Source organism: Rhodococcus sp. KRD197 (genome assembly GCF_017168235.1).
In the GTDB taxonomy this organism is placed as follows: domain Bacteria; phylum Actinomycetota; class Actinomycetes; order Mycobacteriales; family Mycobacteriaceae; genus Rhodococcoides.
The window spans coordinates 1-57,671 of record NZ_JABFAO010000010.1 but is presented as its reverse complement, the minus strand read 5'-3'; the positions used below and the strand labels follow the sequence as shown (position 1 = coordinate 57,671).

Here is a 57,671-nt window from a genome sequence, read left to right as displayed (position 1 = left end):
CGTCGGTTCCGTCCGCGCGGGAAGATCGAACTTCTCCACGCCACGGTCGAGGGCCATCAGGTCACGGTCGCACGCGGCGAGGACAGCGGCGCGCTGCTCAGCGGCGGCCCGGAGTTCGGCTTCGACTCGTTCCAGCTCCGACTCTGCGGCGGCTGCGCTCGCCCGAGCGGATTGGTGCGAGGCCGCGAAAAACACCGACTCGGCCGCGAGGATGCGACCGAGCGCGCTCTGTTCGACCGCCGACTTGGTCGACACCGCAGCCTCGGCCACCCAGGCTCGCAGATGCGCTCGATCGGCCACCAATCTTCGCGATCTCACCAACCACCACGCACACAGTGCGCCGAGCACGAGTGAGACAGGTACGACCGCGATATCGAGGGCCGGCACCATCTCGATCGGCGACATCGCGATCCGCCCCAGGCCAACACCGGCCGAGGCGCCGAGAAGAATCATCATCTTGTCTTCGACGCCTCGTCGCCGAGGACTGGGACCGGGTGGTTCGCTGGCTGCTTCCGGCGGGGCCGGTAACTCGGCGGCCAGCTCGAGGTCGGCGTCGATGGCACGAAGCCGGTCGCCGAGACGGTCCTCGACCTGGGACGCGGCTTGGTGCAGTTGTTCGCCCAGGTGTTGCTGCAGATGCGTCAGCTCCGCCCTGTTCGCCGCATCGATCGACTCCCGCGCTGCGGTGGAGAACTGCCGAATGGACTGCCCCAGGTCGTGCACCAACTCCGACCGAGTCAGCTGCAGCCTGCTGCGCAGTGCCGTTGCCCTATCCGTCCGAGCGCGATCGCGCATATCCGTCAGCCGCGCGCGTTCACTGCGCAGTGCCACCGTCGTCGCCCCGCTCGTCACGGCACGCGCCTTGTCGACGATCTCGTGGCGCGCTCCCGCGGCAGCGGCATGAACGGCGGCGTTGTACTTGCGGTCGCGAAGCAACGATTGCGACAGCGACAGCGCCCGGACGAGGTGCGCGAGAACATCCTCGAACCCGGACTCCTCGAGCAGCGCCGAACGCATCCTCGGGTCGATCGCGATGCGCGCTCTCTCCGCAAGCTTGGCCGAGATGGGCCAGAACGTCACGTCGACAGCCCTGGGGACGTGTTCGGCGACAGACTGCGCAATCACCTCATGCACTGCACGCCAGTCCCGGTGGACGTCCGTCTTGTTGACGGCAATCGCGACCGTGGTGGAGTGCAGTGCCGGAGCGAGATCGGTGAGCGCGCGGCGACCGAGCGGCGCCGACGCGTCGACCACGAAGAGTACGGCGGCGGCCGAGTCCACCTCGCGTGCGCGTTCGAGGGGCGCCCCGAGGTTCGCCTCGGCCATTGCATCGAGCTCGGTCGCCACGGTGGTGACACCGGAACCGGGCATTCCCGTGACGAAGACCCCTGCGGGTTCGGCTCGTCTTGCGGCGGCCACCAGATCGACACCTGCCGGGTACCACCGCTTTACGACGCTGTCCATATCGGAGGGGATCTCGATCATCGCGTTGCCAACCGCATGTAGCCGCGCGCAACGGCGAGGGCGGCCCGTGCCTGCGCGGGCGAGCCCGCGGACCGGAAGCGTTCATGCCACAGCTGCACCGTCTCGTACGTGGGCAGATCCGTTTCCGGCTCGCCCAGCGCGTGCAGGCCGGCTCGCATAACTGCAACAACCGCTTCGTCCGAGGCCAGGTACTGCTCGATCTCGGGGCAGCTCGCGGGGTTCTGCACGGCCAGTTCGGTCAGCCGGTGCAGCATCCGGCCGTCGCGCTGCACCCGGACGCCGTCGACGGCTTCCTTCACGGCCTTGGTCACATCGTCGATACCGCTCGTCCGTGCGAGCAACACGCGCAGAATCGCGTCCTCGGTGGCCGAGTTCTCCAGCAGGGCCGCAGTCACGACCCCGATACCGAATGTCTCGAGGTGCCCCAGAAGTTCGAGTCTTTCGTGCCGCGACACCGGAAGGTCGGCCGCGACGAAGCGGTCCGGCGTCAGCAACATCTCTGCAGTCACGGCCCGGGCGACGGCACGAAGCGCGTCGAAGCTCTCCGGTTTACCTTGCGCGAGGCTGACGGCGATGGTGCTCATCAGCGGAAACACCGTCACGCCCATCGCCGCAGACATCTGCTCGACGAGAAGTTCGGGATCGTCGACGGTGTCCGCCTTGGCGAGCACCACCACCAACCCTGCCGCCGCACGTTCGATCGCCGGGGCCACTGCGTCGATATCGGCTCGGTGTACGCCGCCGGCAAGTACATGGACGATGACATCCCCGTCGAGTTCGGGGTCGGGCGCGCGGGGAACGTCGATCGACGCTGCCTCCACCACCTCCACCTCGCCGAACCCGACATCGTGACGGGTGTGGAGCGCGGCACGCACCGATGATTTCCCCACTCCGGTTCGCCCGGATACCAGTACTCGTATCGGCGCGAAACACGTGTCGGCAGCGATCCGGATTTCCTGTTGGATCCGTGGATCACCCACCACCTGCGCGAGTGCTCGAACACGATCCGATGACACGCCGTTCACGTTTCCCCCCGGTTCAGCTCACAGTGAACGACCGGTCCCCACCCGTCGCGGTCGCCAATTCTGGCACAGGACACCGACACGCCGCTGCCAATGCAAGGCTCTGGCCTGCATCGACACCATAAGTCTCAACCACAACTCGAGACCCACCTGTCACACGCGCGCTCGATGCGCGACAATGGACGCGTGAACGACGCACGGAGTACCGCCCACGACCTCGGATCAGGGTCCGACAACACGTCAAGCGTGCGGTCTTCCGACGCCGAGCCAGCCGCGCAGCCTGCGGAGACGCAGAGTCTCGACCGCGGCAATCGCCTGTACCCGCGCGTGACCAGCTTCCGTTCGCGGCGAGGCGCGCTGACCGACGCGCAACAGCAGACGTGGGATGCCTTGTGGCCGCGAATCGGACGTGATGTCGCGACCGAGCACATAGACGTCGACGCCTGGTTCGGACGTCATGCTCCGACGATCCTCGAGATCGGCTCGGGCACCGGAACCGCGACGACGGCCATGGCCACCGCCGAACCACACATCAATCTCATGGCGGTCGAGGTCTACCGCCCCGGCTTGGCACAGACCCTGCAGCAGATCGAACGGGACGGTATCGGCAACGTTCGCCTGCTGCGCGGTGATGCCATGGATGTCCTCGAGAACATGCTGACGTCGGAGTCGCTCACCGGTGTGCGCGTCTTCTTTCCCGACCCGTGGCCGAAAGTGCGCCACCACAAACGCAGACTGCTGCAGGGGCCGACGTTCGCGATGATCGCGGACCGCCTCGAACCCGGTGGCGTTCTGCACGTAGCCACCGACCATGCCGAGTATGCAGAATGGATTGCCGAGGCGGGGAACGCTGAGCCCGGCTTGACCGTTCTCGACTGGGAGTCTCCGATGACACACGAACGGCCGATCACCAAGTTCGAGGGCAAAGCCCAACTTGTAGGCAGCTCGGTGACGGAGTTGATATGGGGGAAGAGCCCACGATGAGCTACAACGGTGATGTTCCGGACCTCACACCTCCCCTCGCGCCCGCGCTCGACACGGGTGATTCTCGCCACACCAAGCGGGTTCTGTTGGTGTGGGACGCACCGAACCTCGACATGGGTCTCGGCGCCATCCTCGGTGGCCGCCCGACGGCCGCCTACCGCCCACGATTCGATGCGCTGGGCCGATGGCTCCTTCAGCGCACCGCAGAACTGTCCGTGGACGGGCAGTCCACACTCGAACCCGAAGCCACTGTGTTCACGAACATCGCTCCGGGCAGTGCCGATGTAGTTCGCCCATGGGTCGAGGCGTTGCGTAACGTGGGCTTCGCGGTGTTCGCCAAGCCGAAGATCGACGAGGACAGCGACGTCGACGCCGACATGCTCGACCACATCGATCTGCGTAATCGTGACGGTGGGCTTGCCGGAGTCATGGTCGCGTCCGCGGACGGTCAGGCCTTTCGTGAGCCGTTGGAGAGCATCGCTGCAACGGGTGTGCCCGTCCATGTGCTCGGCTTCCGTGAGCACGCAAGCTGGGCGGTCACGTCCGAGACCCTGGAGTTTCTCGACCTCGAGGACATTCCTGGCGTCTTCCGGGAGCCATTGCCACGGGTGAGCCTGGACTCGCTGCCGGACGAGGGTGCCTGGTTGCAGCCGTTCCGCCCACTGTCCGCCCTGCTCGTCGGGCGCCAAGGAGTTTCTTAAGTGTTCGCCAGATGGGGAGACCTCGTCCACCGCTTGCGGTTCACGGTCATCGGAGTCATGGTGGCCGCGTTGCTGGGCTTCGCAGCCTACGGTCTCGATCTCAACGACCATCTGAGCCAGAGCGGCTGGGACGATCCGGGCTCGGAGTCGGTCCAGGCAGCTCGACTGGCCGATGAGACCTTCGGGCGCGACAAGCAGGCCGACGTCATCGTTCTCTACACCGCTCCAGAGGGTTCGACCGTCGACGATCCGGAGTTCAACGCCAAGGTCACCGACAGTCTCAACTCCCTCGTCGCGGACAATCCCGAGCAGATCGACCGCATCAACGGCACCTACTTCCGGGTCGACGGGGTGGCCAGTGCGCCTGCTTTGGCGACGGCCGACCGAACACACGCCATCGCCAGCATCGCGATAGTCGGCGACAACGACACCGAACTGACCAACAATTTCCAGGCTGTCAAGGATGTCTTCTACATCGACGGCGTCGACGTGCAGGTCACCGGTCTGCAGGCTGTTGCCGGCGCACTTCAGTCGACCATGGCGAACGACATCAAGCGGATGGAGCTGCTGGCCATCCCGGCCGTCGCGATACTGCTGTTCTTCATCTTCGGCGGCGTCGTCGCCGCTGCGCTTCCCCTGATCGTCGGCGGCCTGACGGTCGTCAGCGCCAACGGCATCGTCAAGCTCTTCACCAACTTCACCGAAGTCAACAGTTTCGTGGCCCCTGTTGTCTCACTGGTGGGGCTCGGTCTCGCAATCGACTACGGGCTCTTCATCGTGTCGAGATTCCGCGAGGAACTCGGCGACGGCCGCACCACGCAGCAGGCTGTTCGACGATCGGTCATGACAGCGGGCCGCACCGTCGTGTTCTCGGCGACCATGATCGTCGCCAGTCTCGGTGGTCTCCTGCTTTTCCCCCAGGGCTTCCTCAAATCGGTCGCGTACGGATCCATCGCGACCGTTGCGCTCGCCGCCCTCACCGCGATCACGATTCTTCCCGCCATGCTGGCCGTATTGGGGCCCCGGGTCGACGCCCTCGGCTTCAAGTTCATGCGCAAGACCAAGTCGTCCGAGGAAATCGAGAACGGCATGTGGGGCACGCTGACCCGCTGGGTCATGCGCAACCCGGTCAAGGTCACCGTCCCCATCGTTCTCGGCCTCGTCCTGCTCACCTTGCCCGTCGGCAACATCAAGTTCGGTGGTATCAACGAGACCTACCTCCCACCGAACAACGTCACCCGGGAAGCGCAGGCCGAGTTCGACGAGCTGTTCCCCGGCCAGCGAACCGAGCCGATCAAGCTCGTCATCGAAGATGCGCAGGGCCCGAATCTCGCGGCAATCACCGGGCAGGCCAACCAGGCACCTGGGCTGGTCGAGAAGTTCTCTCCCACCGGCGCCAGCAAGGACGGCATCATCGTCTTCAAGGCTGGGCTCGTCGACCGCAACGACGCCACGGCCACGATCGATTACCTCCGAAGTATCGACGTGCCCGAGGGCGCGACGGTGATGGTGACCGGCACGCCCGCCATCGAGCAGGACTCGATCACGGCCCTCATCGACAATCTTCCGCTGATGGCGATCCTCGTCGTTCTCGTCGTCACCCTGCTCATGTTCTTGACGTTCGGATCGTTGGTGTTGCCGATCAAGGCCGTCCTCATGACCACGCTCGGACTTGGCGCGACGATGGGAATCTTGACCTGGATCTTCGTCGAAGGCAACGGTGCGGGTTTGATGAACTTCACGCCCGGTCCGATCATGGCACCAGTTCTGGTGCTGATCATTGCCATCGTGTTCGGGCTTTCGACCGACTACGAAGTGTTCCTTGTTTCACGCATGGTCGAAGCGCGCGACAAGGGCGCGAGCACCAGCGAGGCCATCCGCATCGGAACCTCGCACACCGGCCGCATCATCACTGCCGCCGCGCTCATTCTCATCGTGGTGACCGGCGCGTTCGCGTTCTCCGAGCTGGTCATGATGAAGTACATCGCCTACGGCATGATCGCCGCGCTCATCATCGACGCCACCGTCATTCGTATGTTCCTCGTGCCTGGAACGATGAAGCTGCTCGGCGACGATTGCTGGTGGGCACCGCAGTGGATGAAGCGCATTCAGCAGAAGCTGGGACTGGGCGAAACGGTCCTCGACGACGAAGTCGTGTCCGGTGATATCCCCGAACTCGTGATGGCAGGGACAGTGCCGGCGGCTGCATCGACAGGCGATTCGGCCGCGCCTCGCAACGAGCCGTTGACCGAGCCGATCCCCGTCGTCTCCCCGACCGGGTCCGGTCCGATCAGAGCGACTCATGCCGCCCGCGAGGACGAGCGACGATCGGTCACCGGTAGGCCCGCGCACGCCCCGGCGGTCCCACCCGCCGACAGCCCTGCACCCCACAGCCCTGCCCCGGCGCCCGTCAGCAGCGCCGAATCGGCTACCCCGCCGCCAAACCAGGACACCTCGCCTCGCCAGCCGCAGGTACCGCGCGAGCCGGCGCGTCAGGCCAGGCCGATCGTCAACGCCGACTCGACGCCGGATCCTCGGTCCATCGAAAGCTGGCTGGCGGATCTGAGGGCGCCGTCCAACGCCCCGCGCACCGAGCAGCAACCCCTCGACGAAGGCGACCGTGCCGGTACCGGTGAACAGAAGGATGCCAGCGAGCCGAAGCGAGGGCGGCGGCGGGCGGACTCGAGCAACGGCACCGCATGGCCATCCACCCGGTCGTCGTCGGCGAGTGAGCCGGGATCCTCGCCGGTACCCGATCGAAACGGCCACCGCGGCGAGACCAACGGCACCGACCGCAACGGCACCGAGCGAAACGGCACCGTCACGGTCGAGCCGAACGCGCTCGGTAGTGAGACCGCAGCGCCCCGTGAAGTTCGAGGTGAGCAACCCACCGGAGGGGTTCGCGGCTACTCGCAGTCCCAGGGAACGCCCAACGGATCGGCACGTTCGCCGCGTGCGGCGACCGCCCCTCGCGCCCGGTACGACATCTCCACCCGCAACGCACCTCGCCCGGAGCCGGACGATGTCGAGAACCCCGCCGGCTCTTCGGATTCGGAAAACTCCACCCGACGCGCCTCGAGGCGGGCGCCCGAGGACTCGTCGACCCGGAACTCCGACGCCGACAGCGGCCGGCACCGTGGTGGAAGTCAGGCTCTGAGCGTCAGTGAACTGCTCGCGCGCGAGCGCCGGAGGTAGCTCCGGCGCTCGCGAACCTGGGGTGCGGACCGCTACACGGGGCTGGAGGCCTCGGTCACGTGCGCGAACCGGCGCGCATACCGGGTGCCCGCAAGAAGTAGGAGCAACCCGACGACGATGAAGGCTCCCACTCGGAACATTCCGTCGAGTGCACCGAGGTCGAACAGAAACAGTTTCGCCACCGATGCCGCTGTCAATGACAGACCCGCCATGAGCGCGATATGCGCGTACTTTTCGCTGCGCAGACCGAGCGCCAGCAACGCCATCGCCGCCGCCATCCATGCGATTGTCGCCGCGCAATGGCCGGCGACGAACCCGGTCTCGCCGCCGAGGGCTGCGATACCGAGCGCAACGGTTGCCGCGGTGCTCGCGTAGATCGCGACGAGTCCCGCGATGATCCAGCAGGCCCCGAGATTGGCGTCGGCGATCTCCAATTCCGCTGCCACTCGAACCATTCCGACCGCGAGCGCAACCAGCAGGAATCCCGCAAGCACCACCCCGTATCCACCTGCAGCATGGGCGGAGTCCACCACCGAGGCAGGTGGACTGACCAGCAGAAATCCTACCGTCCCGAGTGCCGCGAAGGCAGCTGAAGTGAAATAGGCCAACCGTGACCGCGACCGCTGCGCGGCGACGACCAGCACTGCAGCGACGACCAACAGTGCAAGGGGCCGATAGTCGACCGCCGTCGGCAGGAGGACCGCTTGTAGCAGCGCCAGGGATCCGATGGTCGTGAGCACCACTCTGGCGTTCCGCGGCAGCCACCGCAGCGCGACGAGCGTGATGACGGCAACGAGTGCCACGGCCGACTCGATGATGGACGCCGTCCACGTTCCGAACATGGTGCCAGCAGCCAGAATCGGTAGAGCCGCAAAGCCTATCGTGGCAGTCGCCATGGTGTCGGCGTTGTTGCGACGGAGCAGAGCGGCGGAGCTGCCGAGCCCGAATGCCGCTACCACGGCGGAGACGACGAGAAGGATCAGCGCATCGATGTCGGAGATATCGCCCAACCCGGCCTGTGCGATGGCGATCAGCGAGACCACCACGATCGGCACCGTACGAACGGCGCCCAGAATGGGCCAGTCTCGTCCCAGTTGGGCGGCAAAACTTGCCACGAACGTCGCGGCGAAGAAGCAGACCAGCGCCGGGGTGATTCCTCCGGTCAACACCGGCGCGCAGAGTGCTACCCCGGTCAGAATGAGTACCGCCATGGCCTGCGATCGCCACGAGACCGCCAGCGCGACACCGGCGGCGGCGATGCCGAACGCGGCAACGAGACCGATCGATGTTTCCAGCCACTCGTAGATCACCGTCATCGCAACCACGTCGAGGTAGAGACCGGCAATGCCCGTGGCTGCGACCGCGATCCCGCCGACACGACCACCGGGTTCACCGAAGACGCGAGATCCGATGTAGACGAGGGCGATCGAGAACACTGCGCCGACGCCGACGCGCAGTTCCGGACCGAACCAGCCGGCCTGCGCCGCCAGAATCAGCAGCATCACGACACCGACGAGAGTCACACCCGCACCGGCGACGGCCAGGACGCGGCTGATCACGCCGTCACGTTGCCACCACGGTGTCTTTTCTACTCGTGGCGCGCGCATCTCAACGCGGCGCGCTGGAGGGGTAACCACCGGTTCAGCCCGGGGGCGGGAGTGTGGCGGCATCGGTTGGGGGCCGGTGTCCCACCGCGGGCGTCCCTGCTGAGGCAGAGGCTGCCGGGGTACCGGGACCGGCGGGGGTGCTTGGACCGGCGGGGGTGCTTGGACCGGCTGGGCCACCAGTTGCGCGTGCAGGGCGCCGAGGTCGCCGGAGAGTCGCCGCAGCTGATCACCGAGGGAGGCGAATTGACCGGACAATCCGGCCACCAGGTGCGGGTCGAGTTGGGTACCGCGGTAAGTGGACATGCCGAGAATCATTCGCTGAACCACACCGATGCGCCTGAGTAGTTCTACTCATTCGAGGTAGGGGTTCTCCGCAGAGTGTCACTCACCGAGGAGTGTCACTCACCGAGGAGTGTCACTGACCGAGCATTTTGCGAAACGAGGTTCCGAACGGGTGTTTGGCGGTGATCGATCCGAATCTCACTTTGCCGCGAACGACGATGTGCAGCGGGCCGATCGGAGGTCCCGTGCGCACCTTGTTGTTTGCACTGCCGCCGACCGTTTCGACGGCGTTGAGGTCGACCGTCGCCTCCGAGGGCACGACGAGCGTGACGGTGCTGCAGTAATCGTCGATACTGACCTCGACGACCTGCGAGGACATGACGGCCTGGGTGAAATCGAGGGTCACCGTCGACAGCTTGCTTTCGATCGACAGGGCGCGTGGGACGTTCCACGGTCCTTTGCGGGTGACGGTCGACATGGTTCCCCGGATCGCCTCGGCGCGACTGTCGTGCCACCCACCGACGTGGTTCGGTGCGTAGGTGCGAGCCTGATGCGGCGGGTACTGGGGCTGCGGCGGGTACTGGGGCTGAGCCGGGTGCGGGGTCTGCGCCGGGTACTTCGCCTGCGCAGGGTGTCGGTTCGGGCTCACCGGGCTCTGCTCTTCGGCGACTTGCATACCCGGAAGGTCGATCAGCACCGAGTTCAGCTCTCCACGAGTTTTGGCCGCGAGCGCGGTGTCCATCCGCTCGGTGAACTCGCCGAGCGAGAGCATCCCTTGCCCGACAGCGCGTTGCAGCAGCTGACCGACATGTTCCTTCTCCGCGTCGGACACCCGCAAATTCCTCGCCTCCATGAAGCCCACAATAGGCGAAAAGCCCACGACGGGGGTCAATCGGCGACGCGGCCACATCCGAGAACCGCGAGCATGCCGTCGACCGAGGCGGGCCAACCGAACTGCTCGGCACGGCTTCGCGCCGCGCGCCGTCGGGACGCGGTCGGTATGTCGAGGACTCGCGACAGCTCGCATGCGAATCCGTCTGCGGTGTCGTCGAAGTGGCCACCGCACGCCGGGGTGACGATGTCTGCCAGCGCCGAGGATCGCGACACCACTACAGGTGTTCCGGTGGCCAGCGATTCGAGCGCCGCGAGCCCGAACGTTTCATGCGGGCCGGGTGCCAATGCGACATCGGCCGAGGCCAGTAGCGAGGCGAGCTCTTCTCTGCCGTCGACGAAGCCCACGAACTCGACTGGGAGGCCGCGTGCGCGACGCTCCAGACCGGGTCGGCGGGGTCCGTCGCCGGCCACGACGAGCCGGACATTTGCGCCCGAATGGTGCAGCGCAGCAATGGAATCGATACTCCTCTCGACATGCTTCTCCACCGAGAGTCGACCGCAGTGAACGAGGAGAGAATCGGCGTCGCCGCGCCAGGCGGAGGCGATCAGTGGATCTCGGCGGGATGGATTGAACAAATCGAGGTCGACCCCGAGCGGTACCTCGCTGACGTTGGCGGCGCCGATTCGCTCGAACTCGCGGCGCGCGAAACGAGTCGTGCACACCACCTCGTCGTAGGACCGGGCCGTGCGAGCATTCGCGACATCAGCCATGGCACGCGCGGCCGGTTCAGGGAGTATCTGGCCCAGCAACCTGTCCAACCGCTCGTGCGAGATCATGACGCTGCCGACTCCGCGTCGCGACGCCCACGCACCCATCCCACGAAGTGTCAGACGGTCGGAGACCTCGAGCACGTCCGGCGAGAGCCCGGCCGTCACGTCCGCGACCCGGCGGGGGTCCGCGGCTCGATATCCGCCGGTGAACGGGATACCTACCGCGGGCACGGTGATCCGCAGGACGCCCGTCGGGAGGAGTTCTTCCGACGCCTCGGCCCCCGGGACCACCAGGATCACCTCGTGCCCACGCGCTGTGTAGCCCGCGCCCAGCTGATCGACCGCTGTCCGAAGGCCACCTGATCGAGGACCGTAGAAGTTCGCCAGCTGCACGATGCGCATTGGCGCGAGTATGACGGCTCGGCATGACCGCGCAGCCACGAGCAGACAAATTCTCCCTGCTCCGGTGGTGACGATCCGGGGCCGGTTCACGCGGGCGTGTACGGGGTATCGGCTATCGATGCAGACCACCATCGACGCCACCGGATCGGCGTCAGCCACCCTCGCATGGGAGCGATACATGAATCCGGACCGCTGGCCGGAGTGGGCGCCCCAAATCATGGGTGTCGACTACGAGCACGACCGCCTCACCGCCGACACCACCGGCCGAGTGCACGGTCCGCTGTGCGTGCGCATCGACTTCGAGATTCTCGACGTCGACGAGACCGAGTGGACCTGGACATGGCGTGCATGGTGGCAGCAGCGTGCGCTTGGACTGACACTCACCCATGCGGTCACGGCACGGCCGGGCGGTTCGCGGACCTGGTTGACGGCCGAGGGCTCGCCGCTGCTGGTGCTGCCCTACGCGCCGGTGGCGAAGATCGCCCTGATGCAGCTGGTCAAAGCCTGATCTACTCGCTGCGCTGCGTCGCCTTCGGGTCGGTCTTGTCGGCCGTCACATCCTCGGCGTCCGGTGTGGGCAGCTTCTGCTCGTCGCCGGCACTGTCCATGTGATCGTCGAACTGGCGGATCGCTTCACCACGCTCGTCGGCGTTCTGCTCGGTGTCCGCGTCCATGCCACGTGTCTTCTGCGTGGGGTCGACCGTGGTGTCGACTGGTTCTGAATCAGCGGATTGGGAAGCGGCGGGCTTGTCGGTGTCGGTCATGGCGTCAGGGTTGCCTGAAGAGGGAAGTCACAAACCCTTCTCGATCGCGTAGCGCGTCAACTCGACCCTGTTGGCCAAGTGCAGCTTGCGCAGTGTGGCCTGCACATGGTTCTCCACGGTGCGGTGACTGAGCGACAACCGGGTGGCAATCTGCTTGGCGCTCAGCCCCTTTGCCACCAGCCTCAACACCTCGGTTTCGCGGTCGGACAGCGTGGGGCGGGTGTCGACATGGTCGCTCTGGTCGGGCGCCGTCGAGATCCGTCGATACTCACCCAGCACCAGGCCCGCAAGGCCGGGAGTGAACACGGCTTGGCCAGCAGCCGTGGCGCGTACCGCCTCGTACAGATCCTGCGCGGACGCACTTTTGACCAGGTAACCGGTGGCGCCGGCCTTGATGGCGTCGAGCACGTCCTCGCGCTCCGCCGAAGCCGACAACACCAGAATTCGACTGTTCGCGGAGACCGCGAGCACCGCGGCGGTCGCGTCGGCCCCGTTGCCGTCGGGCAGATGCATGTCCATGAGCACGACGTCGGGGGTGGTGGCGCCGGCACGCCTTCGCGCGGCATCGACGCCGTCAGCGGTGGCCACGACCTCGAACCCCGCCGCCTCGAGATCTCGGGCGACGCCATCGCGCCACATCGGGTGATCATCGACGACCATGACCGAAATGTGCTCGCCGCTCACGTCGGCTCCTTCGGTACTCGAATTTCCCATTCCGTTCCCGATTCGTCCGTATCCAGCGCGGCCACCCCGCCGAGCATCTCCACCCGACCGAGCAGTGATTTCGATACTCCCATGCGACCTTCGGCCACCGCTTCGGCCAGTCTCCCCGGGGCGATACCGGGGCCGTCGTCGCGAATGCTGACGATGATCTCCTCGCCCATGTCCTCGAGCAGAACGTAAGCGCGCGCACCGGGTCCGGCATGCAGCGCGACGTTGGACAGGGCTGTGGAGACCACCGCGGACACCTCGTCGGCGATACGGCCGTCGACGAGCACGGGATCGGGCGGTGTGGACACGGACACCGTGGTGCTGGCCTGCGGCCGCAGCAGGCCGGAAAGGTCGACCTCGGTTCTGGTGGCATCGAATCGCGACGGCTCCCCCTGCTCCGAGATGAGCATCCGGAGCGCGACTTCCTGCTCGCCGGCGAGTTGAGCGAGTTCTTCTGCCGCTCCGCCGATTTCGAAACCGCGGCGACGTACGAGTGCGAGTACCTGCAGAACCCCGTCGTGTACCTGGCGGGCGAGCCGTTCTCGTTCCTCGGTGATGGCGGCCAATCTGCTCGCGCGTTCGAGCTCCGCATGGGCCCGCCGAGCAGTGTTGCTCGCCAAGCCGAGCGCAAGCCCCACCGAGATCAGCACCGGAGCCGTGGCGTCGGTCCACAGGTCGACGTCGACCTGATCCCGCACGATCGCACTGACCAGCGACAGCATCACACCGGAGGCGATGCCGCCCTTGGGACCGAAGAGGAGCGCCGCGGAGATCACCGCGTTGGTGGCCCACAGCGTGGTAGGCAACGTCTGATGCGAGCTGTACCAGTCGTGCTCGGCCACCAACCGGGTCGACGCCATCAACGCGATCACCACGACCTGATCGCCGAGCACCACCTTCCACCGCGCTACCGTCGCCTGCGACAACAGCGCAGCCGACACACCGGTCCATACCGCCATGGTGGCGACGAGGACCCAGCTGAGCCGCGCATCGGTGTAGTTGCCGACAGATGCGATCTGGAAGCTGACGGCGTAGGCCAGGGTGATCAGCCGAAAAGCCTGCGAGGCCCGCCACAGCGGGGTGACGGGGTCAATCATTTTCGGGTTCGGGCCCGTCCGGCACCTCGAGCTCGTCTGGGAGTATCTCGAGCTCGTCTGGGTCCTCGGCGAGCAGAGAACGGATCGCAGTGTTGAGGAGGGCGACGATCGGTACCGCCAACAGGCCCCCGACGATTCCGGCCGAGACGATACCGACCGTGATCGCCAGCACCACCGCGAGCGGATGGATACGCACCGCTCGACCCAACAGCAGCGGTTGCAGCACGTGAGCTTCGAGCTGCATCACCGCCACGACGATTACCAGCGTCAGCAGTGCGGTCAGAAAACCCTTGGTCACCAGGGCGACGAACACGGCAAGGAACCCGGCGAGGAGCGCCCCGACAATCGGAACGAATGCACCGATGAACACCAGAGATGCCAGCGGCAGCGCCAACGGCACACCGAGTATCGCCAGGCCGACCCCGATGCCGACGGCGTCGGCGGCAGCAACCGCCACCGTCGCACGCACGTATCCGACGAGCGACCTGAAGCCTTGACTACCCGCAATCCGGACCCGGCGTCTCGCTGACCTCGGGGCGAGGCGGGTGACGAACTCCCAGATCTTGCTGCCGTCGTACAGGAAGAAGATGAGGATGAACAGCGTCAGCAGTGTCCCGGTCAGGATTTCGCCGACGACCGTTGCGGTGGACAACGCCCCGCTGGTAACTGCGGCCTGGTTGTCCTGGATGGCTTTGACGACGTTGTCGCTCGCCTGCCGAATCTGGTCCTCGCTGATGTGCAGCGGGCCTTGGGCAAGCCACCCCTCGAGATCGGTGACCGAGGCGGTGATCTGATCTCCGAGTTGGGGCAGGCCCTCGATGAACTGTTCGACGACGAACGTCATGATGCCCGCGACGACACCGATGCTCGCGATGATCGCGATGACGACGGCGGCGGCGCGGGGAACGCGACGGCGGTGCATCCAGTCGACGAGAGGCAGCAGCATCGCCGACGCCAACAGGGCGATGGCGAGCGGCACGAACACGATGTCGAGTTGGACGACGACGTAGCAGAACGTGAGGAATCCGGCGAACAGGACAAGCAGGCGCCACGTCCACTCGGCGGCGACTCGAACGTACGGATGTACCGCCTCAGCAGGCGAAGGACGTATTCCGGGGGAGCCCGAAAGTACCTTCGACGCTTCTGCCTGCGGCTCGCGTTCGGTCACCCGGTAAATTTAACCTGTGCTGGCATCCTACCGAGCGGTCTCGCTCACTCTGAGGAGTCGCTGGCCGCTCTATATGCTCTCGATGCTGCTGTCGAATCTCTTCGGCGCGGTGCTGGTGTTCGCGTTCGTTCGCTACGGATTGCCGCTCGAGGAGTCGCAGCCCATCGTCGCCGACCGGGTGCGCAACGTCTATATTTTCGGCGCCTATCTCGTGCTCGCAGGGGCGATCAGTCTCTACTACGCGGCAGTGATGCTGCGGACGGTGGTCCGCTGGCAGCTGCGCGGCGGCCCGCCGACGCGCCGAGAGCAGATGACGACACTGCACGCACCACTGAGGCAGGCCATCGTCCACTCCATCCTGTGGGTGATCGGCGGCTTCATCTTCGTGGTCCTCACCGTGAGCGAGATGCCATCCCTGGCCGTCGCGGTCATCGTCACCGTCGTGATGGCTGCGACCGTGACTTTCGGTTTCACCTACATGCTCGGCGAACGTATCCTGCGACCTGTCGCCGCAATGGCGCTGAGCGAGGGGCGTTTCGATCGCACCTTGACCCCCGGCGTCGGCACCCGAATGGCGATGACCTGGGGCCTCGGGACGTTGATGCCCGTCATCGGCATCATTTTGCTGTGCGTGACGCAGTTGACCACCGACCTCGTGTTCTCCACCAACGCGTTGGCGATCGCCATCATTCTGCTGAGCGTGCTGGCCATCGGTCAGGCGTTCATCCTGTCGATGCTCACCGCGAGTCAGATTTCCGATCCCATCCGCCAGTTGCGTCGCGCCATAGAACGCGTTCAACGAGGTGACAACGACGTCGAGGTCGAGGTGTTCGACGGCAGCGAGATCGGCCGGTTGCAGGTCGGCTTCAACCGCATGATGGAGGAGTCCGCCGAAAGACGCGTTCTCCGCGAGCTCTTCGGCCAGCACGTCGGCGAGGACGTAGCGCGACGCGCATTGCAATTCGGTACCGAACTGGGCGGCGAGACGCGCTTCGTCGCGGTCCTGTTCGTCGACATGGTCGGCTCGACGGCGACGGCGTCGGAACGTCCGCCGGGCGATGTCGTGGTGTTGCTCAACGAGTTCTTTCGTGTCGTCGTCGATGTGATCGACAAGCACCACGGATTCGTCAACAAATTCATGGGTGACGCCGCGCTCGCGATCTTCGGTGCGCCGCTGGATCGCCCCGATGCTCCGACGGCGGCGCTCGCAGCAGCCCGTGACCTGCGATTCGCACTCAACGACATCACCGGTCTCGACATCGGCATCGGCGTTTCTGCGGGGCTCGCCGTCGCCGGGAACATCGGCGCCAAGGAACGCTTCGAATACACCGTCATCGGCGATCCGGTCAACGAGGCGTCCCGTTTGACCGAATTGGCGAAACTACGCCCGGGCCGAGTGCTCGCGTCGACCTCGGCGGTCTACTTCGCCAGCGACGAGGAGCAGGAACACTGGGAGCTCGGCGATCAGGTTCAATTGCGAGGCCGGCGTCGGCTCACCCACCTGGCTTGGCCGGTGGAGCGTCCTTGAGCCGGGCCCGGTAGTGGTTACCCTGTGAAGGTGGCCGAACCCAGACCCGAGCGTGTGGCCGATGCACCCCGCAAACGCAAACACAATCGTCTTCGCTGGCTCAAGTGGGCCGCTGGGATCGCATTGCTCGCCCTGCTCGTTGCTGAAGGAATCTACCTGTGGCCGCGGCTGCACGAATCCTGGCAGGCGTTGACCGAAATCCACTGGGGGTGGGTCGCCGGCTGCATCGTCACGCAGGCGCTGTCACTGAGCGCTTTCGGCCGAGTCCAGAAGCAGCTGATGTCCGCAGCCGGGGTACGCGTGCGGCAGGCGAAATCGGTGGCCGTCATCTACGGAAGCACAGCGATGTCGCTGACGCTCCCCGCCGGCCAGGTGTTCTCCACCGCCTTCACCTACCGGCAGACCCGTCGATGGGGAGCAAGCCCCGTCGTCGCGTCCTGGCAGCTCGCGATCTCCGGGGTCATCGCCGCGTCGGGACTCGCTCTGCTCGGTGTCGCCGGCGCATTGCTCGTCGGCGGATCGGTCAACACCTTCACCCTCGTCGTACCGATCGCGGGCGTGCTCGCGATCGTGTTCGCCGTGCGGTACGTCTCCGCGCATCCATCGTCGATCCGTAGCGCAGCCGGGTGGGTGCTCGGCAAGATCAACAACTTCCGAAACCAAGCACCCGACATCGGCCGCGAACGCGTCGACGCAATCATCGAGCAGGTTCGATTCGTCCGGCTCGGCCCGCGCGATGCGGGCCTGACCTTGACGTGGTCGGTGGTCCACCGTCTCGCGGATGTGGCCTGCCTGGGCTTCGCCTGCTACGCCGTCGGCGCCGATCCCAGATTGTCCGGGCTACTGTTCGCGTTCGCGGCGGCCAAGGCAGTCGGATCGGTCCCGCTCGCACCCGGTGGACTCGTCGTCGTCGACGCCACCCTCATCGCACTGCTCACCAGCGCTGCCTCGATCAGCGCGTCCCAGGCTGTGGCAGCCGCCTTCGTTTACCGCGCTATCAGTTTCATCCTCGTCGCCATCGTCGGGTGGATCGTGTTTCTGGTGCTCTTCCGCAAGCACCAGCACGAGGATCTGGACTACGACTTCGAACTCCAACGGCGCGAAACCAGCGAACTGCACGCCTCCCGCAGCGACGCCGAGCAGCGCGCAGACAGGGCCGACCCCGAAACTGCTTGAAGGTTGTAGTTTCGGTTGCCCGGCTTTTTCGGAGCGAATGTCACAGTCGGTCACTCTGAGTGTGCGAGGGGGCCATTCGCTCACTCGTGGGTGAGCCAATGTGACATTCGGTCACCAAATGCATGTGTTCTCCGTCACATTTTACGCCCGCGGAATACATCCGGACCCCGGTCCGTTTAGTATTCATATACCGCTTGAACCTTCAACCCAAGGAGCTCCCATGACCACCGCCATCGCTTTGCCCGAACTCTCGGCCGGCACCTGGAACATCGACGCCACGCACTCGACGGTCGGATTCTCGGTTCGCCACCTCATGGTCAGCAAGGTCCGGGGACGCTTCCAGAAATTCAGCGGCACGATCACCGTCGCCGCCGACGGAACACCGTCCGTCAACGCCGAGATCGACGTCGCATCCATCACCACCGACAACGAGCAGCGCGACGGCCACCTCAAGACCGCCGACTTCTTCGAGGTCGAGAAGTTCCCGACCGCGACGTTCACCTCCACCTCGGTCAAGCCCAGTGGCGAGAACTTCGTCCTGACGGGTGATTTCACGTTGCACGGCGTCACCAAGTCCATCGAGATGAAGCTCGAGTTCAACGGGGTCAACCCGGGCATGGGCGCGGGACCGGTCGCCGGGTTCGAGGCAACCACCACCATCAACCGTCGTGACTTCGGCATCAGCATCGACATGCCCCTCGAGGGCGGCGGCGCTGTCGTCGGCGACAAGATCACCCTCACCCTGGAGATCGAAGCCGGCCAGGCCTCCTAGTCACCACTCTTGGCACGGCCGAACGGGCCCGCGGAACGATACGTCCGCGGGCCCGTTCTCTATTGTGGGACCGGTGAGCAAGCGAAGCCCCATCATCGCCGCCGTCGTCGATCTCGTCCTCGTCGTCGTCTTCTGCGCCATCGGACGAAGAAGTCACGACGAAGCGAATGCCGTGGCGGGCCTCGCCACCACCGCATGGCCTTTCGTCACCGGAGCCGTCGTCGGTTGGGTTGCCACCTGGGCGCTCTACCGCGACAAATTCGACGCTTACCTGATCGTCCCGACGGGCATCGTCGTCTGGGTTTCGACGGTCGCCGTCGGCATGATCCTGCGTGTGGTCAGCGGGCAGGGAACTGCGTTCAGCTTCGTCCTCGTGGCGTCGACGGTCCTCGCGATCTTCCTGTTCGGATGGCGCGCGCTCGCCAGACTGTTACTTGTAACGAAAAAGTAGCCCCATCGGCCTGCCGGAACACCCATCGGCATGGAACAGTTCACAGATGGCCGACGTGCACAACAAGCAGGACACCGCGTTCTTCGGGCAGCCGTTCGCTCTGGCGAATCTCTTCGGTGTCGAGATGTGGGAGCGCTTCTCGTTCTACGGGATGCAAGGCATCCTCATCTACTACCTGTACTACTCGGTGTCCGATGGTGGCCTCGGACTCGCGGAGAGTTCTGCGACGTCCATCGTCGGCGCCTACGGCGGCACCGTCTATCTGTCGACGATTCTGGGCGGATGGGTAGCCGACCGGTTGCTGGGGTCCGAGCGCACACTGTTCTACAGCGCCGTGATGATCATGTTCGGTCACATCGCTTTGGCCGTCTTGCCCGGATTGCTGGGTGTGGGTGTGGGTTTGGTCCTCGTCGCGTTCGGTAGCGGCGGACTCAAAGCCAACGCGACATCGCTCGTCGGCGATCTGTACGGCGAGCACGACAATCGTCGCGACGCCGGGTTCTCACTGTTCTACATGGGCATCAACATCGGCGCGTTCGTCGGACCCCTGCTCACCGGACTCGCTTGGGATACGTTCGGATTCCATGCGGGTTTCGGTCTCGCAGCAATCGGTATGGCGGCCGGTTTGATCCAGTACACACTCGGGCGCAAGCACCTGCACGGTATCGGCGCGTCCCCCTCGAATCCGCTGCCCGCAGATCAGCGCATCAAGTGGGGAGCCATCGGCGTCGCCGCCATCGTGGTCGTCGCGCTGCTGTCGGTGTTCGGCGCGATCACGGCGTCCAATATGTCCGATATCGTTGTCGGAGTAACGGTGATCGCCGCCATCGGGTATTTCGCCGTCATTCTCTCGAGCAAGCACATCACCACTATCGAGCGTCGCCGCGTCGTGTCGTTCATCCCGATGTTCATCGCCAGCGCCGCGTTCTGGTCGCTGTTTCAGCAGCAGTTCACGACGGTCCCGCTCATTGCCGCTTCGAAGCTCGATCGCAACCTGTTCGGGTGGGAGTTTCCCCCGAACTGGGTGCAGTCCATCAATCCGATCTTCATCATCATCTTCGCGGGTGTGTTCGCGGCCGTCTGGACGAAACTGGGTGATCGCCAACCGTCTACACCGCTGAAGTTCGCGGCGGGCGTCGGGATCATGGGCCTGGCTTTCCTCGCATTCGTACCCTCGCTGGCCGGCAACAGCATGCCGTTGCTCGCCCTCGTCGGCATCCTGCTGATGTTCACCTTCGCCGAGCTGTTCTTGTCCCCCGTGGGACTGTCGCTCTCGACCAAGCTCGCCCCGAAGAACTTCCACACCCAAATGGTCGCGCTGTTCTTCCTCTCCGTCGCATTGGGTTCGGCGATGGCCGGCACACTGGCCGGCTACTACGACCAGGACAACCCGAATCCGTTCTTCTACAGCGTCGGTGGCGCGTCTCTCGCCGTTGCCGTTGTCCTCGTTGCGCTCACGCCGTGGATCAAGAAGATGATGAGCGGCGTGCGCTAGTTCACGCGAACTGCAGCCAGGCAGCGAGTCCGAGACCGAGAAATGCGACGGCAAGGCGCAGAAAATTCGGCGGAATGACCTTCACCACCGGGGGTCCGGAGTACCCGCCGACGAATGCGCCAATCGCCAGAGCAAGGGCCGCCAACCAGTTCACGTCACCGGAGAAGGCAAAGAAGATCGCCGCGACGAGATTGGCGATCCCCAACAGGAAGCTCTTGAGGATGCTTGCACGCCAAATGGAGTCGGACGTGCAGATCAACGCCAGCGCCAGGAAGATCACTCCTGCCCCGGCGCCGAAGTAGCCGCCGTACACCGCCACGAAGAACAGGGCGACAGGATAGAGCGTCGGAAACTTCTTGGTCCCGGCCAAGTTTCGCAATCTGGGCTGCAGCAGTAGCGCGATGGCAGCGAATGCCACAAGGAAAGGGACCACCGCTTCGAACGACCCGGCAGGCGCGGTGAGCAGCACGATCGCGCCGACCAGACCACCGACCGCCGATACGATCCCCACGCGAATCAGCTGCCTGCCGTCCTTGGCGATCTCGCTCGACGCATTGGTCGTCGCCCCGACACCCGCCGCGACCAGAGCGACCGTATTGGTGACGTTCGCGGCGACGGGACTCAGACCCGCAGCGAGCAGCGCGGGATAGGACACCAGTGAGGCCAAACCCGTCACGAATCCGACGAGGCCGGCGAAGAATCCGGCGACGACGAGGAGTCCGAATGCGAGCAGGGTCACGAGGGCTAAAGCTACCCCGCTTGCGTTGGCGGTCGCCTACTCGGTACTGCCCGAGGCGATCTCGTCGAGCAGCTTGGTGCTCATCCGCACCGCCTGGTCGTCGTCACCCGCGTCCTCGATGTACACGGCGAACGCGAGGTCGTCACGGCTGCCGATGAACCACCTGTCGTCGACGCTGGCGCCGGCGAACCCAGCGAGACCGGCGTAACCGCCCAGTCCACGATCGTGCGACGAGTTCTGCAGCAGTGTCCGCAGATTCGCCAGCGCAGCCGGGGCCACAGTGCCGGGATCGGTGTCCGGCGCGGCCGGCTGGCCGACGACGATGGACGGAACCGGCGCGGCTCCCCGGGCGATCGTGGCGCCCAACTGGGCGAGTCCGAATGGTGTTACCGACAATTCGAGCGTTTCATTGCCGACGGTTCGGATCCGCTCGACGGCACTGTTGCCCGACGGGACCGATCCGGTGTACGCGTCGAGGCCCGGCATCGCATAGTTCACACCCAATCCGACGCCGGACGCGTCGACGCCGCCGGCCGCCAGCAGATCCGACAGCGAACCCGCCGGGTACATCGCCGAGAACGCGATCTGTCCCTGCTCGTTTGCGTAACTGTTCTGCGCGACGGCGACGATGGCGCCGGTGGACGGGGCGATGGCGACGATCGACGCGGCCGTCCCGACGCTCACCACGGCTTCCTCCGCCGCGAGTTGGATACGTGGATCGAGGGTGGCGTGCAGGTCCGGCCCTCCCGGGCCCTGGAAGCCCGCCTGACGCGTCAGCGACCCGTCGCCGTTCACCACATCGACGGCCCAACCTGCGGTGGCGTCGCGGTTCTGCTGCCACGCCGAGCGGAGGGAGTCGAGCAGAGGTGAGGTGATCCGGCGATCGCCCGCGATCAGCTTCGGTGTCTGTGTGACGACGACACCGGGAATCGCCCGCAGATCGTCCTCGAGCACTGCGAAATCGTCGTCTCGGAGATTGACGGCGAGGATCGAGTTCCCGGCGGATGCGGCCAGCTCGGACAGCATCGAGTCGGCGGTGATCAGTGGGGCGACGACGTCGATCACGTCCGCGAGCTGCGCTGCCGAGGCAGCTGGATCCGGCGTTTGGGCGGGGTCGAGCAGAATGGCGTTGATGGTGCGTTCGTTCATGAGAACGTTCTGCGCGGCGTCGAACACGAGCGGCGGCGCGGCGTCGGTGCGGACGTATCTCACCGAATTGTCGGGGAGCAGATCGGGAGCGAGAACATCGGGTTCCCACGAGATTCGCCACCCCACGCTGAGCTTCTTCGCGCTGCCCCGGGTCGAGTACTGCCAGTCCTTGCCCTCGCCGAAATTCCAGTCCGAGTCCAACGTGAAGAATCCGGACTCGTCGCTGAGGTCGACGAACTGCCCGAGCTCGAATTCACTCGTCGACGCCCCATCGGCGGCCAAGCCGTCGAACATCTGCGTCAGGCTCGCGGCCGCGGCATTGGGATACGTCGTCATCGCGGCAGCAGCTGCGATGTCGCGCTTGTTGAGAGCATCGACGAAGGCGGCGGCCATGTTCTCGGCCTCGCTCTGCGGTTCCTCCATCGTCCACAGCGCCATGGTGCTGGTCAGGGCCAAACTGGCGCCCACTGCAACCACGTATCGACCGCGAATTCGACCGCCGACCGAATGCCTCACACGACTCATGATCACAATGTTCACTGTTGTCACACCAGTAACAAGCACGGGAGCCCTACGCTACGGTCACGATTGCGCTACGCCGGGCCCGGCCGATTAGCGCAGGAAGCGTCCGGCGGCTTCGAGGGCGGGGGCCGAGCTCTGTCCGCCCGCGACGAACACTGCGAACGCGAGATCGCCTTGAATCCCGATGAACCAGCCGTGGGCTCCCTCGTTGTTCAGGCCGAACTCCGCGGTGCCTGTCTTGCCGAGCAGATCGGGGATGTCCTGCAGTTGGGTCGCAGTTCCGGAGGTGACGGTTTCACGCATCATCATGCGGATCTGCTCGGCCACCTGAGGGTCGACGGGTTCCGGGGTGGTGTCACCGGTGCCGGGTTGGCCGTCGATGAGCGTCGGCGCGTTGAGGGCGCCTGCGGCGATGGACGACGCGACGAGGGCCATTCCGAACGGGGATGCCGTCACCTGCCCCTGACCTATTGCCCATTCGACGCGCTGCGCCGGGGTCTCGGCGGATGGGACGTTGCCGGTGACGGTGGTGAGGCCGGGCGTCACGTAGTCGACGCCGAGTCCGTACCGCAGTGCGGACTGGGCGAGGGCGTCGGCGGGGAGTCCTGCGCCGAGCCGTCCCATCGTCGTGTTGCACGATGCCGCGAAGGCTGTTCGGAGCGGGACTTCGCCGAGGTCGAAGTTGTCGTCGTTGGGAATCTGTCGGCCTTCGATGTTCTCGGTGCTCGGGCACGGTAGAACAGTGTCCGGGGTGGCGATGCCCGCTTCGAGCGCGGCCGATGTCGTCACGGTCTTGAAGGTCGAGCCCGGCGGGTAGAGGCCGGTCAGGGCGATGTCGCCCTGCGCGTCGGCTGCGTTGTTCTGGGCAACGGCCAGCACCTCACCGGTCGACGGCTGCAGCGCCACGATCGCGGCCTGCTGCCCCAGTGGCGCCAACGCCTCGTCGGCCTTGCGTTGGAGTTCGGCGTCGAGCGTGGTGGCGATGTCGGGCGCTGGGCTCGCGTCGACTCCGGCCAGTCGATCGGCGCTTCCGTCTGCTGCCACCGACTGGATCGCCCAGCCCTTGTTCTCGTCGATTCGCTGCTGCCACACGTCGGCGACGCCGTTCAGCGCAGGCGAGCTGAGCTCGGAGTCGGCAGTCAGCAGCCGCGTCTGCGGGGCCAGGGTGACGCCGGGGACTTGGGTCAGCTGTGCGGCGATCGGATCGATGTCCGATTGGCGGAGGGTGACCACTGTCGTGGTGTTGCCCTGCGCTGCGGCTTGGTTCGATGCGATCGATTCGGCCGTGATGCCGGGGACGATCGGGGTGATGTACGCCGCCACCGTTGCGGCATCAGCGGTGGAATCGACGTTGACCAGTGTGACGACCTGCTGCGACATCAGTTCGACACCCGCTCGGTCGAACACCTTGGGGGTCACGAGCGCGTCCGTTGCTGTGTACCGAATCGAGGAGTCGGCGGCCAGTCCCGGCGCCAGAATGGACGGGTTCCACTCGATGCGCCAACCCTGGTCGGTCTCGATGGCCGTGCCGGTGGTGTCGTACTGCCACTGCTTGGGCTCGCCGTCGGGCTCTTCCGTTCCGTCGGTCGTGGTCGAGAACCGCCACGTCCCGTCGAGATTCACCGTCCCCGTTTCCTCCGATGTGGAGTCGACGGCGAAGTCGGGAGTTGCGGTGACGGTGCCACCGGCGCTGAGCCCGTCGTAAAGCCCCGTCAACGCTGCGGAGGCTGCTGCGGGGTCGGTGGTGAGGGCGGCCGCGGCATCGGCTGCGCCGCTGTTGATGGCGTCGACGAACTGCTCGGCGGTGGTCTGCGGCTGGGCCGGGCCCTGATCACCACAGCCTGCGAGGACGAGCGCCACTACAGCGGCGATGGCCGATACCGACTTCTTCGACGTGTGCACGAACACGATCATGCCCGAAGAGTCACCTGCGGCGCACGTAGGTGAAAGCGGTTGCGTCCGCGATTGACAGGGGGTTAACCTGGATTCTGTCTTGTTGTCGAGGAGATTCGGAGAGGCCATTGCTCATTCAGAGGTTCTGACGCCTGCACTTGCGTAGATCGACTGCGCGCACGCACACCTCTGGGAGCAACTATGTCTACTTCTCTGCGCATATCCGACCTCGACTTCACCTGGCCCGACGGTGACCAGGTTTTCGACGGCCTGAATGCCGTTTTTCATTCCGGAACAACGGGTCTCGTCGGTTCGAACGGCGCGGGCAAATCCACTCTGCTGAGATCGATCACCGGCGAACTGGCACCGCAGCGTGGTTCCATCACCATTCCGGGGCGCTTGGGCTACCTACCGCAGGACATTGCACTGCGACCGGGCAGACGCGTCGATGAGATACTGCGCCTACGCGAGCTTCGGAACGCGTTGCACCGCATCGAATCCGGCGAAGGAACCGAGCACGACCTCGCCGAGGTCGGCACCGACTGGGACGCCGAGGATCGCGCCGTGGCCTTGCTGGACAAACTCGGGCTCGGGCACATCGTCGCCGACCGGGACGATCTCGATCGCGTCGTCGGCACCCTGTCCGGCGGCGAATCGATGTTGCTCGCCCTCACGGCCGAGCTGCTCGCCGAGCCCGAGGTGCTGTTGCTCGACGAACCGACGAACAACCTCGATCTGCACGCACGTGCCCGCCTGCACCAGGCCCTACAGGCTTTTCCGGGCGTAGCAATCGTGTGCAGTCACGATCTCGAGCTGTTGGACGGGGTGGACACCATCGCCGAACTGAGAGCAGAACGAGGCGGGCCGAGCGAGCTGCGGATGTTCGGCGGCAACTACGAGCACTACCGGAGCGTCATCGACGCCGAACAAGACGCCGCGCGGGCGGCACTGCACGACGCCAAGAACGACGTTCGCAAGCAGGAACGCGAATTGATCGACACTCGAACGAAATTGGACCGTCGGCTCCGATACGGGAAGAAGATGGCCGAGCAGAAACGGGAACCGAAGATCGTCATGGGCTTGCGTAAGAGGGCGGCGCAGGTGTCGGCGGGCAAGCTCCGCAACACCCACCTCGAGAAGGTCGACGACGCGCAAGCGGCGCTCGAGACTGCCGTTGGTCGGTTGCGAGAGGATCGCCAGATTCGTATCGACTTACCAGCCACGAAAGTGCATGCCGGGCAGGAAGTCGCCGGACCGGAAGCACTGCAGATCGTGGGCCCGGAGCGCATCGCGTTGATCGGACCGAACGGCAGCGGGAAGACGACACTGCTCGGAAAGATCCACGCCTCGGAACCTGCGACGGCATGGCAGTACCTGCCGCAGCGGCTCGACGTGTTCGATGAAACACGCACCGTCGCCGAGAACGTTGCGGATGTCGCCCCAACGGCATCCAACGAACGAATACGTGCCCAACTGGCGCGCTTCCTCTTTCGCGGCAGCGACGCAGACGCGGTCGTATCGACATTGTCGGGCGGCGAACGACTGCGGGCGGTGCTGGCCTGCATTCTGCTTGCGGATCCGGCGCCGAAACTGCTCCTGCTCGACGAGCCGACCAACAACCTCGATGTGCCCGGCAAGGAACACCTCACCGAAGCGTTGGCGAGCTACGAGGGCGCACTCGTCGTTGCCAGCCATGACCTACCGTTCCTTCGCGACCTGCAGCCGACCAGGTGGATAGAGCTCCAATAGAGCTCGGCTGCGGCATTCGGCTGTAGGCTTCCGGAGGTGTCCTGGACGGGAAGCGTCGGCCGGCTGCCGGGAATTGTGGTGGCCCGTACCTACCGCCGTGAGTGGTTGCGAAACGACATCACGGCGGGTCTCGTGCTCACCGCCCTGCTCATCCCGGCAGGCATGGGTTACGCGCAGGCGGCAGGTTTGCCCGCCTATGCGGGGCTGTACGCCACCATCGTGCCGCTACTCGTCTATGCCGTAGTCGGACCGTCCAGAATCCTGGTCCTCGGCCCGGATTCGTCGCTCGCTCCGCTCATCGCCGCAGCAATAGCACCGCTGGCCGTGACCGATGATCCCCAAACTGCGATGGCGCTGGCCGGTGTCCTCGGTGTCCTCGTCGGCATCATCCTGCTCGCCGGCGGCTATCTCCGGCTCGGATTCGTGACCGAACTGCTCTCCAAGCCCATCCGGCTCGGCTATCTCAACGCAATCGCCCTCATCGTCGTCGTCGGTCAGATACCCAAGTTGCTCGGATTCACCGTGGACGCGTCCGGTGTTCTCGGACAGATCGCCGACGTCGCGCAATCGCTGTGGGCGCGCGAGTTCGATCCGATCGCCGCGGCCGTCGGTTTCGGATCACTTGCCGTGATCGTGCTGTTTCGCAGACTGTTTCGCAGCATCCCAGGAATTCTGGTGGCCGTAGTGGGCGCCATGATCGTCTCGGCAGTCTTCGATCTCACCGACGACATCTCCATGGTCGGGGCAATTCCCAGCGGACTGCCGCTCCCGTCCTTCTCCGGTGTCGGCTGGGGCGACGTCGGACATCTCATCGCCCCGGCGGCCGCTATCGCGTTGATCGCCTTCGCCGATACGGGCGTGCTGTCCCGTACGTTCGCGGCCCGGCACAATCACGTCGTCGACGGCAGCACCGAGATGAAAGCCATCGGCGTGTCCAACCTGGCGAGCGGACTGTTCGGCGGATTCCCCATCTCTGCCAGCGGTTCACGAACCCCTGTGGCCGAACAGAACGGCGCCCAAACGCAGTTGGCGAGCGTGGTGGGCGCGTTCGCTGTGCTGGTCTTCGTCCTCGCCGCTCCAGGCGTCACCACCTACCTGCCCGACGCGACGCTCGGAGCGGTGGTCATCGTAGCCGCGACGGCACTGATAGACATCCGCGGACTGGTCCGCATGTGGCACATGAGCCGCATCGAATTCGGGCTCGCCGCAGCAGCATTCCTCGGGGTCACCCTTGTCGGGGTGCTTCAGGGCATCGTCGTCGCGATCGGGTTGTCCTTCGCCGCTGTGATCGCGCGGGCGTGGCAGCCGTACCGCACAGAGCTCGTCCGCACGGCCGACCGCCCCGGGTACCACGATATCGAGCGCCACCCGGACGGGCAGCGTATTCCTGGCCTGGCAGTGGTGCGGTTCGACGCCCCGTTGTTCTTCGCGAACGGAACCATCTTCGACCGGTACATCCGCTCCGTGGTGCATCACCAACCAACCCCAGCGGAGTGGGTGGTCATCGCCGCGGAACCCATCACCGGCCTCGACACCACCGCGGTCGACCAGCTCGTCGAGCTCGACCGGTATCTGAAGGATCAGGGGATTCGACTTGTATTCGCAGAAATGAAGGGCCCGATCAAAGACCGACTGATCCGTTTCGGCGCGGCCGGCAGCTTCGATACCTCGCGTTTCTACCCCACCGTCGAAACTGCCGTCGACGCGTTTCAGCAACGGGCTCATCAGTGATGATCGCGTACGGCGACTGGGATCGTCCACACTGGATGGCATGGACTACGCAACCAACCCGTCCGACGGCGTTCGAATCGGCTATCAGGTAGTCGGATCCGGCCCTCCACTGATGCTGGTACACGGGAGCCTGTTGACCCATGTGATCTGGCGAACCTTCGGCTACGCCAAGGTGCTACGACCGAACAGGACGCTGATCTTGGTCGACATGCGCGGGCACGGTCGAAGCGACAAACCCCACGAGGTCGACGCATATTCGATGAGCTCCATGGTCGGTGACCTCACCGCCGTCCTCGACGCGGTCGGCGTCGAGAAGGTCGACTACTGGGGCTACTCCTTCGGCGCGAGGGCCGGGCTGACGCTGACCGCGCACGCACCCGAACGCGTGAACAGCCTGATTGCCGGCGGAGGTTCGCACGGTTCGCAGGCCGGTGCGTTCGATCGACTGTTCTTCCCCGGTTGCGCGGACGTGCTGGCGGAGCGGGGAATGGACGGGTTCATCACCGAATGGAACGAGCATCGGATGTTCCCGGTCGACGACGCGACCCGGGCTGCGTTCGCTGCGAACGACACCGACGCCATGGCCGCCTACTTCCGCGCATCCGACGCCGAGCCCGGACTCCCCGACGACGCCCTACGCGGCTTCGATCTGCCGTGCCTGTTCTACGTCGGGTCGGAGGACCGAGAACGGCTCGCCGCCGGGCGTGCCGCCGCGGACCTCGTACCCGGTGCGCAGTTCCACCTCATCGAAGGATTCGACCACTCGACCACGCCCGCCGCAAGCGAGGAGGTGTTGGGCGTCGTGACGCCGTTCCTGGGCCGCCACTCCCCTATGTGAGCGGAAATACATAGCAGGACACGTACTTCCACTCACATACGGAGACGCTCGAACTGGTCGTCGCGAAACTCTTCGGACAACACCTGACCGGAGTCCTCACGCGCGCGAAGTTCCACGCGTCGAATTTTGCCGGAGATGGTCTTGGGCAGCTCGAAGAACTCGAGGCGGCGCACACGCAGATACGGCGCCAGATGCTCACGCGCATACTTGAGGATCTCGAATGCCGTGTCCTCGTTCGGTTCCCACCCGGCGGCGAGCGCAACATAAGCCTTGGGCACAGCCAGGCGTGTCTCGTCGGGAGCAGGTACGACGGCTGCCTCCGCCACGGCCGGATGCTCGATCAACACACTCTCGAGCTCGAACGGCGACACCTTGTAATCCGAGGCCTTGAACACGTCGTCGGTGCGACCCACGTAGGTGATGTAACCGTTCTCGTCTCGCGAGGCGACGTCGCCGGTGTGGTAGTAACCGCCCGCCATCACCTGCTTGTTGCGTTCGGCGTCGTCGAGGTACCCGGTCATCAAGTTGAACGGTTTCACCGTCAGGTCGAGACAGATCTCGCCCTCATCGGCCAGCTCACCGGTCACCGGATCGACGATGACTACCGGTACGCCCGGCAGCGGCCGTCCCATCGAACCGAACTTCAACTCACTACCCGGTGTGTTCGCTACCAGGGCAGTGGTTTCCGTCTGCCCGAACCCGTCACGGATATTGAGGCCCCACAGCTTCTGAACATGGGAGATGACCTCCGGGTTGAGTGGCTCACCCGCACCGATCGCCTCGCGCAACGCGCCCTTGCCACCGGAGATGTCAGCCTGGATCAGCATGCGCCACACCGTCGGCGGCGCACAGAACGTTGTCACCTCGGCCCGACGGATCTGCTCGAGAAGGGCTGCGGCGTCGAAACGCGTGTAGTTGTAGACGAAGATCGTGGCCTCGGCGATCCACGGCGCGAAGAAGCAACTCCATGCGTGCTTGGCCCAGCCGGGTGAGCTGATGTTGAGGTGCACGTCGCCCGGTTCGACGCCGAGGAAGTACATCGTGGTGAGGTGCCCGACGGGGTACGACACGTGCGTGTGCTCGACGAGTTTGGGCTTGCTGGTCGTTCCCGAGGTGAAGTACAGGAGCAGACGATCGTCGGGCGCGGTCACCGTCTCGAAGGGCTGCGCGTCCAGCATCTCGTAGGCCGCCCGGTAGTCCATCCAGCCTTCGGATTCGCCGCTTGAGATCCTCAGGTAGTCGCCGGGGACGTCGTCGAACTTGGGCGCATCGGCGGGATTGACGATGACGGCCTTCGCCTGGCCGCGTTGCACGCGATCGGTGAGATCCACGGAGCCGATTGCGGTGGTCGTCGGCATCAGCACGGCGCCGAGCTTCATCACTGCGAGCATCGACTCCCACAGTTCCACCTGGTTTCCGAGCATCAACATCACCGAGTCACCGCGACCGATGCCCAGGGATTCCAACCAGCGCGCTACCTGATCGGACCGATGCGCGACGGCATCGAAGCTGTACTTGCCCTCCGACCCGTCCTCCTCGACGATCCAGAGCGCGGTGGCGTCGTTGCCGCGGGCAATGGCGTCGAACCAGTCGATGGCCCAGTTGAAGCGGTCACCGAGTTCGGGCCATTCGAAGGTGGACACGGCCGTGTCGTAGTCTCCGTGCGCGGCCAACAACCGATCCCTGGCCTGCTTGAACGCCGCGTGGGCTGTTCCGTCCGTCATTGTCACTCCTCACTACCGTGCGCAGGTATGGCGCACGTCTCGCCATCGCCATCCACGCTAGAGACACGGGCGCCCCCGCCACTACCCCCGAATGAGGGTCCCCATTCCTACACCACACGACCGGCACCGAGCGCACTATGAAGTGATGCACGAACTTGCGATCACGCAGTGCATAGTCGACGCCGTCTGCGAGCGGGCCGACGGAAGAACGGTGAGCAGTGTGCGGGTGCGCGTGGGCCGTTTGTGCGCGTTGATTCCCGACTCGATGCAGTTCTGTTTCGACCTCGTCACCGAGGGCACGGTCATGGAAGGTGCGCGCCTCGACATCGACGAGGAAGACGGACGAGCTCTGTGCCGGACATGCGGTATCGAGTTCGTCCTCGCCGATCCCATCCTCCTATGCCGGTGCGGAAGCGCCGATGTCGACGTGCTCGCCGGCCGAGACCTCCGAATTCTCTCGATGGAAATGAGTTGAATGCACATGTGCGCCACCTGCGGATGCGAGGGTGACGGTGGACCCGTCGTCACCCTCCCTCACCAGCACCCCCAAGAACACAGCCACCCGCACGAACACGAGCACGCCCACGCCCACGAACACGAACACCCACACGAACACCCACATGAGGTCGTCACCCTCGAGCAGAAGGTTCTCGCCAAGAACGACCTCCTTGCCGAACGCAATCGCGGCTGGTTGGCGGGGCGCGGGATCTCGGCGTTCAACATGATGAGCTCGCCGGGAGCTGGAAAGACGACGCTGCTGGAGCGGACGATTCGTGCGCTGGTCGAATCGCGGCCGATCGCGGTCATCGAGGGCGATCAGGAGACACTGCTCGATGCAAACCGGATCGAGGCAGCGGGAAGCGCTGTAGTGCAGATCAATACCGGCTCCGGCTGCCACCTCGACGCCGACATGGTGCGCCGTGCCCTCGATACGCTCGATCCGGTGGCCGGGTCGCTGCTGTTCATCGAAAACGTCGGAAACCTGGTGTGCCCCGCTCTGTTCGACCTCGGAGAGGAAGGCAAGGTTGTCCTAATTTCAGTGACGGAAGGCGACGACAAGCCGCTGAAATATCCGCACATGTTCGCCGCCGCGGATCTCGTGGTCGTCAACAAGATCGACCTACTGCCCTACGTCGACTTCGACATGAACGTCTTTGCACAGCACGCCAAGTCGATAAACCCGCAGATCGAACTAATACCGACGTCGGCGACCACCGGCGATGGATTGGAAGACTGGTTTCGATGGATCGACGATCACGCCCGTATCAACCGTTGACTTCCCTTCCAGCCACGAGTAGACAGTGACTTACATCACACAAGTAAGCCGAGAGTCGACTCCAGTGATGGAGGGGTGGCCAGAGCGCTGCCCCGGAGAGCGGACAGCATGCCAACCCAGGCAGCAGTCGACGCCGAACAGGCACTGATCCATGTGCTGTGGATCAATGCCGGACTGAGCTGCGATGGAGATTCGGTGGCCTTGACTGCAGCCACCCAGCCCAGTATCGAAGAGATCGCTTTGGGCGCCTTACCAGGACTTCCGCAAGTGGCAGTGCACTGGCCGCTGATCGATTTCGAGTGCGGTCCCGTCGGCGGTGCCGATGACTTTCTCGAGTGGTTCTGGAAAGCCGACCGTGGCGAACTCGAACCGTTCGTACTGGTGGTCGAAGGATCGATCCCCAACGAGGCGCTCCACGAGGAAGGCTACTGGTCCGGCTTCGGCAGCAACCCCGAGACCGGGCAGCCGGTGACCACGAGCGAATGGCTCGACCGGCTCGCGCCCAAGGCAACGGCAATCGTCGCCGTCGGAACCTGCGCCACCTATGGCGGAATCCACGCGATGGCCGGCAATCCGACCGGCGCGATGGGTGTGCCGGACTACCTCGGCTGGGACTGGAAGTCGAAGGCCGGGATTCCGATCGTGTGCGTTCCAGGCTGCCCCATACAGCCGGACAATCTGTCGGAGACATTGACCTATCTGCTCTACATGGCCACCGATCAGGCACCGATGATCCCACTGGACGAGGCGTTGCGCCCCACGTGGCTTTTCGGACAGACAGTGCACGAGGGGTGTGACCGGGCCGGGTACTACGAGCAGGGTGATTTCACGACCGAGTACGGGTCACCGAAATGCATCGTCAAACTCGGCTGCTGGGGTCCAGTCGTCAAATGCAATGTCCCCAAACGTGGCTGGATGAACGGAATCGGTGGGTGCCCCAACGTCGGCGGCATCTGCATCGGGTGCACCATGCCTGGGTTCCCCGACAAATTCATGCCCTTCATGGACGAGCCGCCGGGCGGCAAACTGTCCACGGCAGCATCGGGCGTCTACGGCTCGGTGGTCAAGAGCCTGCGCAATATCACTGGCAAGACAGTCGACCACGAGCCCAAGTGGCGTCACCCGGGCACGAAGCTCGAGACCGGAGCCACCCGCACCTGGTAGTCGGTGCACCCTGACAACTTCACGAGACAACCTCACGAGAGGCATCTTCGATGACAGCCACCATGCCCACTCCGTCCCACAAGGCCGGCGGCAAAGACGGGGCGACCGACAGTGACGGCCTGGTGGAGATGGCGTGGGACCCCATCACCAGGATCGTCGGCAGCCTCGGTATCTACACCAAGATCGACTTCAAGAACAAGGAAGTGGTCGAGTGCAAGAGCACGTCGTCCATATTCCGCGGCTATTCGATCTTCATGAAAGGCAAGGATCCGCGCGACGCGCACTTCATCACCAGTCGAATATGCGGCATCTGCGGCGACAACCATGCCACGTGCTCGTGCTACACCCAGAACATGGCGTATGGCGTCAAACCCCCACACCTGGGCGAATGGATCGTCAACCTCGGCGAAGCTGCCGAGTACATGTTCGATCACAACATCTTTCAAGAAAACCTCGTCGGCGTCGACTACTGCGAGAGGATGGTGTCGGAGACCAATCCCGGTGTGCTCGCCAAGGCCGAGAACACGCGCGCACCACACGAGGGCGAACACGGCTACCGCACCATTGCCGACATCATGCGCTCCCTCAATCCCTTCACCGGCGAGTTCTACCGCGAAGCCCTGATGGTATCCCGGTCGACGCGAGAGATGTTCTGTCTCATGGAAGGTCGGCATGTTCACCCGTCGACACTGTATCCAGGCGGGGTCGGAACCGTCGCAACGATTCAGTTGATGACTGACTACATGACGCGCCTCATGCGCTATATCGAGTTCATGAAGAAGGTCGTCCCCATGCACGACGACCTGTTCGACTTCTTCTACGAGGCACTGCCGGGCTACGACAAGGTCGGCCTGCGGCGCACCCTGCTCGGATGCTGGGGTTCGTTCCAGGATCCCGACGTCTGCAACTTCGCCTACAAGGACATGACCGAGTGGGGCCGCAAGATGTTCGTGACGCCGGGTGTCGTCGTCGACGGCAAGCTCGTCACAACCGATCTGGTCGACATCAATCTCGGCATCCGAATTCTCCTCGGCTCTTCGTATTACGACGATTGGACCGACCAGGAAACGTTCGTGAAAACGGACCCTCTCGGCAATCCGGTCGACCGTCGTCACCCGTGGAATCAGCACACGAACCCCAAGCCGCAGAAGCGAGACCTCGACGACAAGTACAGCTGGGTGATGTCGCCGCGCTGGTACGACGGAAAGGACTACCTCTCGCTCGATACCGGTGGCGGACCACTCGCCCGCCTGTGGTCCACAGCGCTGGCCGGCCTGGTCGACATCGGCTACGTGAAATCGACGGGCCACAGCGTCCAGATCAACCTGCCGAAGACGGCCCTGAAGGGGCCGGTCAGCTTCGAGTGGACCATCCCGGAACACGGAAGCAATACTCTCGAACGCAACCGGGCGCGCACCTACTTCCAGGCCTACGCGGCTGCAGCGGCCCTTCATTTCGCCGAGAAAGCGCTCGTCGAAATCAGGGCCGGACGCACCAAGACGTGGGAACCGTTCGAAGTTCCCGACGAAGGAATCGGCTGCGGCTTCACCGAAGCTGTCCGCGGAGTGTTGTCGCACCACATGGTGATTCGAGACGGCAAGATCGCAAACTACCATCCTTATCCGCCTACTCCGTGGAATGCCAATCCACGCGACAGCTATGGCACCCCAGGCCCATACGAAGATGCAGTACAAGGTCAGCCGATCTTCGAAGAGAACGATCGGGACCACTTCAAGGGCATCGACATCATGCGTACCGTCCGCAGTTTCGATCCGTGCCTCCCATGCGGAGTGCACATGTATCTCGGTGACGGCAAGACCATCGAGAAACTCCATTCACCGACACAGTCGGTGACCGGTGAGTGAAGACACGTGGCGTAACGCGGGACAGCGCATCGATACCCTGGTGGACTCGCTCTCCACCGGCGGCGCCGTTGCCCGGCAACGGGCCGAACAGCTCGTGCGCGAGATCGTCGATCTCTACGGCGAAGGGCTGGCCCGGATTCTGTCCATGTCCGACGCAGCCACGACCGACCGCTTGGTGCACGACGACCTGATAGCCAGTCTCCTGCTCGTCCACGACCTCCATCCCGACGACGTCGACACCCGAATCCGGACGGCGCTGGACGGAGTGCGGCCCTACCTCGGTTCCCACGGCGGGGACGTGGAGCTCATCGGCGTGCAGGATGGCGTCGTCACACTTCGCTTGCTGGGCAGCTGCAAGACCTGCCCGTCCTCGTCCGTGACGCTCGAGCTCGCCGTCACCGACGCCGTACAGGCCGCAGCTCCGGAGACGACGTCGATTCAGGTGAACACCTCCGAGGCCGACGACACATCCGGGCTGATCTCCGTCGACTCCCTCATGGCCAAGATCCACCCGCCTGGGGCGCATACCTGGATCTCCGTCCCCGATCTCGAGCGACTGGGCGACGGGGACATCGGGGGCTTTCTCGTCGCAGACCTTGCTGTGCTGGCCTGCCGTATCGGAAATACCTTGTACGCCTACCGGGATCGCTGCGCGAGCTGCACCGGGTCGATGGCCGGGGCCAGATTGGGCCGCGTGGCCGGTAGCTCGCGCGTCGCGTTGTCCTGCCCCCTGTGCAACACGCACTACGACGTCCGCGCTGCAGGCGCTGCCCTCGACGCGGAGAATCTCCATCTGGATCCGCTGCCGGTGCTACTGCGCGACGGAGTCGTGTCGATAGCTACCCCGATGGGGTCGGTGCCGTCGTGAATGCGGGCCCGCTGTCCTCGCTTGCGCGCATCACCCGATCCAGGCCACCGCCGTCGGTGACGGAGAGCTGCGACATGTGCGCCGAGACCATCTCCGACGAGCACCAGCACGTGGTGAATGTCGAGGCCCGCCAACTGATGTGTGTCTGCCGCGGCTGCTACCTGCTGTTCACCGACTCGTCCGCGCGGCTACGGTTTCGAGCCGTCCCTGATCGATACATCTACTTCTCGGACTTCGAACTGGGACCGGGAGTATGGGATCAGCTGGAGATTCCAGTAGGTCTCGCATTCTTCTTCCACAACTCCTCGCTCGGACGCACCACCGCGTTCTATCCGGGCCCTGCTGGTGCGACCGAATCAGAACTGCCACTCGACGCCTGGAACGACGTCCTGGCCACGAATCCCGATCTCGGCATTGCGCAGAGCGACGTCGAGGCACTCCTGATCCGTATCCCGCACGGCGGACCCGGTGGACCCACCGTGACGACAACCTCGTGTCACTTGGTGCCGATCGACGCGTGCTACGAGCTCGTCGGAAGGATGCGAATGCTGTGGCGCGGCTTCGACGGAGGTCAGGACGCGCACCGCGAAATGCAACAGTTTTTCGACGCCGTCGATCAGCGCAGTAGGGCACCGTCATGACCGACCTGTCCTTCGAGTTGCTGAATATCGCCCCCGAGCCGTACGCAGTGGTGCCCAACCTGCTTGCGCGGGTGCGAATCACCGAATCCTCGGGTGTCCCCATCCACGCGCTCGCGCTACGCGCACAGGTCCGGATAGAGCCCCAGCGGCGGCGATACAGCGACGCCGAGGCAGCCGCCATGGCGGACCTGTTCGGCACCCGAGACAGATGGGCGTCGACGCTCAAATCCTTCCTCTGGATGCAGACCAGCACCACGGTCCAAGGATTCACCAGCACCTGCGAAACCGATATTGCACTCCCCTGTACCTACGACTTCGATGTCACGGCGTCGAAGTACCTGCATGCGCTACAGGACAACAAGACGATCCCGATCGCCGCGCTCTTCAGCGGCACAGTCTTCACCAACGGAAATTCGGGTCGTTTCGGCGTCGAGCAGATCCCCTGGGATCGCGAATGTTCCTACGAGATGCCCGTACAAGTCTGGAAGGATCTTGTTCGGCTGCACTATCCGAATACCGGCTGGGTTCGACTCGACCACGACACGCTTGCCGCTCTTGCGCGTTTCAAATCCGATCGAGGACTGATCGGATTCGACGAGGCGGTCACCGATCTCCTCGCCGGCGCCGAGGTGACGCCATGAGTTTCGACTCGGTACGCGAGGTGGCCGACGCAGTGCTGTACGAGGGATATCTGCTGTACCCGTATCGCGCGAGTTCACTGAAGAATCGGTCGCGATGGCAGTTCGGTGTACTCGGCCCGAGCGGCGCTGCAGCCGCCGGACTGGGTGAGGCATCCGCGATGTCGACCCAGTGCATCCTGCGGGGGACCGCCGATGCTGCCGTGACCGTCGCGCTGCGCTTCCTCCAGCTGCAGGACCGTCGCGTCGAGCGCTTCACGAACGGTGAGTACGCCGCGACAGCGGAGTTGATCGTCGACGGGACTCGGTGGCTCAGCTGGGAGGAGGCCGTCGAAGGGGACGTCGATCTGGGACCGATTCCGCTGGGGGATTTCATCTCGGGGCGCCGGATACCGGTCACCGTCGACGGCGGCGCCGAAATCGAGGAGCTGGGACAGTCCTTGGGGCGTGTCATCCGGACGCGCTACCCGCTCGTCGCCGAGATCAAGTTGTCCGCAACGCAGACGGGTCGCTACACCAAGATCGGAATCGACGTCTGCAATACCCACGCGCCGGTAACGGACCGAGACGAGGCCACTCGAGTGTCGTTCATCGGTGCCCACCTCATCCTGCAGAGCGACACGGCCGAATTCGTTTCACTTCTCGAACCTGAAGACGAGGCTGTCGACCTGGCGGCGACCTGTACCCAGAGTCGGTGCTTTCCGGTGCTGGCCGGCTCACCGGGAAGCGTCGACACGGTACTGGCATCCCCGATCATTCTGTACGACTATCCGGAGATCGCGGCGCAGAGTGACGGTGCCTTGTTCGACTCCACCGAGATCGACGAAATCCTCACTCTGCGAGTGATGACGATGACCGATGAGGAGAAAGCCCAAGCCCGCGCTACCGATCCTCGCGCGGCAGAGATCATCGACCGCTGTGACGGCATGTCGGAGGAGAGCATGCAGCAGTTGCACGGTCTACTTCGCCTCCCGCACGGCGCCGGCCTCGAAACCGAAGGCCCGGGGTTGATTCCGGACGTGCCCGAGGGCATCGACTGGTGGACTCCCGAGGCCGACACCAGCGTGGCGCCGGAATCGGATGGTGTTCTGATACAGGGCGTTCGAGTCGCGAAGGGCAGCATGGTCCGAGTCCACCCCTCCCGCCGAGCCGACGCACAGGATCTGTTCTTCGACGGCCGCACCGCCCGAGTCGCGACGGTGCACGCCGACGTCGACGGGGAGACGCACGTCGGGATAGTGCTGCTCGACGACCCAGCGGCCGAACTTCACGACTGGTACGGCCGCTACCTGTACTTCGCGCCGGACGAGCTCGAGCCCCTAGATCGTTCGGCAGCGCTCGATCGTTCGGCAGCGCTCGAAGTACCTACGCGAGAGGAGAAACAGCCATGAATGTTCTCGGCTACATCACGACGGCCGCGCTCGGCATCGTCGTGGCAGCAGCCGTAGTCGTCGGGGCGAAGTCCGTTCCCGACATCAAGCGGTATCTGCGTATGCGAAGGATGTAGGACGGGTGATGACGCCACGGATCTTGATCGCGGGTATCGGCAACCTTTTCCTCGGCGACGACGGCTTCGGGCCGGAGGTGTCGAGGCGGATACCTGTCGGCGATCTACCGTCCGGCACAAGATCCGTCGACTACGGTATTCGAGGTCTCCACCTCGCCTACGACCTCCTGGATCAGCCCGATGCCCTGGTTCTGATCGACGCCGTGCCCGACCGAGGTGAACCGGGGCGCCTCCGTGTCTTCGAGGTGAGCAAAGAGGATCTGCGCGGCGTCGATTTCGATCCGCACGGGATGGATCCCGGCGCGGTCCTGTCGAGCCTCGGGTCGATCGGCTCGACGTTGCCACCGACAACGGTCGTGGTGGGGTGCCAGGTCGAGAGTGTGGAGGAGGGCATCGGTCTGTCGAAGCCTGTCGCGGACGCGGTGGACGAGGCGGTGGCGCTGGTGTTGTCGCTCGTTGCGGATTTCACAGAAGGCGGGAGGGCGGCGCCATGTGTCTCGGTATCCCCGGTCGAGTGATCTCGATGCTCGAGGGCTACGGAGATCAGCTCGCGCTGGTCGACGTTGTCGGTGAGCATCGCAAGGTGAATGTCGGGATGATGCCCGAGGTGACGTTCACCGCTGGCGACTGGGTGATCATTCACATGGGATTCGTGGTGGAGAAGACAGATGCCGCGGGCGCCGAGGCGGCGATGGCCGGGCTGGAACTCATGGGTCGTGGCCGCGAAGACGGCGGTGACCGATGAACACCCGTCGGCGAATCACGGTCGGTGGAGTCGTCCAGGGCGTCGGGTTCCGGCCGTTCGTGTACGCCACTGCCTCGGAGCTCTCGCTTGCCGGTTCGGTCGGCAACACGGGCTCCGGTGTCGTCATCGAACTCGAGGGCCCCACCTCGGCGCTCGCTCGGTTCGAACGGCGACTCCGCGAGGACCCGCCACCGCACGCCGTCGTCGATTCCGTCGAGGTCACCGAGATTCCGACTCGCGGCGGAAGTGGATTTCGAATCGACGCAACCTCGGCCCACGGTGAGGGTCGTACCTTCGCCTCGCCCGATCTGGGGATGTGCGAGGACTGCGTCGCCGAGTTCCGCGACCCGTCGAATCGCCGTTTCCGACATCCTTTCATCACGTGCACCAACTGTGGGCCGCGGTTCACGATCATCCGTGCACTGCCGTACGACCGCGACGCCACCACCATGTCGACGTTCCCGATGTGCGCAGCCTGCGCGAGGGAATACGCCGACCCTGCTGACCGAAGATTCCATGCGCAGACCATCGCGTGTTGGGACTGTGGACCGATCCTGTCGTACGTCGGTGTAGAGCAAACAAGTTCGGGCGAGGCCGCGGTGGAGGACGCTCGTCGGCAGCTTCTCGACGGAATGATACTTGCAGTCAAAGGTATCGGCGGCTTCCACCTCGCGTGCGATGCGTCGAACGAGGTGGCCGTGCGGAGGCTTCGGGACCGAAAGCGCCGCGGCGACAAACCATTTGCCGTGATGGTCGCGAACGTGGACCAAGCGAGAGAGCTCGCCGAACTCGATCCGTGCGAGGCGCATCTCCTGTCCGGGGCGCAGAATCCGATTGTGTTGCTGGGGAGGCATTCCCATGACACCTTGGCAGCCTCGGTGGCGCCGCGAAACCGGGACCTCGGTGTCATGCTCGCTTACACTCCACTCCACCACCTGCTGCTGGAGGGGTTCGGACCGCTGGTGATGACCTCGGGAAACCTCGGCGGTGAACCCATCGCCTTCCGGAACGACGACGCCCGCACCCGGCTTGCGCATATCGCCGACGGATGGCTCGAACACGACCGAGACATCATCGTACCCTGCGACGACTCCGTGGTTCGTGTCGTTGCAGGCGTGGAACGGCCGGTCCGGCGCTCGCGCGGCTATGCTCCGATGCCGTTGGCCCTCCCGTTCCCAGTATCACCGGTGCTGGCGGTGGGAGGCGATCTCAAGAACACCTGTGGGGTCGCCGACGGCCGATACGCCTGGCTGGGCCAGCATGTGGGCGACATGGACGACCTGGCGACACTGCGGGCATTCTCGGCGAGCGTGTCGCATCTTCAGCGGCTGACACACGTGAAGCCGGAACAGTTGGTGGCCGATGCGCACCCGGGCTATCGCTCCTCGGCATGGGCGCGGGAGCACGCCGGAGACAGACCGGTCCGCACGGTCTCACACCACCATGCACACGTTGCTGCCGTCATGGGTGAGCACGGAATCCCCAGCGACACAGAGGTCCTCGGCCTCGCATTCGACGGTACCGGATACGGCACCGACGGCGCCGTATGGGGTGGCGAAGTTCTGATTGCCGACTACAAGGGTTTCAGGCGTCCGGCCCACCTGAAGTACGTCCCCCTTGCCGGCGGCGACGCCGCCGTACACCGGCCGTATCGAATGGCACTGTCGCACCTGCACGCCGCCGGTGTGTCTTGGGACCCTCGACTCGACTGCGTTCAGGCCTGTCCCGAGCAGGAAGGACGGGTTCTGCGGCACCAACTCGAGACCGGATTCGGGTGCGTACCGACGTCGAGCATGGGCAGGTTGTTCGACGCGATCGCCGCCATCGCCGGAGTACGGCAGACCGTCGACTACGAGGCGCAGGCAGCTATCGAACTCGAAGCTCTGGCCCGCGATATCGACAGCGATGCTTATGCTTTCGGATTCCGAGACGATGAGGACGGCATGTTGGTCGACGCCGGGCCTGTCGTCGCCGCGGCGGTCTCCGACGCGTTGACAGGAAGGCCGCCAGGCGTGATCGGTGCCCGCTTCCACAATGCGGTGATCGCTCTGGTGGTCGATATCGCGGAGTATTTCCGCGCGCGAGCGGGCGATATGCCGGTCGTCGTCACCGGCGGCGTGTTTCAGAACCCGACCCTGCTCTCCGGATCGATGCGGAGCTTGGAAGCCAGAGGATTTCGGGTGCTCACACCGCGACTTCTACCGGCGAACGACGGCGGGCTCGCCTTCGGACAACTACTCGTCGGGAGTGCGTCATGACAGCAGAAGGAGAGAGCCGATGTGCCTAGCCGTTCCAGGAAGGATCGTCAGCATGGAAGAGCGTGACGGCGCGTCGATGGCAGAGGTGGACTTCGGCGGCCTCCGCAAGGAGGTGTGCTTGCACTACATACCCGATGCTGCTGTCGGTGAATACGTGGTCGTTCACGTCGGTTTCGCCATTCAGCGACTCGACGAGGAATCGGCGTTACGCACCCTCGCGGAGTTCGAACGCATGAACATTCTCGACGAGGAGTTCGGCGACGGGTTCGCCCGCGCTGCACAGCAGGCCGGCGTCCAACAGTCGAACGAGGTGGGTTGAATGAAGTATCTCGACGAGTTCAGCAATCCCGAGTTGGCCAGGCGCCTGCTCGACCAGATCCACGCCGCCACTACCCGGCCGTGGGCGATCATGGAAGTCTGTGGAGGGCAAACACATTCGATCATCCGGCACGGCATCGATCAACTACTGCCGAGTCGGATCGAGATGATCCACGGGCCAGGTTGCCCGGTGTGCGTCACCCCTCTCGAGATCATCGACAAAGCACTGGCAATCGCGGCCGAGCCCGGTGTCATCTTCTGCTCGTTCGGGGACATGCTGCGCGTGCCTGGAAGCGCGAAAGATCTGTTCCACATCAAGAGCGAGGGCGGCGACATTCGCGTCGTCTACTCCCCGCTCGACGCGCTGGCCATTGCCAAGGCCAATCCCGACCGGCAGGTGGTGTTCTTCGGTATCGGGTTCGAGACGACGGCGCCGGCCAATGCCATGACAGTCTTTCAAGCCAAGCGCCAGGGAATCGACAACTTTTCCTTGCTCGTCTCTCATGTACTCGTGCCACCTGCCATCGCCGCGATCATGGAGTCACCGACATGTCGAGTGCAGGCCTTCCTCGCCGCCGGCCATGTGTGCAGCGTGATGGGTACCGGCGAGTATCCCGCTCTGGCAGAGAAGTATGCGGTGCCGATGGTCGTCACCGGGTTCGAGCCGCTCGATATTCTGGAGGGGATACGCCGCACCGTTCTGCAACTCGAATCCGGACGGCACGAGCTCGAGAATGCCTACACCCGGGCCGTGACGACCGAAGGCAACGTGCCGGCCCAGCAGATGCTCGCCGATGTCTTCGAGGTCACCGACCGGACGTGGCGCGGAATCGGAATGATCCCGCAGAGCGGCTGGCGGCTTTCTCCCGCGTACCACGACTACGACGCGGAGGCACGGTTCGATGTGGCAGCCATTCGGACGGCCGAGTCGTCGATCTGCCGCTCCGGGGAAGTACTCCAGGGGTTGATCAAGCCGAACGAGTGCGCGGCATTCGGCAAGGAGTGCACGCCGCGGAACCCGTTGGGAGCGACGATGGTGTCCTCGGAAGGAGCCTGCGCCGCGTACTACCTGTACCGGAGGTTGGAACAACCTGCAGAGGTGAGCCATGTCTGAGTTGGACATCGAATCCTGGACGTGTCCAGCGCCGTTGCGGGATTCACCCAATATCGTGATGGGGCACGGCGGTGGCGGAGCTCTGTCCGCCGAATTGATCGAGCACCTGTTCCTGCCCGCGTTCGGGTCCGCTGCAGTGGCAGGTCTCGGTGATTCGGCCGTCGTGACGCTCGCCGGGGCCCGTCTGGCGTTCTCGACCGATTCCTACGTCGTCAAGCCCATGTTCTTCCCCGGCGGGACCATCGGTGATCTCGCCGTCAACGGAACGGTCAACGATCTCGCGATGTCCGGGGCCCGGCCGATGGTGCTCTCGACTGCGTTCATTCTGGAGGAGGGCACACCACTGACCGAGATCAGGAGGGTTGCCCAGTCCATGGGAACCGCAGCGTTGGCCGCTGGGGTCACCCTCGTCACCGGTGACACCAAGGTGGTCGACTCCGGCCACGGTGACGGTGTCTTCGTCAACACCGCCGGTATCGGGGTGATCGACGACGGCGTCGACATCGCGCCCGAGAACGCGACAGCGGGTGACGTCGTGATCGTCAGCGGAGACATCGGCGTCCACGGCATCGCGGTGATGAGCTGCCGCGAAGGGCTCGAGTTCGGCACCGAAGTATCCTCGGACAGTGCACCGTTGAACGGACTGGTCGCTGCCATGCTCGCCAGCGGAGGAAAAATCCACACGCTGCGGGACCCCACCAGAGGTGGCGTATCCGCCACCCTGAACGAGATCGCCAAAGCTGCACATGTGGGTGTATCGATCGACGAGCGTTCCCTCCCGATCCCCGACGCGGTCCGCGATGCATGTGGAGTGCTGGGCCTGGATGCGCTGTTCGTCGCCAACGAGGGCAAGCTCATCGCCTTCGTTCCGGCCGAGGATGCCGATCGGATCCTGAATGCGATGCGCGCGCACCCACTCGGCACCGGTGCCACCGCCATCGGGCGTTGTGTCACCGAGCATCCGGGGATGGTGGTGGCGCAGACGGCCTTCGGGGCTACCCGTGTCGTGGATCTACCTCTGGGTGAACAACTTCCGAGGATCTGCTGATGAGGTCTGGAGAATGAGCGAATCGGGCAGTCGTGGAGCCCGATTGTTCGGCCGATATGCATTTCCGCCCAACGAGCTGGGCTACTGCGGTCCACCGGGGTCGGAGGAGCTACTTGCCGAGCTCGATTCGGGCGAAGGCGGCATCGATCTGGTGAGTCGAGCACGTGCGTTCGACGGGGCGTGGCCGTATCTCGAGGCGTTGGCCGAATGCGGCAATATCGCCGACCCCCTCGACGATGCCGTGGTGCGGGCATATTGGGTGGGGTCGGGGCTGACTGATGCCGTGGACCCGGCACGTTTGCTCGCCCGGGTCCAGTACGCTTTCGCCGGACAGCCAGGCGGTGTTGTGCACGACATCGTCGGCGATTCGAATTGCTTGGCTCACCACAGCTTTCATGTGTTCGCCGTGTATCCATGGTTGAAATTGGTGCCGAGGGCCGGTCCGCAGGCACTGTCGGTGTTGCAGCAGTGCCGAATCCGCTGGGGGACGGTGGTGCAGCTCGATCGTGAGCAGGCCGTGGTTCGATCGCGACCGCTGGTGTTCGACGGCTCGGTTCTCTCGCTCGGGACAGAGGCGCTCGAGACGGTTCGTTGGAGCGCCGACGGCCGAGCGCTCGTCGACCGGCCGTCGGAAGGCGATCTTGTATCGATGCATTGGGATTGGATGTGTGACCGACTGACCGCCCCGGACGTCGATGCGCTCGATCGGTGCACCGATCGAGCGCTGACGCTCGCCAATCGCTATCTGAAGTCAGATGGCGATGACGGACCAGTAGCGCCTAGATCCGATCCCCGGACTCCGGGTGGAACAGGTGCACCGGCCCGTCGAGCTTGGTGAGGCTGATGCTCTCCCCGATTTTCGCGGGAGCGCGGACTGCCGAACGGGCGACAAGAGCGACCGGTCCACCGTCGAGCCCCTTGACCTTCGGGTCGTCGAGGTGGGCGTACACGTAGGACTCACTGCCGAGTTCCTCGATGAGGTCGACCTGCGCTGCGAAGCCCGCGCCGTGCTCGATGCCCAACTGCTCGGGGCGCAGTCCGATGGTGACGGTGTCGAGGCCCGCACTCGCCAGCTTGGTCATGGCTTCGCGTTCGAGCGGCAGCAACGAGTCGCCGATCTGCACCCCGCCCGACGCGATCGGGACCGTCATCAGGTTCATCGCGGGAGAGCCGATGAAGCCCGCGACGAATGCGTTGACGGGGTTGTCGTACAGCTCGGTCGGGCTGGCGAACTGCTGCAACTTGCCGCCGCGCAGCACTGCAACGCGGTCACCCATGGTCATGGCCTCGACCTGATCGTGCGTGACGTACACGGTGGTGGTGCCGAGCCGACGCTGTAGTGCCGCGATCTGCGTGCGGGTCTGCACGCGCAGCTTGGCGTCGAGATTCGACAGGGGCTCATCCATGCAGAACACCTGCGGCTCGCGCACGATCGCACGGCCCATCGCGACGCGCTGCCGCTGACCACCGGACAGCTTGCCGGGCTTGCGGTCGAGAAACTCGGTCAAGTCGAGAATCTCCGCTGCCTGCGCGACTTTCTTCTTCCGCTCCTCGGTGGAGACCCCGCGCATCTTGAGGGCGAATCCCATGTTCTCCCCGACGGTCTTGTTCGGGTAGAGCGCGTAGTTCTGAAACACCATCGCGATGTCTCGGTCTTTCGACGGGACTCCGACCATGTTCTTGCCACCGATCTCGATGGCACCGCCGTCGATGTCCTCGAGGCCGGCGAGCATGCGTAGCGCGGTGGACTTGCCGGAGCCCGAGGGCCCGACGAGAACTACGAATTCACCGTCCTGGATGTCGAGGTCGAGCGAGTCGACGGCCAGCTTGTCGGCGCCCTCGTAGACGCACGATGCCTTCTTGTAAGTGATTGCAGCCATTGCGATTCTCCTGATTACTTGATGGCACCGAAGGACAGTCCGCGCACGAGCTTGTTCTGCGCGATCCAGCCGGCCAGGACGACGGGGAGTGCTGCGAGCGTCGCAGCGGCGGACAGACGGGCCCAGTACAGGCCTTCACCGGTGATGAATCCGACGAGTGCCACCGGAATCGTCTGTGCTTGAACGGCGGTGAGGTTGACCGCGAAGAAGAACTCGTTCCACGAGAAGATGGTGCAAATCAGCGCGGTCGCTGCGATACCTGGTGAGACCAGCGGAAGTATCACCTCGCGCACCGAAGTCCACAGCGATGCACCGTCCATGCTGGCAGCTTCGAGTAGCTCGCTGGGGACTTCGAGGAAGAACGATCGCATCATCCACACTGCGATGGGCAGGTTCATCGCCGTGTACAGCACGATGAGGGCCCAGATGTTGTCGAGCAGGCCGATGTCGCCGACGATGACGTACAGCGGGACGATCACGGCGACCACCGGGAGCATCTTGGTGGAGATGAAGAAGAACAGCACGTCCTTCGTCTTCTTCACCGGGCGAAGCGAGAGCGCGAACGCAGCCGGAATTCCCAGCAGCAGAACGAGGATGGTCGAGACGATCGTCGCGAACGCCGAGTTCATCAATGCCGTACCGATACCGCTGGAGAGGACCGCGCGGTACTGATCGAGCGTCGGGGTGAACAACAGCTTCGGTGGATCGGAGTAGGCGTCGGCCTCTTGCTTGAATCCGGTGAGGACCATCCACAGCACCGGGAAGAAGAACCCGAGCCCGAGGATCCAGGCCAGCACCGTCCAGATGGTGCCTGTGCCGAACTTTTTCTTCTTGTGCATAACCGGGGTACTCATCAGGCTGCCTCCTCGTTCCCGCTGAAGCTCTTGAAGATCAATCGGAGCGCGAGCGTGCTGACGAGGATCGTTGCGATCACGGTCACCACACCCATCGCGGCGGCCTGACCGATATCGAAGCCGAGGAACGCGCGCTGGTAGATGTAGAAGGGAAGGTTGGCACTCGCCACGCCCGGTCCGCCGGAGGTCATCATGTAGACGGCATCGAAGGTGTTGACGAGGTAGATCGCACCGAGCACGGCCCCGAGTTCGATGAATCGACGCAGGTGCGGGAGCGTCAGTTCACGGAAAAGCGAGAAGGCACTGGCACCGTCGACACGAGCCGCTTCGGCGATGTCCTTGGGCATCGATTGCAGCCCGGCGAGGATCAGCAGCATCATGAACGGCGTCCACTGCCAGATGAGGTTGGTCATGACGGCAGCGAGCGGAAAGCGTGAGACCCAGTCGATCTGCTCGACACCGAACGGGCTGAGCACGAAATTGATCAGGCCGAAGACCGGATCGAACATCGCCGTCTTCCAGATCAGCGCACCCGCCACCGGAGTGACGAGGAACGGTGTGATCAGCAGTGTCCGGATGAGGCTGCGTCCGATGAACTTACGGTCGAGTAGCAGCGCCAGCATCAGGCCCAGTATCACCGAGATGATGACGGTGCCCACGATCATGATGACCGTGTTCAGTGCCACCTCACGGAACTGACTGTCCCGGAAGACGTCCACGTAGTTGTTGAGCCAGTTGAACTCTTGCGATCCCGGGCGTACGAGGTTCCAGGACTGTGTCGAGTAGTAGAGCGTGAAGAGAAACGGAATCTGTGTGACGAGAATGAGAAAGATCAACGCCGGAAGCAGCGGGCCTCGCCGACGCCACCCTTCGGCTTTGGAGATCGTCCGAGATCGCGGTACGAACTCGTCGGATCCGGCGTCCGTCGACCGGACTTCTGTGGTGGTCATCCCTGGCCCTCCTGGTACGTCTTGCCGACCACTTCGGCGTATTGCTGCGCTTGCGCGAGCGCGTCCTGGACGCTGATTCGTCCTGCCACTGCTGCACTGATCTGCTGACTCACCCGCGTACCCAGGTCCTGGAACTCGGGGATCGTCAAGAACTGCACACCGGTGTACGGCACCGGGTCCACGGTCGGGTTGTTGGGATCTGCGCCCTCGATGGATTCGAGCGTGAGCGGACCGAATGCGGTTGCTGCCTCGGCGTATTCCGGTATCTCGTAGGTGGAGACCCGACTACCCGGTGGCACACGCTCCCAGCCGAGCTCGTTGCCCACCTTCTCGAGGTATTCCTTGCTGGTCATCCAGGACACGAACTTCCAGGCCTCGTCTGGATTCTCGGTCGTCTTCGGGATCCCGAGTGCCCACGAATACAGCCACCCGTTGTCGCCCTTGACCGCGCTCGGCGCCTTCGCATAGCCGATCTGGCCGACGACGTTGCTGGCGCTGGGATCCTCGAGAACCGAGACCGCCGAGGTGGCGTCGTACCACATCGCGGTGTTGCCCTGCGAGAGCTGCGTCGCGCATTCGCTGAAGCCACTGGTCGCGGCTCCCGGCTGGCCGTGTTCGCGCACGGTGTCGACGTAGAACTGCACGGCCTCCTGCACCTGGGGGCTGTCGAGCTGGGCGTTCCAGTCCTCGTCGTACCACCGGCCGCCGAAAGCGTTGATGACGGTGTTCAGTGGCGCGAGAACTTCACCCCAGCCTGGCTTTCCGCGAAGACAAATGCCAGAAACATCGGGGCTGTCTAGTGTCGCCGCGGCATCAGCGACCTCCTCCCAAGTCGGCTCCTCGGGCATCTCGATGCCTGCCGCCTCCATGAGGTCCTTGCGGTACATCAGGAACGAGGACTCACCGTAGAACGGCACCGCATACATGCTGCCCTCGTATGACAGCGAATCCTTGAGCGTCGGAATGAAGTCGTCCTCGTCGTAACCGGGTGTGGCGTCAGCGTACTCGGACAGGTTGGTGAGCCAACCGTTCTCGGCCCACTGCGGTGTCTCGAAGTTGCTGATCATGACGACGTCGAACTCGCCGCCGCCGGTCGCAACCGAGGCGGTGATCTTCGCGCGGGCCTCGTTCTCCGAGAGCGAGACGAACTTCAGATTGATGCCAGGGTTGTCGGCCTCGAACGACGGCGCGAGCGAAATGGCATCGGCCATCTGCGAGTTCGACACGATGGCCACGGTGATCGTGGTGCCGTCACCACCGCCTCCGAACGATCCCGCTCCCGCGCAACCGGACAGCACCAAAGTCGTCGCGAGCGAGGCCGCGACAGCTACTTTCGGTAATTTGCTCACTTGAATTGCTCTCCATTCTGGGTCGTTCCTGCGGGCTCCACTCCCGGCCCCTTCTGGGTCGTTCCTGCGGGCTCCACTCCCGGCCCCTTCTGGGTCGTTCCTGCGGGCTCCACTCCCGGCCCCTTCTGCGCCGTCAACCAACGCGCGCTTTCGATATCGGTGACCAGAACGGAGGCGAACCCACCGCGCAGCGCACCGAGCATGGCCTGATGTTTCTTGCGGCCACCGGAGATCAGGATGGCTCCCGCGCAGGCGCGAATGGCATCGAGTTCGACCGACACCGTCCGAGACGGAAGGGAGCCGGCGGTGGGCGTGCCGTCGATCGAGAAGAACCTGCCGCCGATCTCACCCACGGCACCGAGATGGTGCAGCTCCTCGAGGACATCGGTGTCGATGAAGCTGCCTTCGAACAAGGTGGTGGAGGTGGAAACGGGACCGAGGCCGTAGATCATGACATCGGCCTCGGTCCCGGCTTTGAGGGCGCGTGAAATCACCGAATCCTGATGCAGGGCAGTCACCGTGGCTGGATCGGCGTACAGGGGCGCGTTGAGTCGGACCGGCCTCGCCTGCAGGTATTCAGCGCACCGCCCGAGTGTGTATTCGACGCCGGTCTGGTAGTTGGCGGAGCTCATCGAGCCGTCGAGCTGAACAACCTGCGCGCATTTCGCCCCGCGTGTTTTCAGCGAATGGGCGACGGCCACCGTTTCGGGACCCCAGGTGAAACCGAGGGTGTCGGTGGCGTCGAGCCTGCGGGTCAGCATCGCGGCTGCGGCACGACCGAGCGAGCCATATCCGGTGTCGGTTCCGTCGACGACGTCCGGGACGACGAACACCTCGGTGAGGCCGAACAGCTTCTCGAGTTCCTGCTCGATGTCGGCGTGCACGGTGCCCTGAACCTCGTCGGGGACGTTGATCTCGATGGAGACCAGCCCCAGTGCACGCGCCTTGGCAATCAGGCGTCCCGCCGTCGGACGCGAGACTCCGAGCTTGGCAGCGATGTGGGCCTGCGTTGCGCCCTCGAGGTGGTACATCGAGGCCGCTCTGAGCGCGAGCCGCAGGTCGTCGGTTGTTTTCGACGATCGCTGCGAGCCCGGAAGCTCTGGAACCGCTGCAGACAATGCCACTCCTCAGTTGTGAGCAGATGCTCATGCTGTGTTCTTCTGCTCAATAAGCTAGCATTCAGGTGTGATCTACACAACACACAACCCCTCGGAGTTATCGGTGCCACCGACGATGGCGGCCAGCGTCCTGAGCGGACCTAAGGAAATCCGCCTCGAAGAACGTCGGGTACCCACACCGGCCTCGGACGAGGTCCTGATTCGGGTCACAGCTGTCGGCGTATGCGGATCTGATGCTCACTATTACCGCGAAGGACGCATCGGTGATCACGTCGTCACCGGTCCGCTCGTCCTCGGACACGAGGCTGCGGGAATCGTCGTCGCGGTGGGCGCCGACGTCGACCCCGGTCGCGTCGGTCAACGCGTCTCGATCGAGCCTCAGCGTCCGGACCCCACCAGCGCACAGTCCCGGGCCGGCCGATACAACCTGTGCCCGGCCATGGAGTTCTTCGCTACACCCCCGATCGACGGTGCGCTGGCCGAGTACGTCGTCATCCAATCCATCTTCGCGCACTCGGTTCCCGACGAGATCTCCGACGAGGCGGCCGCGTTGTTCGAGCCGCTCTCGGTGGGGATCGCCTCCGCTCAGAAGGCTCGGATCACCCCCGGGTCGAGTGTGCTCATCGCTGGGGCAGGCCCGGTCGGCCTGGTCACCGCTCAGGTCGCGCGCGCATTCGGTGCGACGGAGGTGATAGTCAGTGACATCGACGGGTCCCGACGCGCCAACGCCTCGACGTTCGGCGCGACGCGCGTCGTCGATCCGGCCGTCGAGGACATCCGGGCTCTCGACGTCGATGCCTTCATCGACGCGTCCGGGGCGCCGCGGGCCGTCGTCGACGGCATCCACGCCGTCCGCCCCGCCGGTACCGTGGTCCTCGTCGGCATGGGCGCCTCCGACTATCCGCTGCCGATCTCGGTGATCCAGAACCGCGAACTGATCGTCACGGGTGTGTTCCGATATGCCAACACGTGGCCGATCGCGCGCGAACTTGTGCTGGCCGGTCTCGTCGACCTCGACGCCATGGTCACCGCGCGGTTCGATCTGGCCCACGTCGAGGACGCGTTGAACGCCGACAGAACGCCGGGCAGCATCAAAGCTGTTGTCACACTGCCGAAGGAGACCAACGCATGAAGTTGAACTCGCACACCCTCGACGATTTCATCGAGGACGTGGCGGTCCCCACCTACGATCGCTCCGAGGTGAAGGTGGGCATCGTGCACTTCGGTGTCGGCGGGTTCCACCGTGCCCACCAGGCGATGTACGTGGATCGTCTACTGCAACAGGGTGAGGCGATGGACTGGGGCATCTGCGGTGTCGGGGTTCTGCCCGGGGATCGAAAGATGAAGGATGTCATGGACGCCCAGGACTGCCTTTTCACCCTGGCCCTCAAGCATTCCGACGGCACCTGGGACACCGGGGTGATCGGCTCGATCGTCGAGTATCTGTTCGCGCCGGACGACGCCGAGGCTGTCATCGAGAAGATGGCCGCCGAGACCACGAGGATCGTCTCGCTCACCATCACCGAGGGCGGCTACAACTTCTCGGCCACGACAGGCGAGTTCGACGCCGAAAACCCCTCCGTCGTCGCCGATCTCGAAGCCGGGGCGGTTCCGACCACCACGTTCGGGCTGGTGACTGCGGCGTTGGCGCGGCGTCGGGAACGTGGCCTGAAGCCGTTCACCATCATGTCGTGCGACAACATCGAGGGCAACGGCCACATCGCGCAGTCGACGTTCACCGCCTTTGCACAGCTGAAGGATCCGTCGCTGGCCGAGTGGATCACAGCCGAGGGCGCATTCCCCAACTCGATGGTCGACCGCATCACCCCGGTGACCACACCCGAGGTGATGCGGGAGCTGAAAGACCGCTACGCGATCGACGACCAGTGGCCCGTCGCCGGTGAGCCGTTCACGCAGTGGGTGCTCGAGGACGCCTTCACTCTGGGTCGCCCACAGTTGGAGCACGTCGGGGTGCAGGTGGTCGAGGACGTCACGCCGTACGAGCTGATGAAGCTTCGACTGCTCAACGCCAGCCATCAGGCTCTGTGCTACTTCGGCTACCTCAGTGGTTACCACCTGGTGCACGAGGTGGCGCAGGATCGCTCGTTCGCGCAGTTCTTGTTGGCGTACATGGACAACGAGGCGACCCCGACGCTGCAGGCCGTGCCGGGAATCGACCTGGACGAGTACAAGAGGACGCTGATCGAACGCTTCTCCAATCCCGAGATTCGCGATACGGTCGCGCGGCTCTGCGCGGAATCCTCCGACCGAATCCCGAAGTGGCTGCTGCCCGTCATCCGCAGCAATCTCGAAACCGGCGGGGACATAGCGCTATCCACCGCCGTCGTCGCCAGTTGGGCACGCTACGCCGAAGGAGTCGACGAGCAGGGCGAGCCGATCGAGATCGTCGACCAGTTGAAAGACACCCTCGTCCCGCTGGCGCGGAAGCAGCACGAGGACCCGACGGCGTTCATCGCAAACCGATCGGTCTTCGGCGACCTCGTCGACAACGAAAGATTCGTCGCCGAGTACACCAAGCAGCTGAAGTCTCTGCACGACAACGGCGCCCGGTCGACGTTGGAGGCGCTGCTCGCGCATGTGAGCGGAAATACATAGCAGGCTATGTATTTCCACTCACATGCGGCGGAGCCGCCTACTGTGCCAGCACTTTCCGGCCCGCAGCGATGATCTGCTCCAGCTCGAACCTGTGCGCATCCGAGACATCGACGAGCGGCGCTCGGACCGAGCCGGCATCGATGCCGCCGAAGGTCACGCCGGCCTTGACCAGCGCGATGGCATAGCCGGGAGTGGTGTCTCGCAACCGTACGAGCGGGTGGAAGAACTCACGGTTGAGAGCGTCGACGAGTTCGATCTGCCCTTCCTCGAGTGCCGAGTAGTAGGCAAGTGAAATGTCCGGCGCAAAGGCGAAAGCCGCCGAGGAGTACAGGGTGACACCGATACTTCGGAATGCCTGCTGGGACACCTCTGCCGTCGGCAACCCGTTGAAGAACTGGAACTCTTTGTCGCCGAGCGCATCGCGCAAGGTGCGAACGATGCGAGAGGTCAGATCCAGATCACCGACGCCGTCCTTGAAGCCGACCACCTTGGGTAGCTTGGCGACGGCAAGTGCACTGCGCTCGGTGAACTGCCCGTTCGCTCGGTGGTAGACGATAACGGGAAGTTCGCTGGCATCGGAGACCTGACGGACGTATTCGACGAGGCCCTCGGGGGGTGCTCCGACGAGATAGGGCGGAAGCAGCAGGATCCCCTCCGCGCCGACCTCCGCAGCGGTGGCCACGAGCTGGCGGGCGATGGGTAGCGCACCGCCGGCTCCCGCATATACGGGGACGCGTCCGGCCGTGACGTTCACCGTGGTCTCCACCACGATGCGGAACTCCTCGGGTGAGAGTGCATGGAACTCACCGGTTCCGCACGCGGCGAAGACTCCACCGGGGCCGGCTGCGACGCCTACCTCGATGTGGTCGGTGAGCGCTTGCACGTCGACGTTACCGTCTGCGTCGAAGGGGGTGACGGGGAAGAAGAGAACTCCATCGAGCATGATCTTTACTCCTGTGTCAGGCTGCCGTCGACGCGGCGCCAGATGTTGTCGGGGTTGCCGTCGGCGATCGCAGACGGGAGTAGGTCGGCCGGTACGTCCTGGTAGCTGACGGGTCGGAGGAAGCGGTCGATGGCGAGGCTGCCCACCGACGTGGTTCGAGAATCACTGGTCGCGGGGAACGGGCCGCCGTGAACCATGGCGTGGCCGACCTCCACCCCGGTTGGCCAGCCATTGAACAGAATGCGGCCGACTTTGCGCTCGAGTGTCGTGACGAGCTTCCTCGCGTCCGCATGATCGACCGGGGCGGCGTGCACCGTCGCAGTGAGCTGTCCCTCCAGGCTGTTCACGGCGAGGTGGAGTTGGTCGAGGTCGGCGCACCGCACCACCAACGATGTCGCGCCGAACACCTCGGCATGGAGTGCGGGTTCGGCCAGAAAGTTCTCGGCGTCGGTGACGAGAAGTTCCGGTAGTCCCTGATACACCGAGGACCCGGGCCGACCGGCGGCGACGGAGTCGACATCGGCATGTTCGCGCAGCGCGCGTTGACCCGAGGCGTAGGCCTCGGCGATACCGGGGGTGAGCATCGCGGCGCCGGTGGCGGCGCCCACCGCAGCCGCAGCCGAGTTCAAGAATTCCCCGAGTTCGGCGCCGACGACGGCGAACACCAGACCGGGGTTGGTGCAGAACTGGCCGGCACCCATCGTCAACGATTGAACGAAGCTCGTTCCCAGCGTGGCGGCGGACTCCCTGAGCGCACCCGGAAGCAGTACCACCGGGTTGATGCTGCTCATCTCGGCATACACCGGGATAGGCACCTCTCGCTCGGCAGCGGCACGCGTCAAAGCCAGGCCGCCGCCGCGTGATCCGGTGAATCCGACGGCCGCGACGGCCGGGTCGGTGACGAGCTCGACGCCGATCGTCTGACCTTTGCCGAAGAGCATGGAGAACGTGCCCTCGGGGAGTCCGTGCTCTGCCACGGCTGTCGAGATCGCTCGTGCGACGAGTTCCGATGTACCGGGATGGGCGTCGTGCGCTTTGACGATGACGGGGCATCCAGCTGCCAGCGCGGACGCGGTGTCGCCTCCCGCAACAGAGAAGGCAAGAGGGAAGTTGCTGGCAGCGAAGACGACGACCGGTCCGAGCGGCACCATGCGCAGGCGAATATCACTGCGGGGCACTGGCTCGCGATCGGGTACCGCCGGATCGATCCGTGCGCCGTTCCAGCTTCCTTCACGCAGGACGGCGGCGAACAGGCGCAGCTGTCCCACGGTGCGTCCGCGCTCGCCGAGCAATCGCGCACGCGGCAGACCGCTTTCGGCCGCTGCACGGTCGATCAGTTCGTCGCCGAGGCCGATGATGTTCTCGGCGATCGTGTCGAGGAACTGTGCGCGCCCCTGCGAGGTGGTCTGCCGGTAGGTGTCGAATGCGTCGTTCGCGATTCTGGTTGCGTCTCGAACGTCCTGCGTTCTCGCGTGGTGAAACGTCGGCTCGAGGGTGGATCCGGTGTTTGGGTCGATCGCGACGATCGGTGCGCCTGCGCCGGTGCGGGGAATGCCGCCGACCAGGAAGTCTCCGGTGAGCGAGGTATGTGTTGCGGTGGTCATGAGTTGCCTTTCAGTGCTAGTCGACGAGCCGTTCACCGGTGACGGTCGAGAACAGGTGGGTGCGCTCGGCCGCGTAGGACAGGGTGATCACCTCGCCGCGACGAGGAGGGATGCGCCCGTCCGCGCGTACGACGATGGGCTGCTTCTTGCCGTTGACATCGGCCTGGCCGTAGACGTAGGCGTCGGCACCGAGTTCCTCGATGACGTCGATGGTCACCTCGAGACCTCTGTGACTGCCGGTGGTGATCTCGAGGTCCTCGGGACGTACCCCGAGCGTCACTGTGCTCTCGCCGATGCCGGCGACCGATGCGCGCGGCACGGGCACGATCTCGCCGCCGAAGCTGACGCCACCGTCGACGAGTGGTAGTTCGAGCAGGTTCATCGCAGGCGATCCGATGAAGCCGGCGACGAACACGTTGTCGGGATGCTCGTACATGCGGCGGGGTGTGTCGCACTGCTGCAACACACCGTCTTTCAGCACCGCGACGCGGTCACCCATCGTCATCGCTTCGACCTGATCGTGGGTGACGTAGACGGTGGTCGTCCCCAGCCGGCGTTGCAGTGCGGAGATCTGCGCGCGCGTCTGCACTCGCAGTTTGGCGTCCAGGTTGGACAACGGTTCGTCCATGAGGAAGACCTGGGGTTTGCGTACGATCGCGCGGCCCATTGCGACGCGCTGCCGCTGCCCACCCGAGAGCGCCTTGGGTTTGCGGTCGAGGTAGTCGGTGAGGTCGAGGATCTTCGCCGCGTCCTGCACGCGTCGTTTGATCTCGGACTTGTCCTCGCCGGCGATTCGAAGTCCGAAGCCCATGTTCTCCCCGACGGTCATGTGGGGGTAGAGGGCGTAGTTCTGGAAGACCATCGCGATGTCGCGGTCCTTCGGTTCGAACTCGGTGACGTCCTTGCCGCCGATCGTGATGGAGCCGCGGTCGACGTCTTCGAGCCCGGCGAGCATGCGCAGCGATGTGGATTTTCCGCATCCGGAGGGACCGACGAGTACGAGGAACTCGCCGTCCTCGATGGAGAGGTCGAGTTGGTCGACGGCGGCCTTGTCGCCGCCCGGGAAGAGTTTCGTGACGTTCTCGAAAGCAACTGTTGCCATGATGGGTGGGTGCTCCTTCACCGGCAGGAACGTGCCGGACGATCCGAGTGGAGTTCACATACGTGAATGTTAGTCAAGATGGTGACTTCGTTTCGAAGTATGTACTACCGTGATGCAGAGCACAAGCTTCCGAGAGAAACGAGAGACGATGACACGACTGCTGATCACCGGCGCCGCCGGCAACATGGGCGCGATGTTGCGCCCGCTGCTGCGTCGACCGGACCGCACACTGCGACTGTTCGATATTGCCGAGATCGCTGATATCGACTCCGCCACCGAGGAATTCGTGCAGGGATCGGTCACCGACCGGGCAGCGGTCGCGGCCGCAGTCGATGGCGTCGACGCGATCCTTCACCTGGGTGGACTCAGTACCGAGGACTCGTGGGCGAACATCCTCTCGATCAATGTCGACGGCACACAGGCGATCTTCGACGCTGCGGTGGCCCACGGTGTCACCCGCGTCGTCACCGCATCGAGCAACCATGCCGTCGGATTCTGGACTCACGACGAAGCCGCCGGCCAGCGGCTCCCGGGCGACGTATCGCCACGTCCCGACGGCTTCTACGGCTGGTCGAAGGCTGCGGTCGAAGCGCTGGGCAGGATGTACCACGACCGTTTCGGCATCGACGTGGTCAATCTGCGCATCGGGTCGAGCTTCGAGAAGCCGCCCAACTACCGAGGGCTCGCAAGCTGGATGTCGCCGGCCGACACTGCACGCCTCGTCGAAGCGTCGCTGTCCGACAACGCCAAGGGGTTTCACACGGTCTGGGGCATCTCGAAGAACACCAGAGCCTGGTGGTCCGGCGCCGAGGGCGCGGCGATCGGCTACCGCCCCATGGACGATGCCGAACAGTTCGCGGAAGAATTTCTGGCCGAGCACGAATGGACGTTCGACGACCCGATCCTGCAGCGGGTAGGCGGGGCGTTCTGCGATCATCCGCTGGGCAAACGCATGTGAGATGCACCTTCGCCCCGTGCATGCAGGGGCACGCACGGGGCATCAGGGGCGCAAGGGGTCAGGGG

At 64.5% G+C, this 57,671-nt stretch carries 51 protein-coding genes (1 of these 51 running past the window's edge); 30 read left to right on the top strand and 21 right to left on the bottom strand.

Annotated features, from left to right (window positions below):
- On the bottom strand, positions 1-1,485 hold the 5' portion of the coding sequence (locus J1M86_RS15120; RefSeq protein ID WP_206510513.1) for a hypothetical protein. 27 nt of this gene lie to the left of the window's left edge; 1,485 of the gene's 1,512 nt are visible here — the first part of the coding sequence; its start codon is at positions 1,483-1,485; its stop codon lies off the left edge, out of view.
- The gene (locus J1M86_RS15115; RefSeq protein ID WP_206510512.1) at positions 1,482-2,501 is read right to left on the bottom strand and encodes a hypothetical protein; all 1,020 of its coding nucleotides are present in this window, start codon (positions 2,499-2,501) and stop codon (positions 1,482-1,484) included. The genes J1M86_RS15120 and J1M86_RS15115 overlap by 4 nt, the downstream gene beginning before the upstream one ends.
- 174 nt (positions 2,502-2,675) lie before the next feature.
- Between J1M86_RS15115 and trmB the strand changes: the two genes are divergently transcribed.
- The 3 genes from trmB to J1M86_RS15100 are packed head-to-tail and all read left to right on the top strand — an operon-like array spanning position 2,676 to position 7,387.
- On the top strand, positions 2,676-3,491 hold the full coding sequence (gene trmB, locus J1M86_RS15110; protein ID WP_206510511.1) for a tRNA (guanosine(46)-N7)-methyltransferase TrmB: 816 nt from the start codon (positions 2,676-2,678) through the stop codon (positions 3,489-3,491).
- Entirely contained in the window at positions 3,488-4,192 is a 705-nt protein-coding gene (locus tag J1M86_RS15105) for an NYN domain-containing protein (RefSeq protein ID WP_075837172.1), read from the top strand. The genes trmB and J1M86_RS15105 overlap by 4 nt, the downstream gene beginning before the upstream one ends.
- Entirely contained in the window at positions 4,193-7,387 is a 3,195-nt protein-coding gene (locus J1M86_RS15100) for an MMPL family transporter (RefSeq protein ID WP_206510510.1), read from the top strand. It begins immediately after the preceding gene.
- Between the two features lie 32 nt (positions 7,388-7,419).
- On the opposite strand, the gene J1M86_RS15095 is transcribed toward J1M86_RS15100, so the two are convergent.
- From J1M86_RS15095 to J1M86_RS15085, 3 genes are all read right to left on the bottom strand, one after another.
- Positions 7,420-9,297, bottom strand: a complete 1,878-nt coding sequence (locus J1M86_RS15095) for a DUF2339 domain-containing protein (RefSeq protein WP_241260129.1) — start codon at positions 9,295-9,297, stop codon at positions 7,420-7,422.
- 112 nt (positions 9,298-9,409) lie between these two features.
- On the bottom strand, positions 9,410-10,129 hold the full coding sequence (locus J1M86_RS15090) for a DUF1707 domain-containing protein (RefSeq protein ID WP_206510509.1): 720 nt from the start codon (positions 10,127-10,129) through the stop codon (positions 9,410-9,412).
- A gap of 35 nt (positions 10,130-10,164) precedes the next feature.
- Positions 10,165-11,283 carry a glycosyltransferase gene (locus tag J1M86_RS15085; protein ID WP_206510508.1) on the bottom strand — a complete coding sequence of 373 codons (1,119 nt, stop codon included), beginning with the start codon at positions 11,281-11,283 and terminating at the stop codon, positions 10,165-10,167.
- A gap of 118 nt (positions 11,284-11,401) precedes the next feature.
- Here J1M86_RS15085 and J1M86_RS15080 point away from each other — a divergent pair, with 118 nt between their 5' ends.
- Complete coding sequence (locus tag J1M86_RS15080) at positions 11,402-11,791, top strand: MarR family transcriptional regulator (protein ID WP_206510507.1); 390 nt, start codon at positions 11,402-11,404, stop codon at positions 11,789-11,791.
- 1 nt (position 11,792) lies between these two features.
- On the opposite strand, the gene J1M86_RS15075 is transcribed toward J1M86_RS15080, so the two are convergent.
- Genes J1M86_RS15075 through J1M86_RS15060 form a run of 4 tightly spaced genes read right to left on the bottom strand, consistent with a single transcriptional unit; the run spans position 11,793 to position 14,966 of the window.
- Positions 11,793-12,047 carry an autophagy-related protein 2 gene (locus J1M86_RS15075; RefSeq protein WP_206510506.1) on the bottom strand — a complete coding sequence of 85 codons (255 nt, stop codon included), beginning with the start codon at positions 12,045-12,047 and terminating at the stop codon, positions 11,793-11,795.
- 27 nt (positions 12,048-12,074) lie between these two features.
- A complete protein-coding gene (locus J1M86_RS15070; RefSeq protein ID WP_206510505.1) occupies positions 12,075-12,761 on the bottom strand; it encodes a response regulator transcription factor in 687 nt (228 codons plus the stop codon).
- Complete coding sequence (macS, locus tag J1M86_RS15065) at positions 12,728-13,855, bottom strand: MacS family sensor histidine kinase (RefSeq protein ID WP_206510504.1); 1,128 nt, start codon at positions 13,853-13,855, stop codon at positions 12,728-12,730. Before macS ends, J1M86_RS15070 begins: the two co-directional genes overlap by 34 nt.
- Positions 13,848-14,966 (bottom strand): AI-2E family transporter, encoded by a 1,119-nt coding sequence (locus J1M86_RS15060; protein ID WP_206510595.1) that lies wholly within the window; start codon positions 14,964-14,966, stop codon positions 13,848-13,850. Before J1M86_RS15060 ends, macS begins: the two co-directional genes overlap by 8 nt.
- 130 nt (positions 14,967-15,096) lie before the next feature.
- On the opposite strand from J1M86_RS15060, the gene J1M86_RS15055 reads away from it, so the two are divergent.
- The 5 genes from J1M86_RS15055 (at position 15,097) to J1M86_RS15035 (ending at position 20,445) form a co-directional block, all read left to right on the top strand.
- Positions 15,097-16,551: an adenylate/guanylate cyclase domain-containing protein gene (locus J1M86_RS15055; protein WP_075837879.1), complete on the top strand. Its 1,455-nt coding sequence runs from the start codon at positions 15,097-15,099 to the stop codon at positions 16,549-16,551.
- 30 nt (positions 16,552-16,581) lie between these two features.
- A complete protein-coding gene (locus J1M86_RS15050; protein ID WP_206510503.1) occupies positions 16,582-17,727 on the top strand; it encodes a YbhN family protein in 1,146 nt (381 codons plus the stop codon).
- A 220-nt stretch (positions 17,728-17,947) separates the two neighbouring features.
- A complete protein-coding gene (locus J1M86_RS15045) occupies positions 17,948-18,499 on the top strand; it encodes a YceI family protein (protein ID WP_206510502.1) in 552 nt (183 codons plus the stop codon).
- A 73-nt stretch (positions 18,500-18,572) separates the two neighbouring features.
- A complete protein-coding gene (locus tag J1M86_RS15040) occupies positions 18,573-18,950 on the top strand; it encodes a DUF3054 domain-containing protein (RefSeq protein ID WP_075837880.1) in 378 nt (125 codons plus the stop codon).
- A gap of 46 nt (positions 18,951-18,996) precedes the next feature.
- Entirely contained in the window at positions 18,997-20,445 is a 1,449-nt protein-coding gene (locus J1M86_RS15035) for a peptide MFS transporter (RefSeq protein ID WP_206510501.1), read from the top strand.
- Between the two features lies 1 nt (position 20,446).
- Here J1M86_RS15035 and J1M86_RS15030 read toward each other — a convergent pair whose 3' ends face one another.
- The 3 genes from J1M86_RS15030 to J1M86_RS15020 form a co-directional block, all read right to left on the bottom strand.
- Positions 20,447-21,184, bottom strand: coding sequence for a sulfite exporter TauE/SafE family protein (locus J1M86_RS15030; RefSeq protein WP_206510500.1), 738 nt, complete (start codon positions 21,182-21,184; stop codon positions 20,447-20,449).
- Positions 21,185-21,220: 36 nt separating this feature from the next.
- On the bottom strand, positions 21,221-22,858 hold the full coding sequence (locus tag J1M86_RS15025) for an NTF2-like N-terminal transpeptidase domain-containing protein (RefSeq protein WP_206510499.1): 1,638 nt from the start codon (positions 22,856-22,858) through the stop codon (positions 21,221-21,223).
- 87 nt (positions 22,859-22,945) lie between these two features.
- On the bottom strand, positions 22,946-24,769 hold the full coding sequence (locus tag J1M86_RS15020; RefSeq protein WP_206510498.1) for a penicillin-binding transpeptidase domain-containing protein: 1,824 nt from the start codon (positions 24,767-24,769) through the stop codon (positions 22,946-22,948).
- Between the two features lie 180 nt (positions 24,770-24,949).
- Between J1M86_RS15020 and J1M86_RS15015 the strand changes: the two genes are divergently transcribed.
- From J1M86_RS15015 to J1M86_RS15005, 3 genes are read left to right on the top strand one after another with little or no spacing between them, the layout of a single operon-like run.
- Entirely contained in the window at positions 24,950-26,497 is a 1,548-nt protein-coding gene (locus tag J1M86_RS15015) for an ABC-F family ATP-binding cassette domain-containing protein (RefSeq protein ID WP_206510497.1), read from the top strand.
- Positions 26,498-26,533: 36 nt separating this feature from the next.
- On the top strand, positions 26,534-28,228 hold the full coding sequence (locus J1M86_RS15010) for a SulP family inorganic anion transporter (RefSeq protein ID WP_206510496.1): 1,695 nt from the start codon (positions 26,534-26,536) through the stop codon (positions 28,226-28,228).
- A gap of 40 nt (positions 28,229-28,268) precedes the next feature.
- On the top strand, positions 28,269-29,066 hold the full coding sequence (locus J1M86_RS15005) for an alpha/beta fold hydrolase (RefSeq protein ID WP_206510495.1): 798 nt from the start codon (positions 28,269-28,271) through the stop codon (positions 29,064-29,066).
- Positions 29,067-29,098: 32 nt separating this feature from the next.
- Here the strand turns inward: J1M86_RS15005 and J1M86_RS15000 are convergent, their stop codons facing one another.
- Positions 29,099-30,790, bottom strand: coding sequence for an AMP-binding protein (locus J1M86_RS15000; RefSeq protein ID WP_206510494.1), 1,692 nt, complete (start codon positions 30,788-30,790; stop codon positions 29,099-29,101).
- A gap of 145 nt (positions 30,791-30,935) precedes the next feature.
- On the opposite strand from J1M86_RS15000, the gene J1M86_RS14995 reads away from it, so the two are divergent.
- The 15 genes from J1M86_RS14995 (at position 30,936) to J1M86_RS14925 (ending at position 45,070) form a co-directional block, all read left to right on the top strand.
- A complete protein-coding gene (locus J1M86_RS14995) occupies positions 30,936-31,265 on the top strand; it encodes a hydrogenase maturation nickel metallochaperone HypA (RefSeq protein WP_075837794.1) in 330 nt (109 codons plus the stop codon).
- A gap of 6 nt (positions 31,266-31,271) precedes the next feature.
- Entirely contained in the window at positions 31,272-32,066 is a 795-nt protein-coding gene (gene hypB, locus J1M86_RS14990; RefSeq protein ID WP_206510493.1) for a hydrogenase nickel incorporation protein HypB, read from the top strand.
- A gap of 108 nt (positions 32,067-32,174) precedes the next feature.
- Positions 32,175-33,230, top strand: a complete 1,056-nt coding sequence (locus J1M86_RS14985) for a hydrogenase expression protein HypE (RefSeq protein WP_075837883.1) — start codon at positions 32,175-32,177, stop codon at positions 33,228-33,230.
- Positions 33,231-33,280: 50 nt separating this feature from the next.
- A complete protein-coding gene (locus tag J1M86_RS14980; protein ID WP_206510492.1) occupies positions 33,281-35,095 on the top strand; it encodes a nickel-dependent hydrogenase large subunit in 1,815 nt (604 codons plus the stop codon).
- Complete coding sequence (locus J1M86_RS14975) at positions 35,088-35,963, top strand: NifU family protein (protein WP_307786649.1); 876 nt, start codon at positions 35,088-35,090, stop codon at positions 35,961-35,963. The genes J1M86_RS14980 and J1M86_RS14975 overlap by 8 nt, the downstream gene beginning before the upstream one ends.
- Entirely contained in the window at positions 35,960-36,604 is a 645-nt protein-coding gene (locus J1M86_RS14970; protein WP_206510491.1) for a DUF5947 family protein, read from the top strand. The genes J1M86_RS14975 and J1M86_RS14970 overlap by 4 nt, the downstream gene beginning before the upstream one ends.
- Positions 36,601-37,245, top strand: coding sequence for a DUF6084 family protein (locus J1M86_RS14965; RefSeq protein ID WP_206510490.1), 645 nt, complete (start codon positions 36,601-36,603; stop codon positions 37,243-37,245). Before J1M86_RS14970 ends, J1M86_RS14965 begins: the two co-directional genes overlap by 4 nt.
- Positions 37,242-38,633 (top strand): hypothetical protein, encoded by a 1,392-nt coding sequence (locus J1M86_RS14960; protein WP_206510489.1) that lies wholly within the window; start codon positions 37,242-37,244, stop codon positions 38,631-38,633. The genes J1M86_RS14965 and J1M86_RS14960 overlap by 4 nt, the downstream gene beginning before the upstream one ends.
- A gap of 124 nt (positions 38,634-38,757) precedes the next feature.
- Positions 38,758-39,267 (top strand): hydrogenase maturation protease, encoded by a 510-nt coding sequence (locus J1M86_RS14955; RefSeq protein WP_206510488.1) that lies wholly within the window; start codon positions 38,758-38,760, stop codon positions 39,265-39,267.
- Entirely contained in the window at positions 39,240-39,494 is a 255-nt protein-coding gene (locus J1M86_RS14950; RefSeq protein WP_206510487.1) for a HypC/HybG/HupF family hydrogenase formation chaperone, read from the top strand. The genes J1M86_RS14955 and J1M86_RS14950 overlap by 28 nt, the downstream gene beginning before the upstream one ends.
- Positions 39,491-41,752, top strand: coding sequence for a carbamoyltransferase HypF (gene hypF, locus J1M86_RS14945; protein WP_206510486.1), 2,262 nt, complete (start codon positions 39,491-39,493; stop codon positions 41,750-41,752). The genes J1M86_RS14950 and hypF overlap by 4 nt, the downstream gene beginning before the upstream one ends.
- Before the next feature lie 19 nt (positions 41,753-41,771).
- Positions 41,772-42,071, top strand: coding sequence for a HypC/HybG/HupF family hydrogenase formation chaperone (locus J1M86_RS14940; protein ID WP_075837798.1), 300 nt, complete (start codon positions 41,772-41,774; stop codon positions 42,069-42,071).
- Positions 42,072-43,184 carry a hydrogenase formation protein HypD gene (hypD, locus tag J1M86_RS14935; RefSeq protein ID WP_206510485.1) on the top strand — a complete coding sequence of 371 codons (1,113 nt, stop codon included), beginning with the start codon at positions 42,072-42,074 and terminating at the stop codon, positions 43,182-43,184.
- Positions 43,177-44,232, top strand: a complete 1,056-nt coding sequence (hypE, locus tag J1M86_RS14930) for a hydrogenase expression/formation protein HypE (RefSeq protein WP_206510484.1) — start codon at positions 43,177-43,179, stop codon at positions 44,230-44,232. The genes hypD and hypE overlap by 8 nt, the downstream gene beginning before the upstream one ends.
- A gap of 13 nt (positions 44,233-44,245) precedes the next feature.
- Positions 44,246-45,070: a DUF6390 family protein gene (locus tag J1M86_RS14925; RefSeq protein WP_206510483.1), complete on the top strand. Its 825-nt coding sequence runs from the start codon at positions 44,246-44,248 to the stop codon at positions 45,068-45,070.
- Here J1M86_RS14925 and J1M86_RS14920 read toward each other — a convergent pair.
- From J1M86_RS14920 to J1M86_RS14900, 5 genes are read right to left on the bottom strand one after another with little or no spacing between them, the layout of a single operon-like run.
- Positions 45,012-46,112, bottom strand: coding sequence for an ABC transporter ATP-binding protein (locus J1M86_RS14920; RefSeq protein WP_075837801.1), 1,101 nt, complete (start codon positions 46,110-46,112; stop codon positions 45,012-45,014). The genes J1M86_RS14925 and J1M86_RS14920 overlap by 59 nt on opposite strands.
- Positions 46,113-46,126: 14 nt before the next feature.
- Positions 46,127-46,966: a carbohydrate ABC transporter permease gene (locus J1M86_RS14915; protein WP_075837802.1), complete on the bottom strand. Its 840-nt coding sequence runs from the start codon at positions 46,964-46,966 to the stop codon at positions 46,127-46,129.
- The gene (locus tag J1M86_RS14910; RefSeq protein WP_206510482.1) at positions 46,966-47,916 is read right to left on the bottom strand and encodes a carbohydrate ABC transporter permease; all 951 of its coding nucleotides are present in this window, start codon (positions 47,914-47,916) and stop codon (positions 46,966-46,968) included. The genes J1M86_RS14915 and J1M86_RS14910 overlap by 1 nt, the downstream gene beginning before the upstream one ends.
- A complete protein-coding gene (locus J1M86_RS14905) occupies positions 47,913-49,265 on the bottom strand; it encodes a sugar ABC transporter substrate-binding protein (RefSeq protein ID WP_075837803.1) in 1,353 nt (450 codons plus the stop codon). The genes J1M86_RS14910 and J1M86_RS14905 overlap by 4 nt, the downstream gene beginning before the upstream one ends.
- The gene (locus J1M86_RS14900) at positions 49,262-50,383 is read right to left on the bottom strand and encodes a sugar-binding transcriptional regulator (RefSeq protein ID WP_241260128.1); all 1,122 of its coding nucleotides are present in this window, start codon (positions 50,381-50,383) and stop codon (positions 49,262-49,264) included. The genes J1M86_RS14905 and J1M86_RS14900 overlap by 4 nt, the downstream gene beginning before the upstream one ends.
- A gap of 115 nt (positions 50,384-50,498) precedes the next feature.
- Here J1M86_RS14900 and J1M86_RS14895 point away from each other — a divergent pair, with 115 nt between their 5' ends.
- Positions 50,499-51,515 (top strand): NAD(P)-dependent alcohol dehydrogenase, encoded by a 1,017-nt coding sequence (locus tag J1M86_RS14895; protein WP_206510592.1) that lies wholly within the window; start codon positions 50,499-50,501, stop codon positions 51,513-51,515.
- Complete coding sequence (locus J1M86_RS14890) at positions 51,512-52,999, top strand: mannitol dehydrogenase family protein (protein WP_206510481.1); 1,488 nt, start codon at positions 51,512-51,514, stop codon at positions 52,997-52,999. The genes J1M86_RS14895 and J1M86_RS14890 overlap by 4 nt, the downstream gene beginning before the upstream one ends.
- A 37-nt stretch (positions 53,000-53,036) precedes the next feature.
- Here the strand turns inward: J1M86_RS14890 and J1M86_RS14885 are convergent, their stop codons facing one another.
- From J1M86_RS14885 to J1M86_RS14875, 3 genes are read right to left on the bottom strand one after another with little or no spacing between them, the layout of a single operon-like run.
- Positions 53,037-53,942, bottom strand: a complete 906-nt coding sequence (locus tag J1M86_RS14885; protein WP_206510480.1) for a 5-dehydro-4-deoxyglucarate dehydratase — start codon at positions 53,940-53,942, stop codon at positions 53,037-53,039.
- A 5-nt stretch (positions 53,943-53,947) separates the two neighbouring features.
- Positions 53,948-55,546: an aldehyde dehydrogenase (NADP(+)) gene (locus J1M86_RS14880; protein WP_206510479.1), complete on the bottom strand. Its 1,599-nt coding sequence runs from the start codon at positions 55,544-55,546 to the stop codon at positions 53,948-53,950.
- Positions 55,547-55,562: 16 nt separating this feature from the next.
- Complete coding sequence (locus tag J1M86_RS14875) at positions 55,563-56,648, bottom strand: ABC transporter ATP-binding protein (RefSeq protein WP_206510478.1); 1,086 nt, start codon at positions 56,646-56,648, stop codon at positions 55,563-55,565.
- 148 nt (positions 56,649-56,796) lie between these two features.
- Here J1M86_RS14875 and J1M86_RS14870 point away from each other — a divergent pair, with 148 nt between their 5' ends.
- Complete coding sequence (locus tag J1M86_RS14870; RefSeq protein WP_206510477.1) at positions 56,797-57,606, top strand: NAD(P)-dependent oxidoreductase; 810 nt, start codon at positions 56,797-56,799, stop codon at positions 57,604-57,606.
- The last annotated feature ends 65 nt before the right edge of the window (positions 57,607-57,671 follow it).

Coding starts and splice junctions, on each gene's coding strand:
- trmB (WP_206510511.1), top strand. CDS start 2,676: ATGCGCGACAATGGACGCGTGAACGACGCACGGAGTACCGCCCACGAC.
- J1M86_RS15105 (WP_075837172.1), top strand. CDS start 3,488: ATGAGCTACAACGGTGATGTTCCGGACCTCACACCTCCCCTCGCGCCC.
- J1M86_RS15095 (WP_241260129.1), bottom strand. CDS start 9,297: ATGTCCACTTACCGCGGTACCCAACTCGACCCGCACCTGGTGGCCGGA.
- J1M86_RS15090 (WP_206510509.1), bottom strand. CDS start 10,129: ATGGAGGCGAGGAATTTGCGGGTGTCCGACGCGGAGAAGGAACATGTC.
- J1M86_RS15085 (WP_206510508.1), bottom strand. CDS start 11,283: ATGCGCATCGTGCAGCTGGCGAACTTCTACGGTCCTCGATCAGGTGGC.
- J1M86_RS15080 (WP_206510507.1), top strand. CDS start 11,402: ATGCAGACCACCATCGACGCCACCGGATCGGCGTCAGCCACCCTCGCA.
- J1M86_RS15075 (WP_206510506.1), bottom strand. CDS start 12,047: ATGACCGACACCGACAAGCCCGCCGCTTCCCAATCCGCTGATTCAGAA.
- J1M86_RS15070 (WP_206510505.1), bottom strand. CDS start 12,761: ATGGGAAATTCGAGTACCGAAGGAGCCGACGTGAGCGGCGAGCACATT.
- macS (WP_206510504.1), bottom strand. CDS start 13,855: ATGATTGACCCCGTCACCCCGCTGTGGCGGGCCTCGCAGGCTTTTCGG.
- J1M86_RS15055 (WP_075837879.1), top strand. CDS start 15,097: ATGCTCTCGATGCTGCTGTCGAATCTCTTCGGCGCGGTGCTGGTGTTC.
- J1M86_RS15045 (WP_206510502.1), top strand. CDS start 17,948: ATGACCACCGCCATCGCTTTGCCCGAACTCTCGGCCGGCACCTGGAAC.
- J1M86_RS15035 (WP_206510501.1), top strand. CDS start 18,997: ATGGCCGACGTGCACAACAAGCAGGACACCGCGTTCTTCGGGCAGCCG.
- J1M86_RS15025 (WP_206510499.1), bottom strand. CDS start 22,858: ATGAGTCGTGTGAGGCATTCGGTCGGCGGTCGAATTCGCGGTCGATAC.
- J1M86_RS15020 (WP_206510498.1), bottom strand. CDS start 24,769: ATGATCGTGTTCGTGCACACGTCGAAGAAGTCGGTATCGGCCATCGCC.
- J1M86_RS15015 (WP_206510497.1), top strand. CDS start 24,950: ATGTCTACTTCTCTGCGCATATCCGACCTCGACTTCACCTGGCCCGAC.
- J1M86_RS15005 (WP_206510495.1), top strand. CDS start 28,269: ATGGACTACGCAACCAACCCGTCCGACGGCGTTCGAATCGGCTATCAG.
- J1M86_RS15000 (WP_206510494.1), bottom strand. CDS start 30,790: ATGACGGACGGAACAGCCCACGCGGCGTTCAAGCAGGCCAGGGATCGG.
- J1M86_RS14995 (WP_075837794.1), top strand. CDS start 30,936: ATGCACGAACTTGCGATCACGCAGTGCATAGTCGACGCCGTCTGCGAG.
- hypB (WP_206510493.1), top strand. CDS start 31,272: ATGTGCGCCACCTGCGGATGCGAGGGTGACGGTGGACCCGTCGTCACC.
- J1M86_RS14985 (WP_075837883.1), top strand. CDS start 32,175: ATGCCAACCCAGGCAGCAGTCGACGCCGAACAGGCACTGATCCATGTG.
- J1M86_RS14980 (WP_206510492.1), top strand. CDS start 33,281: ATGACAGCCACCATGCCCACTCCGTCCCACAAGGCCGGCGGCAAAGAC.
- J1M86_RS14965 (WP_206510490.1), top strand. CDS start 36,601: ATGACCGACCTGTCCTTCGAGTTGCTGAATATCGCCCCCGAGCCGTAC.
- J1M86_RS14960 (WP_206510489.1), top strand. CDS start 37,242: ATGAGTTTCGACTCGGTACGCGAGGTGGCCGACGCAGTGCTGTACGAG.
- J1M86_RS14955 (WP_206510488.1), top strand. CDS start 38,758: ATGACGCCACGGATCTTGATCGCGGGTATCGGCAACCTTTTCCTCGGC.
- J1M86_RS14950 (WP_206510487.1), top strand. CDS start 39,240: ATGTGTCTCGGTATCCCCGGTCGAGTGATCTCGATGCTCGAGGGCTAC.
- hypF (WP_206510486.1), top strand. CDS start 39,491: ATGAACACCCGTCGGCGAATCACGGTCGGTGGAGTCGTCCAGGGCGTC.
- J1M86_RS14940 (WP_075837798.1), top strand. CDS start 41,772: ATGTGCCTAGCCGTTCCAGGAAGGATCGTCAGCATGGAAGAGCGTGAC.
- hypD (WP_206510485.1), top strand. CDS start 42,072: ATGAAGTATCTCGACGAGTTCAGCAATCCCGAGTTGGCCAGGCGCCTG.
- hypE (WP_206510484.1), top strand. CDS start 43,177: ATGTCTGAGTTGGACATCGAATCCTGGACGTGTCCAGCGCCGTTGCGG.
- J1M86_RS14925 (WP_206510483.1), top strand. CDS start 44,246: ATGAGCGAATCGGGCAGTCGTGGAGCCCGATTGTTCGGCCGATATGCA.
- J1M86_RS14920 (WP_075837801.1), bottom strand. CDS start 46,112: ATGGCTGCAATCACTTACAAGAAGGCATCGTGCGTCTACGAGGGCGCC.
- J1M86_RS14915 (WP_075837802.1), bottom strand. CDS start 46,966: ATGAGTACCCCGGTTATGCACAAGAAGAAAAAGTTCGGCACAGGCACC.
- J1M86_RS14910 (WP_206510482.1), bottom strand. CDS start 47,916: ATGACCACCACAGAAGTCCGGTCGACGGACGCCGGATCCGACGAGTTC.
- J1M86_RS14895 (WP_206510592.1), top strand. CDS start 50,499: ATGGCGGCCAGCGTCCTGAGCGGACCTAAGGAAATCCGCCTCGAAGAA.
- J1M86_RS14890 (WP_206510481.1), top strand. CDS start 51,512: ATGAAGTTGAACTCGCACACCCTCGACGATTTCATCGAGGACGTGGCG.
- J1M86_RS14885 (WP_206510480.1), bottom strand. CDS start 53,942: ATGCTCGATGGAGTTCTCTTCTTCCCCGTCACCCCCTTCGACGCAGAC.
- J1M86_RS14880 (WP_206510479.1), bottom strand. CDS start 55,546: ATGACCACCGCAACACATACCTCGCTCACCGGAGACTTCCTGGTCGGC.
- J1M86_RS14875 (WP_206510478.1), bottom strand. CDS start 56,648: ATGGCAACAGTTGCTTTCGAGAACGTCACGAAACTCTTCCCGGGCGGC.
- J1M86_RS14870 (WP_206510477.1), top strand. CDS start 56,797: ATGACACGACTGCTGATCACCGGCGCCGCCGGCAACATGGGCGCGATG.